This is a genomic window from Microbacterium sp. Beta (genome assembly GCF_005502545.1).
GTDB classification, from domain to species: domain Bacteria; phylum Actinomycetota; class Actinomycetes; order Actinomycetales; family Microbacteriaceae; genus Microbacterium; species Microbacterium oxydans.
In genome coordinates this window covers 55917-99979 of record NZ_SCOG01000012.1, presented here as the reverse complement: position 1 = coordinate 99979, position 44063 = coordinate 55917, and the positions used below count along the sequence as shown (strand labels likewise).

Annotated in this window: 47 protein-coding genes and 1 tRNA gene (1 of these 48 only partly in view); 23 read left to right on the top strand and 25 right to left on the bottom strand. The window is 69.3% G+C overall.

Going from position 1 to position 44063, the window contains the following annotated elements; translation table 11 throughout:
- The first annotated feature begins 28 nt into the window (after positions 1-28).
- Together FFS56_RS13025 and FFS56_RS13020 are read left to right on the top strand one after the other, a co-directional pair.
- Entirely contained in the window at positions 29-1267 is a 1239-nt protein-coding gene (locus tag FFS56_RS13025; protein WP_127012642.1) for an aminotransferase class V-fold PLP-dependent enzyme, read from the top strand.
- Entirely contained in the window at positions 1257-2078 is an 822-nt protein-coding gene (locus tag FFS56_RS13020; RefSeq protein ID WP_127012643.1) for a PaaX family transcriptional regulator C-terminal domain-containing protein, read from the top strand. The genes FFS56_RS13025 and FFS56_RS13020 overlap by 11 nt, the downstream gene beginning before the upstream one ends.
- Positions 2079-2083: 5 nt before the next feature.
- On the opposite strand, the gene FFS56_RS13015 is transcribed toward FFS56_RS13020, so the two are convergent.
- Positions 2084-2569 (bottom strand): FBP domain-containing protein, encoded by a 486-nt coding sequence (locus FFS56_RS13015; RefSeq protein ID WP_127012644.1) that lies wholly within the window; start codon positions 2567-2569, stop codon positions 2084-2086.
- A 299-nt stretch (positions 2570-2868) separates the two neighbouring features.
- Between FFS56_RS13015 and FFS56_RS13010 the strand changes: the two genes are divergently transcribed.
- Entirely contained in the window at positions 2869-3216 is a 348-nt protein-coding gene (locus FFS56_RS13010) for a hypothetical protein (RefSeq protein WP_046747716.1), read from the top strand.
- 46 nt (positions 3217-3262) lie between these two features.
- Here the strand turns inward: FFS56_RS13010 and FFS56_RS13005 are convergent, their stop codons facing one another.
- On the bottom strand, positions 3263-3640 hold the full coding sequence (locus tag FFS56_RS13005; RefSeq protein ID WP_249352983.1) for a hypothetical protein: 378 nt from the start codon (positions 3638-3640) through the stop codon (positions 3263-3265).
- A gap of 213 nt (positions 3641-3853) precedes the next feature.
- Here FFS56_RS13005 and FFS56_RS13000 point away from each other — a divergent pair, with 213 nt between their 5' ends.
- Positions 3854-4060: a CsbD family protein gene (locus FFS56_RS13000; protein WP_046747714.1), complete on the top strand. Its 207-nt coding sequence runs from the start codon at positions 3854-3856 to the stop codon at positions 4058-4060.
- Between the two features lie 76 nt (positions 4061-4136).
- Here FFS56_RS13000 and FFS56_RS20565 read toward each other — a convergent pair whose 3' ends face one another.
- Positions 4137-4301, bottom strand: a complete 165-nt coding sequence (locus FFS56_RS20565; RefSeq protein ID WP_017201713.1) for a hypothetical protein — start codon at positions 4299-4301, stop codon at positions 4137-4139.
- Positions 4302-4424: 123 nt separating this feature from the next.
- Between FFS56_RS20565 and FFS56_RS12995 the strand changes: the two genes are divergently transcribed.
- The 7 genes from FFS56_RS12995 to FFS56_RS12965 all read left to right on the top strand — a co-directional run bounded on the left by FFS56_RS12995 (position 4425) and on the right by FFS56_RS12965 (position 10223).
- Positions 4425-4691, top strand: a complete 267-nt coding sequence (locus FFS56_RS12995; RefSeq protein WP_127012646.1) for a Rho termination factor N-terminal domain-containing protein — start codon at positions 4425-4427, stop codon at positions 4689-4691.
- An 8-nt stretch (positions 4692-4699) separates the two neighbouring features.
- Positions 4700-5815 carry a YbdK family carboxylate-amine ligase gene (locus FFS56_RS12990; RefSeq protein WP_127012647.1) on the top strand — a complete coding sequence of 372 codons (1116 nt, stop codon included), beginning with the start codon at positions 4700-4702 and terminating at the stop codon, positions 5813-5815.
- 43 nt (positions 5816-5858) lie between these two features.
- Complete coding sequence (locus FFS56_RS12985) at positions 5859-7256, top strand: MFS transporter (protein WP_127012648.1); 1398 nt, start codon at positions 5859-5861, stop codon at positions 7254-7256.
- A gap of 55 nt (positions 7257-7311) precedes the next feature.
- A complete protein-coding gene (locus tag FFS56_RS12980; protein ID WP_127012649.1) occupies positions 7312-8004 on the top strand; it encodes a DUF899 family protein in 693 nt (230 codons plus the stop codon).
- Positions 7929-8819: an endo alpha-1,4 polygalactosaminidase gene (locus FFS56_RS12975; RefSeq protein ID WP_127012650.1), complete on the top strand. Its 891-nt coding sequence runs from the start codon at positions 7929-7931 to the stop codon at positions 8817-8819. The genes FFS56_RS12980 and FFS56_RS12975 overlap by 76 nt, the downstream gene beginning before the upstream one ends.
- A gap of 133 nt (positions 8820-8952) precedes the next feature.
- Complete coding sequence (locus tag FFS56_RS12970; RefSeq protein WP_127012651.1) at positions 8953-10020, top strand: iron-containing redox enzyme family protein; 1068 nt, start codon at positions 8953-8955, stop codon at positions 10018-10020.
- On the top strand, positions 10017-10223 hold the full coding sequence (locus FFS56_RS12965; RefSeq protein WP_046747709.1) for a CDGSH iron-sulfur domain-containing protein: 207 nt from the start codon (positions 10017-10019) through the stop codon (positions 10221-10223). Before FFS56_RS12970 ends, FFS56_RS12965 begins: the two co-directional genes overlap by 4 nt.
- A gap of 13 nt (positions 10224-10236) precedes the next feature.
- On the opposite strand, the gene FFS56_RS12960 is transcribed toward FFS56_RS12965, so the two are convergent.
- Positions 10237-11112 (bottom strand): heme o synthase, encoded by an 876-nt coding sequence (locus tag FFS56_RS12960; protein ID WP_046747708.1) that lies wholly within the window; start codon positions 11110-11112, stop codon positions 10237-10239.
- A 6-nt stretch (positions 11113-11118) separates the two neighbouring features.
- Positions 11119-11898, bottom strand: coding sequence for a YggS family pyridoxal phosphate-dependent enzyme (locus FFS56_RS12955; protein ID WP_058630683.1), 780 nt, complete (start codon positions 11896-11898; stop codon positions 11119-11121).
- Between the two features lie 88 nt (positions 11899-11986).
- On the opposite strand from FFS56_RS12955, the gene gabT reads away from it, so the two are divergent.
- Positions 11987-13324 carry a 4-aminobutyrate--2-oxoglutarate transaminase gene (gene gabT / locus FFS56_RS12950; RefSeq protein ID WP_127012652.1) on the top strand — a complete coding sequence of 446 codons (1338 nt, stop codon included), beginning with the start codon at positions 11987-11989 and terminating at the stop codon, positions 13322-13324.
- Positions 13325-13328: 4 nt separating this feature from the next.
- Here the strand turns inward: gabT and FFS56_RS12945 are convergent, their stop codons facing one another.
- Positions 13329-14009, bottom strand: a complete 681-nt coding sequence (locus tag FFS56_RS12945) for an HAD-IA family hydrolase (protein ID WP_127012653.1) — start codon at positions 14007-14009, stop codon at positions 13329-13331.
- A 51-nt stretch (positions 14010-14060) separates the two neighbouring features.
- Between FFS56_RS12945 and FFS56_RS12940 the strand changes: the two genes are divergently transcribed.
- On the top strand, positions 14061-15083 hold the full coding sequence (locus FFS56_RS12940) for a glyceraldehyde 3-phosphate dehydrogenase NAD-binding domain-containing protein (RefSeq protein WP_137772123.1): 1023 nt from the start codon (positions 14061-14063) through the stop codon (positions 15081-15083).
- Positions 15080-15811: a glutamine amidotransferase gene (locus tag FFS56_RS12935; RefSeq protein WP_046747703.1), complete on the top strand. Its 732-nt coding sequence runs from the start codon at positions 15080-15082 to the stop codon at positions 15809-15811. The genes FFS56_RS12940 and FFS56_RS12935 overlap by 4 nt, the downstream gene beginning before the upstream one ends.
- Before the next feature lie 61 nt (positions 15812-15872).
- On the opposite strand, the gene FFS56_RS12930 is transcribed toward FFS56_RS12935, so the two are convergent.
- Positions 15873-16418, bottom strand: a complete 546-nt coding sequence (locus FFS56_RS12930) for a peroxidase-related enzyme (RefSeq protein WP_046747658.1) — start codon at positions 16416-16418, stop codon at positions 15873-15875.
- Positions 16419-16541: 123 nt separating this feature from the next.
- Here FFS56_RS12930 and FFS56_RS12925 point away from each other — a divergent pair, with 123 nt between their 5' ends.
- Positions 16542-17393: an AraC family transcriptional regulator gene (locus FFS56_RS12925; protein WP_127012655.1), complete on the top strand. Its 852-nt coding sequence runs from the start codon at positions 16542-16544 to the stop codon at positions 17391-17393.
- 30 nt (positions 17394-17423) lie between these two features.
- Here FFS56_RS12925 and FFS56_RS12920 read toward each other — a convergent pair.
- The 3 genes from FFS56_RS12920 to FFS56_RS12910 all read right to left on the bottom strand — a co-directional run bounded on the left by FFS56_RS12920 (position 17424) and on the right by FFS56_RS12910 (position 20116).
- A tRNA-Cys gene (locus FFS56_RS12920) sits at positions 17424-17494 on the bottom strand.
- Positions 17495-17507: 13 nt separating this feature from the next.
- Positions 17508-18758 (bottom strand): aminotransferase class I/II-fold pyridoxal phosphate-dependent enzyme, encoded by a 1251-nt coding sequence (locus FFS56_RS12915; RefSeq protein WP_233437328.1) that lies wholly within the window; start codon positions 18756-18758, stop codon positions 17508-17510.
- The gene (locus tag FFS56_RS12910; RefSeq protein ID WP_127012656.1) at positions 18755-20116 is read right to left on the bottom strand and encodes an aminotransferase class I/II-fold pyridoxal phosphate-dependent enzyme; all 1362 of its coding nucleotides are present in this window, start codon (positions 20114-20116) and stop codon (positions 18755-18757) included. The genes FFS56_RS12915 and FFS56_RS12910 overlap by 4 nt, the downstream gene beginning before the upstream one ends.
- A gap of 99 nt (positions 20117-20215) precedes the next feature.
- Here FFS56_RS12910 and FFS56_RS12905 point away from each other — a divergent pair, with 99 nt between their 5' ends.
- Positions 20216-21001 (top strand): DNA/RNA non-specific endonuclease, encoded by a 786-nt coding sequence (locus FFS56_RS12905; protein WP_127012657.1) that lies wholly within the window; start codon positions 20216-20218, stop codon positions 20999-21001.
- A gap of 15 nt (positions 21002-21016) precedes the next feature.
- On the opposite strand, the gene FFS56_RS12900 is transcribed toward FFS56_RS12905, so the two are convergent.
- The 4 genes from FFS56_RS12900 to FFS56_RS12885 form a co-directional block, all read right to left on the bottom strand.
- Positions 21017-22105, bottom strand: coding sequence for an alkene reductase (locus FFS56_RS12900; RefSeq protein WP_233437329.1), 1089 nt, complete (start codon positions 22103-22105; stop codon positions 21017-21019).
- Between the two features lie 63 nt (positions 22106-22168).
- Complete coding sequence (locus FFS56_RS12895) at positions 22169-22684, bottom strand: MarR family transcriptional regulator (RefSeq protein ID WP_127012659.1); 516 nt, start codon at positions 22682-22684, stop codon at positions 22169-22171.
- Between the two features lie 66 nt (positions 22685-22750).
- Positions 22751-23206, bottom strand: coding sequence for a MarR family transcriptional regulator (locus tag FFS56_RS12890; protein WP_046747651.1), 456 nt, complete (start codon positions 23204-23206; stop codon positions 22751-22753).
- Position 23207: 1 nt separating this feature from the next.
- Positions 23208-24920, bottom strand: coding sequence for an MDR family MFS transporter (locus FFS56_RS12885; RefSeq protein WP_082108600.1), 1713 nt, complete (start codon positions 24918-24920; stop codon positions 23208-23210).
- A 135-nt stretch (positions 24921-25055) separates the two neighbouring features.
- Here FFS56_RS12885 and FFS56_RS12880 point away from each other — a divergent pair, with 135 nt between their 5' ends.
- Positions 25056-25946 carry an alpha/beta fold hydrolase gene (locus FFS56_RS12880; protein WP_233437330.1) on the top strand — a complete coding sequence of 297 codons (891 nt, stop codon included), beginning with the start codon at positions 25056-25058 and terminating at the stop codon, positions 25944-25946.
- Between the two features lie 25 nt (positions 25947-25971).
- Here the strand turns inward: FFS56_RS12880 and FFS56_RS12875 are convergent, their stop codons facing one another.
- On the bottom strand, positions 25972-26742 hold the full coding sequence (locus FFS56_RS12875; protein WP_046747649.1) for a glycosyltransferase family 2 protein: 771 nt from the start codon (positions 26740-26742) through the stop codon (positions 25972-25974).
- 85 nt (positions 26743-26827) lie between these two features.
- On the opposite strand from FFS56_RS12875, the gene FFS56_RS12870 reads away from it, so the two are divergent.
- On the top strand, positions 26828-27442 hold the full coding sequence (locus FFS56_RS12870; protein ID WP_127012661.1) for an HAD-IA family hydrolase: 615 nt from the start codon (positions 26828-26830) through the stop codon (positions 27440-27442).
- A 21-nt stretch (positions 27443-27463) separates the two neighbouring features.
- Here the strand turns inward: FFS56_RS12870 and FFS56_RS12865 are convergent, their stop codons facing one another.
- The 5 genes from FFS56_RS12865 to FFS56_RS12850 all read right to left on the bottom strand — a co-directional run bounded on the left by FFS56_RS12865 (position 27464) and on the right by FFS56_RS12850 (position 31298).
- Positions 27464-27931 carry an acetyltransferase gene (locus tag FFS56_RS12865; RefSeq protein WP_127012662.1) on the bottom strand — a complete coding sequence of 156 codons (468 nt, stop codon included), beginning with the start codon at positions 27929-27931 and terminating at the stop codon, positions 27464-27466.
- A 91-nt stretch (positions 27932-28022) separates the two neighbouring features.
- Positions 28023-28532: a hypothetical protein gene (locus FFS56_RS12860; RefSeq protein ID WP_338068256.1), complete on the bottom strand. Its 510-nt coding sequence runs from the start codon at positions 28530-28532 to the stop codon at positions 28023-28025.
- Positions 28529-28711 carry a hypothetical protein gene (locus FFS56_RS20980; protein ID WP_338068257.1) on the bottom strand — a complete coding sequence of 61 codons (183 nt, stop codon included), beginning with the start codon at positions 28709-28711 and terminating at the stop codon, positions 28529-28531. The genes FFS56_RS12860 and FFS56_RS20980 overlap by 4 nt, the downstream gene beginning before the upstream one ends.
- Before the next feature lie 188 nt (positions 28712-28899).
- Positions 28900-30201 carry an aspartate--tRNA(Asn) ligase gene (aspS, locus tag FFS56_RS12855; RefSeq protein WP_127012663.1) on the bottom strand — a complete coding sequence of 434 codons (1302 nt, stop codon included), beginning with the start codon at positions 30199-30201 and terminating at the stop codon, positions 28900-28902.
- 77 nt (positions 30202-30278) lie between these two features.
- Positions 30279-31298, bottom strand: a complete 1020-nt coding sequence (locus FFS56_RS12850; protein WP_233437331.1) for a DMT family transporter — start codon at positions 31296-31298, stop codon at positions 30279-30281.
- A gap of 46 nt (positions 31299-31344) precedes the next feature.
- Here FFS56_RS12850 and FFS56_RS12845 point away from each other — a divergent pair, with 46 nt between their 5' ends.
- Positions 31345-31944: a TetR/AcrR family transcriptional regulator gene (locus FFS56_RS12845; RefSeq protein WP_127012664.1), complete on the top strand. Its 600-nt coding sequence runs from the start codon at positions 31345-31347 to the stop codon at positions 31942-31944.
- 10 nt (positions 31945-31954) lie between these two features.
- Here the strand turns inward: FFS56_RS12845 and FFS56_RS12840 are convergent, their stop codons facing one another.
- Positions 31955-33310: an MFS transporter gene (locus FFS56_RS12840; protein WP_164734117.1), complete on the bottom strand. Its 1356-nt coding sequence runs from the start codon at positions 33308-33310 to the stop codon at positions 31955-31957.
- Between the two features lie 99 nt (positions 33311-33409).
- Here FFS56_RS12840 and FFS56_RS12835 point away from each other — a divergent pair, with 99 nt between their 5' ends.
- On the top strand, positions 33410-33775 hold the full coding sequence (locus FFS56_RS12835; protein ID WP_046747643.1) for a helix-turn-helix domain-containing protein: 366 nt from the start codon (positions 33410-33412) through the stop codon (positions 33773-33775).
- Positions 33776-33803: 28 nt separating this feature from the next.
- On the opposite strand, the gene FFS56_RS12830 is transcribed toward FFS56_RS12835, so the two are convergent.
- Positions 33804-34655: a hypothetical protein gene (locus FFS56_RS12830; protein WP_127012666.1), complete on the bottom strand. Its 852-nt coding sequence runs from the start codon at positions 34653-34655 to the stop codon at positions 33804-33806.
- Between the two features lie 27 nt (positions 34656-34682).
- Positions 34683-35063 (bottom strand): hypothetical protein, encoded by a 381-nt coding sequence (locus tag FFS56_RS12825; protein ID WP_046747641.1) that lies wholly within the window; start codon positions 35061-35063, stop codon positions 34683-34685.
- Positions 35064-35188: 125 nt separating this feature from the next.
- Between FFS56_RS12825 and FFS56_RS12820 the strand changes: the two genes are divergently transcribed.
- From FFS56_RS12820 to FFS56_RS12810, 3 genes are read left to right on the top strand one after another with little or no spacing between them, the layout of a single operon-like run.
- A complete protein-coding gene (locus tag FFS56_RS12820) occupies positions 35189-35854 on the top strand; it encodes a response regulator transcription factor (protein ID WP_127012667.1) in 666 nt (221 codons plus the stop codon).
- A complete protein-coding gene (locus tag FFS56_RS12815; protein WP_052748685.1) occupies positions 35851-37236 on the top strand; it encodes a HAMP domain-containing sensor histidine kinase in 1386 nt (461 codons plus the stop codon). The genes FFS56_RS12820 and FFS56_RS12815 overlap by 4 nt, the downstream gene beginning before the upstream one ends.
- 59 nt (positions 37237-37295) lie before the next feature.
- A complete protein-coding gene (locus FFS56_RS12810) occupies positions 37296-38513 on the top strand; it encodes an LCP family protein (protein ID WP_127012668.1) in 1218 nt (405 codons plus the stop codon).
- Positions 38514-38528: 15 nt separating this feature from the next.
- Here the strand turns inward: FFS56_RS12810 and FFS56_RS12805 are convergent, their stop codons facing one another.
- Together FFS56_RS12805 and FFS56_RS12800 are read right to left on the bottom strand one after the other, a co-directional pair.
- On the bottom strand, positions 38529-39827 hold the full coding sequence (locus FFS56_RS12805) for an MFS transporter (protein ID WP_127012669.1): 1299 nt from the start codon (positions 39825-39827) through the stop codon (positions 38529-38531).
- Between the two features lie 137 nt (positions 39828-39964).
- Positions 39965-44063, bottom strand: partial view of a PQQ-dependent sugar dehydrogenase gene (locus FFS56_RS12800; protein ID WP_249352982.1) — the 3' portion only. It continues 20 nt past the right edge of the window; 4099 of the gene's 4119 nt are visible here — the last part of the coding sequence; the start codon falls outside the window, past its right edge; its stop codon occupies positions 39965-39967.

Sequence of the window (44063 nt, the reverse complement as noted above, 5' to 3'; positions counted from 1 at the left end):
CTCACCCCCGCCGACCTGAAGGTGTGACATGACCACGACTCCCGACGCCTCCCTGCTCGAGCACGCTCGCGCTCTCGACGCGAACGACCCGCTGCGCGCTCACCTCGACGCCTTCTCCGAGGCACCGGGCGTCGACGCGTATCTCGACGGCAACTCGCTCGGGCGCCCGCTGCGCGACATGCCGGAGAAGCTCGCGACCTTCGTACGCGACGACTGGGGCACGCGGTTGATCCGGTCCTGGGACGAGCAGTGGATGGCGCTGCCGATGGAGCTGGGGGACCGCATCGGACACGTCGTGCTGGGCGCCGCGGCCGGCCAGACCGTGGTGGCCGACTCGACGAGCGTGCTGATCTACAAGCTCATGCGTGCCGCCGCTGCCGCCGACCCCGCGCGCACCGAGCTCGTGATCGAGGCGGGCAACTTCCCCACCGACCGCTTCCTCGCCGAAGGCGTCGCGGCGGAGACCGGGATGACGCTGCGCTGGATCGAGCCCGACCCCGTGCACGGGGTGTCGGTCACCGATGTCGAGGCCGTCCTCTCCGAGCGCACTGCCCTGGTGTCGCTGAGCCACGTCGACTACCGCTCCGGGGCTCTGGCCGACATGCCGGGCATCACCGCGGCTGCGCACGGCGTCGGCGCCCTGATGATGTGGGACCTGTGCCACTCGGCCGGCGTGATCCCGATGCAGCTCGACGAGTGGGGTGTCGACATGGCCGTGGGCTGCACCTACAAGTACCTGAACGGCGGGCCGGGCTCGCCCGCCTTCGCCTACCTGCGCCGCGGTCTCCAGGGCGTGCTGCGTCAGCCGATCCAGGGATGGTGGAGTGCGGCGGACATCTTCGCGATGGGACCGGAGTACGTGCCTTCCGGCGACATCCGCCAGCTGCTCAGCGGCACCCCTCCCGTCATCTCGATGCTGGCCATGCAGGGAATGCTCGACCTCATCGAGCAGTCCACGATCGCGGGCGTCCGGGCCAAGTCGCAGTCGTTGACCGATCTCGCGGTCCGCGCCTACGACGAGGTGCTCGCTCCTCTCGGCGTCCGCCTGCTCAGCCCTCGCGACGCCGAGCAGCGGGGTGGCCACGTGACGATCGGTCACCCGGACTTCCGCGAGGTCACGCGGCGGCTGTGGTCCGACGGCATCATCCCCGACTTCCGGTTCCCGGACGGCATCCGCCTGGGTCTCTCGCCCCTGAGCACCTCGCATGTCGAGACCGTCACCGGTGTGCTCGCCGTGCGCGATGCGCTGGAGTCCGGTGACCTCTGACATCGCTCCCGCCCCCGTGCTCGACGACATCGACGCACGCCCCGGCAGCATCGCCTCGTTGCTGCGGACCTTCATCGGCGTCTTCCTCCGTCCGCTCGGCGGGTGGATCTCCGCTGCCGACCTGGTCGCGTTCGCCGGTGACCTCGGCATCGACGCTGCCGCGGCGCGCACGGGTATCGCACGCCTGAAGCAGAAGGGGCTGCTGCTCGGCGCACGGGAGGGGCAGATCGGCTACCGGCTCAACCCGGCGGCGATCCCGATGCTGGAGCGCGGCGACAGGCGCATCTTCGAGATGCAGGAGATGACCGACGCCGACCCCTGGTGCCTGGTGTCGTTCTCGATCCCGGAGAGCGCCAGGAGCGTGCGCCACCAGCTGCGGCGAAGACTGCAGTGGATCGGAGCGGGCATCGTGTCCCCCGCCCTGTGGATCTGCCCCGGCCACCTTCAGGCCGAGGTGGAGCAGATCCTCGACGACCTCGACGCGCGTCGGTGGGCGACGCTGTTCCCCGCATCGACTCCGCTGCCCGCCGGCACCCTGGTCGACGCAGCAGCGCAGTGGTGGGATCTGGAGGCGCTGCGCGAGGAGCACTTCACCTTCCAGAACTCCCTCACGACGCTGCCCCGCGAGCCGTTCGCCGCGTACGTGCAGCTGATCGACCGCTGGCGGGTGCTGCCATACACCGACCCGGGGCTTCCCCCGTCGATGCTGCCGCCCGGCTGGCCCGGCCGTCGCAGCTTTGACGAGTTCGCGCGTCGGTCGGCGGAGCTGGCGGCACCCGCCTGGGCGCACGTGCGATCGAGGGCGTCCTAGCCCGTTCAGCCCGCCACTGCGGCGAGGAAGCCTGCCACGTGCTCCTGCAGCCGGAGGATGCGCAGGTCGCGGGCGAACTCGCGGTCGAACCCCTGATAGGCCAGCGGCGGCAGGATCCGCACGTTGCGGTTGCAGCCGAACTCGGCACAGGTGAGCACGCCGACGGTGTCGCCCTTGCGCCCGGCGGGTCCCGCCTTCCGGGCCACGTACAACTGCACATCATTGCGGAGCGTCACGTCTTCGCACCAGGAGCACTGCGCCCTGGCGATCACACGCTGCTCTGCGCGCTGCAGGAAGACGCCGACGGGTGCGTCGTCGATCCAGGTGACGACGTAGGCACGGCGGGGCATCTTCGGGTCTGCCCAGCCGAGGAAGTCGAGATGGTCGAAGTCGATCTCGGCGAAACCGGGCGGCAGTGTCACGTCGGACACCTCTTTGCGGGAGGCGTTGAGGAAGGAGGCGCGGATTGCGCGCTCGTCGATGGGACGCATGAGGGTGAGTGCTTTCAGAGAGGTCGCCGCGAAGGCGAATCGACAGGAGGAAGGAACCCCGGCAGTGACCACCGGGTACGACACGGCACCGGGGACGGGGATTCCGCCTCCGGTGGGTCCTCAGCCTCTGTCTGCGGCGCGGAAGGCGCCTGCAGCTCCGCTCTGCGCCGCGAGGGCGCTCATCGACGACAGCACCCGGCGAGCTTACACCCGTTTGTTTCCGTCCGTGTCGGCTCCTCTGGGCGTCGCAGGACGACCGACCTAGTCTTTCCGGAACGACGAACGAGAAGGAGTCCCCCGTGTCCACGCCGCTGAACCGCCTTTCGCCCCTCCCGGTGCGCGAGCGCGCAGCGTGCATGTGCAGTCACGGCGGCCGGTGCTCGTCCTTCGCCCCCGGCCACGCCCTGCACCTCATCCAGGCGCGGATCGCCTCGGCGACGCCGTCCGAATGGATCGATGCGCTGGTCGAGCAGGCCGACGCCGTCTCCGGCGACCTCGTCGTGCGCACGCTCGACGGCGAAACGCACACGCTGTGGAACGGCGCAGGTGCGGCACTCGAAGCTGCCGCGGGAACCCCGGTCGCGTTGCACCAGCGCTATGGAGTGCTGGCCGTCGGCGGCACGCAGTTCAACGTCGCGACCGTCTGATCACTCGCACCCACCTGCGACGGCGTCACCGCCGGACCGGCTCGTCTCAGGCGCTCGCCATCAGCATGTCCTTCATGGCGGAGCAGGCGTCCATGCACGCCTCGCACGCCTGAGCACACATCCGGCACACCTCGCTGTCGTCCGCGTGCCGAGCGCAGGCATCCATGCACGCCTTGCACATGGCGATGCAGGCGTTCAGCATCGCCATCATCGAGGCAGGGGTCATCCCCTGCATCCGCATCATCGACCGCATCATGGTGTTGCACACGTCGGCGCAGTTCATGCAGGCCGGTGCGCAGTCCATCAGCTGCGTCGAGCACACCGTGCAGGCCTGCTCGCAGGCGGCGCACGCATCCATGCACGCCTGCATGACCGCCATGTCCATCATCTGCATGTCGGGCATCGACTCCATGTTCTTCGACATGGCGCCCATCATCATCGAGTCCATCGCACACCGCTTCCTGGTCGAGTCCGCGGGCAGGACCACCCGCCTGGCGCCAGGCTAGTCCTTCGACGCCCGTGCGTCGATGGCGTCGGAACATTGTCATGTGCGCGGCGGATTGTCAATCCCGTGGCCGCTTCCCTCGGGACATGAGAGCGTCGGAGTCAATCGATCCGACGAGGAGAGGAGCACCGCATGAGTGCTGCAGACGACATCAAGAACGCCGCCGAGAAGGCCGCCGGAAAGGTCAAGGAAGGCGTCGGAAAGCTCACCGACAACGAGAAGCTCGAAGCGGAGGGCAAGGCCGACCAGGTCAAGGCCTCCGCGAAGCAGGCCGGGGAGAACGTGAAGGACGCCGCCCAGAAGACGGGCGAGAACGTCCGGGACGCGTTCGAGAAGTAACAGGCCCCGGACACCGAAGAGGTGAGGTCCGCCGATGGGCGGGCCTCACCTCGATGGGGTCAGACCTACTGCGTTGTCAGACCTTGCGGCTGCCGCTGATCGCTCGGATCAACCAGGCGATCACCGCGATCGCGAGGAGGACGAGTCCGACCCACAGGAGGAACTGGAGCGACTGCACCAGTCCTCCGGTGATCGCGAGGATCACGGCGACGACGATGACGATGATCAGGAGGATGTTCATCGGTCTTTCCCTTCTTTCGGCAGGCGCGGACGCCCGACTGTGGTGCCTTCACGCTATCCGCGGAGGGACTTCTGTCAGAGGGGGTTGACTTCGGCCCCCCGAGTGCGCGAAGGAGAAGATTTCATGCCAGGACGACGCAACGACTCGCTGAAGGATCCCGAGCTGTATGAGGAGCTCAGGGACGACGGCGCCTCGAAGGAGAAGGCGGCGCGCATCTCGAACGCCGCGGCGAAGGAAGGTCGCAGCGCGGTCGGCCGACGCGGCGGGGAGCACGGCGACTACGAGGACTGGACGGTCAAGGAGCTGCGCGCGCGGGCGAAGGAGCTCGGTCTGACCGGTTACAGCGGCAAGCGGAAGTCCGAGCTGATCTCCGCGCTCAGGAATCACTGAGGACGGGGATGCCCCGCTTCGGGATCGAGGAGGAGTTCCTCTTCCTCGATGAGCACTCGCTGGCGCCCGTGAGTCTCGCCGCCGGCACACGCGAGCGCATCACCCGCCTTCGCACCGGAGGCGAGGTCACGCAGGAGTACCTGACCTCGCAGATCGAGTGCCTCACCGAACCGGTATCGACGGCTGAGGCCGCCACGGAGCAGCTGTCGCACCTGCGCGGACTCATCGGGTGGCACGCCGGCGACCGGCACGCCATCGCCGCCGGCACCGGCACACCGTTCGCCACGACGCGCTCCTCGGCAGTGTCGCCCTCACCGCACTACGACAAGGTCGCCGCGCACCTCGGACACCTCACGCGCGACCACGAGGTCAACGGTCTCCATGTGCACGTCGAGGTCACCGACGACGAGGAGAGGGTGCGTGCGCTCGACCGCGTGCGCGGGTGGCTCCCCGTGCTGCTGGCCCTCACCGGCAACAGCCCGTTCGTGCACGGCCGCGACTCCGGCTTCGCCAGCTGGCGCAGCATCCTGATCCGTCGGCTGCCCTCGTCGTGGACGCCCCCGCACTTCCGCGACTACGACGCCTACCGCGCGGATGTGCAGCGACTCATCGACGTGGGTGCCATCGCCGATGCGGCCTCGCTGTCGTGGTCGGCGCGGTTGTCGGAGCGGTATCCGACGGTCGAGCTCAGGGTCTTCGACGCGCAGCTCTCCGCCCAGGACGCGGTGTTCGCAGCGCTCCTCTCCCGCGCGATCGTGCTCACCGACGATCTGCCGCCCGCGGACATCGGCGTGGACGGCATCGACGCCTCGATGTGGACGGCCGCGCGGCACGGCATGGCCGCCCGTCTGCTCGATCCGGCGACCGGGAAGGCGGAGGACGCGTGGCTGCTTGCCGACCGGCTGCTGGCAGCGATCGCTCCCGCGCTCCGCGAGCTCGACGACGAGGACAGGGTCCGCGACGGGATCGACCGACTGCGTGCGTCCGGCACGGGCGCTGATCGCCAACGCCGGGCCGTCGCGGATGGCGGGCCGGCGAAGCTCGCCGAGCTCCTGCGCGCAGGGACGCCGTCACCGCTCCCGGCGGATCCCGCTGGACTCACGGTCTCCACGCCCACACCATGAGGCGCCCGGCCCCGAGGTCGGCCACCGGGAGTAGTGTCGGCCTGTGCCCGCCTTCGCCCCGCTCCAAAGACTCGTCATCTCGATCGCGGTGCTCGCGTCGTTCGTGACCTTCCTCGACGGCACGGTCGTGAACGTCGCACTCCCGGCGATCAGTCGCGAGCTCGGCGGCGGCATCACCACCCAGCAGTGGGTCGTCGACGCCTACCTGATCACGTTGAGCGCCCTGATCCTGCTGGCCGGATCGGTGTCCGACGCCTATGGCCGGGTGCTCGTCATGCGCATCGGACTCGTCGCCTTCGGGATCGCCTCGATCGCCGTGGCGGCGGCCGTCGATCCGCTCATGCTGATCGTCGCCCGCGCCGCGCAGGGCGCCGCCGGTGCCCTGCTCGTGCCGAGTTCGCTCGCCCTCATCACGGCCACCATGCGGGCCGACGTGCAATCGCGCGCCATCGGCGTCTGGACGGCCTTCACCACGGGGGCGCAGCTGGTCGGTCCGCTGCTCGGGGGACTGTTCGTCGACTACCTCTCGTGGCGCTTCGTGTTCCTCATCAACGTCATCCCGATCGGGATCACCCTGCTGCTCCTCGCCCGGTTGCATCTGCCGGAGCACCCCCGCGGCGTCAGGGTCGACTGGTGGAGCGGGGCCCTGTGCGCGATCGGGCTCGGGGCCGTCGTCTTCGCACTCATCGAGCAGCCCAACATGGGGTGGCAGTCGCCCGCGATCTGGATCCCCGCGATCGCCGGCGCCGCATTGTTCGGACTGTTCCTGTGGCGGCAGCAGCACTCCGCCTCGCCGCTCATGCCGCTCTGGCTGTTCCGGGTGCGCGACTTCGGGTGGGGCAACCTCGCGACGCTCTTCGTCTACGCAGCACTGTCGCTCAACGGCTTCGTGGTCGGGGTCTACCTGCAGCAGGGCGCAGGACTCAGCGCCACCGCCGCGGGCCTGGCGAGTCTGCCGATGACGATCCTGATGATCCTGATCAGCTCGCGTGCCGGTCAGTGGGCCGGCAGGTGGGGACCCCGCATCTTCATGACGGTCGGCCCGTTGCTGATGGCCGTCGGCGCTCTGATGCTGCTCCTCGTGTCCGCAGACTTCGACTACTGGTGGCAGGTTCTGCCGGCGATGATCGTGATGGGTCTCGGCCTCTCGCTCACGGTCGCACCGCTCACGGCCGCGATCCTCGGTGCCATCGACGAGAACCATTCGGGCATCGCCTCGGCCGTCAACAACGCGGTATCTCGTGTGGCCGGGCTGCTCGTCGTCGCGATGCTGTCGACCATCGTCGGCGGCACTCTCGACCTCGACGGGTTCCACAGCGCCGCCTGGGTCACGGCCACCCTGCTCGTGATCGGCGGCGTGGTGTCGTGGATCGGCATCCGCCGCAATCCGAGCGAGGCGCTCCCCGCCGACACCGCATCGACGGGACCGCTCCCGCATTGACCGTGTCCCCGGCCGCGCGCAGACTGGACGCATCGCTCAGCATCCGGAGGTCACCGTGAGCACAGCACAGCCCCTTCCCCCTGTCGTCGACGCCGAGACCTGGCGCCGTGAGCTCGACGAGTTGCGCGTGCGCGAGAAGGCCGCGACCAGGGAGCTCGACGCGATCGCCGCGCAACGACGACGCCTGCCCATGGTCGAGCTGCCCGACTACACGCTGGTCGGCGCCGAGGGTCCGGTACGCCTGCCCGACATCTTCGACGGACGATCCCAGCTGATCGTCTACAACCACATGTGGTCGGACGGCAGCGAATGGCAGTGTCCCGGCTGCACCGGCTTCACCTCGCAGTTCACGCGGCTCGACGTGCTCGAGCGCTACTACGACGCGCGCTTCGTGATCGTGACGAACGGTCCCATCGAGGAAGCCCTGGCCTACCGCGAACGCGTGGGCAACCGCATGCAGTGGTACTCGAGCGCCGACAGCACGTTCGGGGCCGATGTGGACGCCCCGCCGAACGCGGGGTTCGGCGTGAACGTGTTCCTGCGCGACGGCGACACCGTGTACCGCACCTGGCACACCGACGGCCGCGGCACGGAGCGGCTGAGCTACCTGCAGGGTCTTGTCGATCTGCTCCCCTACGGTCGACAGGAGCAATGGCAGGACGTTCCGGAGGGATGGCCCCAGCATCCGACCTATGCGCAGGGCATGGGGTCGAAGGAGATCGCGGAGCTGTACGGAGCGGCACGCTGAATCGGCTGCTCCGGAGTGCCTGGCCAGCGGCCGGCGTCGCCCTCCTCCTCGCTCTCGGCGGGTGCGCGGCGCCCGCGGACCCGCCGTCCTCCGTCGCCCTTCCTCCTTCCGGCGCCACGCCGGACTATCAGCTCGGCGGGGCCTACGATCCGTCCTCCGGCGTCGGCGTGGTCGGGCGCGACCGCACCGCGGAGCCCGCGGCCGGTGTGTACTCGGTCTGCTACGTCAACGGATTCCAGACACAACCGGGAGAACTCGACACCTGGCCCGATGATCTGCTGCTGCAGCGCGACGGACATGTCGTCTTCGACCCGGACTGGCCCGACGAGGCTCTGCTCGACACGTCGACCGCGCAGCGCCGGGAGCAGATCGCCGACACCGTGATCCCCTGGATCGAGCACTGCGCGGATGACGGGTTCGATGCCGTCGAGTTCGACAACCTCGACTCGTACTCACGGTCGAAGGGAGCCCTCTCGCTCGATGACAACCTCGCGCTGGCCGCACTCCTCGTCGAGGCGGCGCACGATGTGGGGCTGGCAGCGGGACAGAAGAACGCCGCCGAGGATGCCCCCGCGCTGCAGGAGCACGCCGGCTTCGACTTCGCGGTGACCGAGGAGTGCGCGGCGTACGAGGAGTGCGCGGCGTACACCGATGTCTACGGCGAGCGCGTGATCGACATCGAGTACACCGATGAGCTTCCGCGGCCCTTCGCCGAGATGTGCGCGGACGACGCCTCGCCGGCATCGATGGTGCTGCGGGACCGCGACCTCGTCACCCCCGACGACGACGGCTACGCATTCGAGTCCTGCCGGTAGCCGGCTCCGTGCATCCGCGCGGGCTTCCATGCCTGCCCCGCTTGCCCGGTCGATGCGCGCTCGTCAAGTCCCTGGCCCGATCTCATCCGAGCCCGCAGGATACGAGGGTCCGCATCGATCAGGAGCACGACACATGACCTCTTCCGCCACGGCGACCGTACCGTCACCCGCACCGGCATCCGCACCGAGACTCCCCTTCCACGACCGCGGCCCGGTGAGCCGCGCCGTCATCTCGCATCTCACCGGAGTCGATCGTCACGCCGACCACGCCGCTCTCGCCGAAGAAGCCGCAGCGGCCTGCGCTGACGTCTCCCGTGACGACGACATCCAGCTCGCCCTCTTCGTGCTCTACGCATCCGCCTACGGATCACTGTCGGCACTCGATCCCGAGCTCGAGTGGGACCCGGCGCTCCTCGCGACCCGCCGCACGCTCGAGGCGGCGTTCGAGCGGGAACTGCGCGCGAGAATCCCGATGCCGGAGCTGCCGGAGCCGACCGTGGACGCCGTCGGGCGGGCGCTCTTCGCACTCGCCGAAGCGGACACCGGCCCGAGCCTCTCTCGTTACTTCGTGAAGAAGGCCACGAAGTCCCAGGCGCGGGAGATGCTCATCCAGCGCTCGGCGTACACGCTCCGCGAGGCGGACCCGCACTCCTGGGCGATTCCCCGACTCGACGGACGGGCCAAGGCGGCTCTGGTCGAGATCCAGTCCGACGAGTACGGCGGCGGCCGACCGCACCGCGTGCACGCCGCCCTCTTCGCGCGCGCCATGCGCGCAGCCGGCCTGGATGACACCTACGGCGCGTACGTAGACGATCTCCCCGCCGTCACCCTCGCGTCGCTCAACATGATGTCGATGTTCGGACTCAACCGTCGGCTCGTCGGATCGATCGTCGGTCATCTGGCCGCCTACGAGATGACCTCGTCCATCCCCTGCCGCCTGTATGCCGACGGTCTGCGCCGCCTGGACTTCCCCACCGACGTCACGGCGTACTTCGACGAGCACGTCGAGGCCGACGCCGTGCATGAGCAGATCGCCGCCCGAGACCTCGCAGGCAGCCTCGCCGAGGACCACCCGGAGCTGCTGCCAGACATCATGTTCGGTGCAGCTGCCTGCTTGACGGTGGACGGATGGGGAGGCGCACACATCCTGGAGGCCTGGTCGGCGGATTCCTCGTCGCTGCGCACGAGGGCGTCATCATGAGCGCGGACCACGAACCGGCGACGATCACTCCGTACCCGGACGGTCCGCTGCTCGTCCGCGGTGACGTCGAGCTGCACGCCGCCGACGGCACGCCGATCCCCTCCCACCGCCGCACGGTCGCGCTGTGCCGCTGCGGACTGTCGACCCTCAAGCCCTTCTGCGACGGCACACACAAGCCCGCAGGCTTCCGCACCGAGGACTGAAGGGGCCGCGCACTCAGGGCGTCAGCAGGGGATCGACACCCACCGCGAGGAACAGTGCGGCGAGGTAGACGATCGACGCGCGGAAGACGAGCATCGGGCGCAGCTCGCCACCCCGCCGAGCCCGTGACCGCATCAGCGACGCGGACACCACGAACCCCGCGCCCGCCCCCAGAGCCACCGTCCAGTACAGCAGGCTCACCTCCGCGACGAAGGGCAGGATGAGCGAGCACACGACCGTCACCACTGCGAAGCCGATCACCCTGATGGCGACGAACGACGGCGGGCGCGTGGCACCGAGCATGGGGACGCCGGCCCGGCGGTAGTCGTCTCGGTAACGGATCGAGAGCGGCCAGTAGTGCGCAGGCGTCCAGAAGAACACCACCAGGAACAGGATCACCGCCGGCCATTCGAGAGCGCCGCGCACCGCGGTCCAGCCGACGAGCACGGGCATGCACCCAGCGACCCCGCCCCAGACGATGTTCTGCTCGGTGCGACGCTTCAGCAGCAGGGTGTAGAAGACCACGTACAGCACGAGGCCGGCGGTGGACAACGCGGCGGGCAGGGGGCCGACGAAGGTGAGCATCCACCCCACGGAGGAGATTCCGAGCACGGTCGCGAAGATCAGACCGGCGCGCGCGGACACGACGCCCGTGACCAGGGGGCGCCGGGCCGTGCGCTCCATGACCGCATCGCTCTCGCGCTCGAAGTACATGTTGAACGCCCCGGCGGAACCGGCGCTCAGTGCCCCGCCCACGAGCACCGCGCCCAGGAGAGCGATGTCGGGCCGTCCGTCGGCGGCGAACACCATGACGGGGATCGTGGTGACGAGGAGGAGTTCCAGGATGCGGGGTTTGGTCAGTTCGAGGTAGGCGCGAACGGTCCGCAGCACGTGTCGTCAGCCTTCCGGCCAGTAGTGACTGTCTGGCAGCGCGCGGGCACCGAAGATCGCCTGTCCGACGCGCACGCACGTGGCGCCCTCCTCGACGGCGATCTCGTAGTCCCCGGACATCCCCATCGACAGCTCGCCCGCCCCGATGAGGTCGGGCGCGTCTTCTCTGGCCTGGTCCCGCAGCGTGCGCAGCAGCGAGAAGCACTCGCGCACCCTGGCGTCGTCCGGGGTGAGGATGGCGAGGGTCATCAGTCCCCGCACGCGGAGCGTCCCATAGGAGGGCAGTGCCTCCAGGAACGCGGGAAGCTCCTCCGGTGGCATCCCGAACTTGGAATCCTCGGCCGAGGTGTTCACCTGCACGAAGACGTCGAGGCTGCGGCCGGCGGCCTGCAGACGTCGGTCGAGCGCCTCGGCCACCCGCAACCGATCGAGAGCCTGGAACTCGGTGGCGAACGCGGCCACGTCTCTGGCCTTGTTGGTCTGCAGGTGCCCGATGATCGACCACGACACATCGAGGTCGGCGGTCTCCCCGTTCTTGCGCACCGCCTCCTGCACCTTGTTCTCGCCCAGCAGCCGCATGCCCGAGCGGATCGCGACGCGGACGCGCTCGGTCGGGACCGTCTTGCTCACCGGGAGCAGGGTCACCTCACGCGGATCGCGCCCCGCCCGCCGCGCTGCCTCGGCGATGCGCGATTCGACGCTCGCGAGGTTATGCCGGAAGTCGTCGACGGTGACCGCCGTGGGGTAGCGCTCGTCGGCGCCGATCGGTGCATCCAACTTTGACATAGGTCAAACACTAACATGGTCTTAGGCCGTTTCGTCGGCGATGTCCGCCGCTCACCACCGCTCACCACTGCTCACAGAAGGAGCCCCCATGTCCGCGCCCCGCGTGCTTCCCGATCACTCCTCCGCCCCGTTGCTGCTGACCGATGTGCCGGGACCGCGCAGTCGAGCCCTCCACGAGCGACGCAGGCAGACCGTCGCCCGGGGAGTCGGCAGCGTGCTGCCGGTGTACATCGCGCACGCGGACGGCCCCTGGGTCACCGACGTGGACGGCAATCGCCTCCTCGACCTCGGCAGCGGCATCGGCGTCACCACGATCGGACACAGGAATCCCGCCGCCGTCGCGGCCGCCGCCGCGCAGCTCGAGCAGGTGACGCACACGCTCTTCACCGTCACGCCCTACGAGGGGTACGTCAGGCTGGCCGAGCGCCTCTCCGAGAAGACCCCCGGCGATCACGAGAAGCGCTCGGTGTTCGTGAACTCGGGCGCGGAGGCCGTCGAGAACGCGGTCAAGATCGCTCGCAGGCACACCGGCAGGCGCGCGGTCGCCGCCCTCGACCATGCCTTCCACGGACGCACCAACCTCACTCTCGCCATGAACCACAAGGCCGCATACGGCACCGGATTCGGCCCCTTCTCGTCCGACATCCACCGCGTACCCAACTCCTACCCGTACCGGGACGGCCTCTCCGGGGAGCAGGCGGCGGAGCGCACGATCGCCCACCTCGAGCAGCGCATCGGCACCTCCGACCTGGCCGCCGTCATCGCAGAGCCGATCCAGGGCGAGGGCGGGTTCGTTGTCCCCGCCGACGGCTATCTGCCCGCACTGCAGGACTGGTGCACGCGCAACGGTGTGGTGTTCATCGCGGACGAGATCCAGACCGGGCTCGGACGCACGGGGACGTGGTTCGCGAGCGAGCACTTCGACGTCGTCCCCGACCTCGTCCTCACGGCCAAGGGCATCGCGGCAGGACTCCCGCTCGCTGGCGTCACCGGACGCGCCGACATCATGGACGCCCCCGACCCCGGCGGCCTCGGCGGAACCTTCGGCGGCAACCCCGTCTCCATCGCCGCGGCCCTGGCCGTGTTCGATGAGCTCGAGCACGGCCCCTTCTTCGCGGAAGCCCTGCGCATCGGAGGCAGCCTCCGGCAGCACCTCACCACGCTCGCCTCGCGCCACCCCGTGATCGGAGATGTGCGCGGGATCGGCGCCATGTACGCCTTCGAACTCGCCGATCCCGCCACCTCGCACCCCGCCGCGGGAGCCGCCTCCGCGATCGCGGCCTACGCGGCCCAGCACGGCATCCTGCTGCTGACGGCCGGCAGCGACGCGAACGTCATCCGATTCCTGCCGACTCTCACGACCACCGACGATCAGATCGAGGTCGCGGTGGATGTGATCGACCGAGCACTGGCGACACTCGCCTGACGACTCAGCCGGGTGCACCCGTCGCGTCGATGACGAGTGCGCCCTCCCGCCAGCGCACGCGGTGGAGGTCGGGCACGACCAGGTCGGGGTCGCCTCCCGACGACGCCGCTCCGACCCCGACGACGAACCCAGCACCCGCCGCGCGCGCCGAGCGGATCCCCGGCACGGAGTCCTCGAACACGATGCAGTCCTCAGCGCGGCGCGCCAGCAGGTAGGCGCCGAGAAGATAAGGGTCGGGTTCCGGCTTCCCCCGGGGAACGTCTTCCGCCGCGACCAACGCCGGTGGAAGCGCGATACCGGAGCTGCGCAGCCGCGCCAGAGCCACGGCGCGGTTGCTGCTCGTCACCACCGCCCAGCGGTCGCGCGGAAGCGCACCCACCAGCCGCGACGCTCCTCCGACCTCCCGGGTGTGCACGGCCGCCTCGACCTCCAGCGCGACCAGTTCCGCCGTGGCCTCTTCCGCGGCCTCCCGCCCCACCAGGCCGGCCACGACCTCGCTCGGCCGCATGCCGTGCGGCGCATCGCGCAGGAAGTCGAAGGAGGGAGCATGCCGGCGGGCCCAGGCATCCCAGGCGGGCGCTGCGGCCAGGACCGAGTCCACGAGGACGCCATCGCAGTCGAACAGCAGTCCGGCCGGTCCGAACTCCCAGGAATCCCCGCTGCGCACGTGTGATAATTTTGGCATAGGTCAAAGCTAGCACCGGCACGGGGGGACCGCGCCGCGGAGGGGACACCAATGCCCAAGAGAATCGCCATCAACGGACTGGGCCGAATCGGCCGCAATCAGCTCCGACTTCTGCTCGCGCGTCGATCGGAGCTCGACCTCGTCGCCGTGAACGACCCGCGGGGGCCACGCGCCATCGCGGATCTCCTGCGCAGCGACGGCAGCAGCGGGCCGTCGACGCGCGGCGTGCGGTACGACGACGACCACCTCTTCCTCAACGGACACGCGGTCCGCATGCTCTCCGAGCGCGATCCGCTGCGGCTGCCCTGGCGTGAGCTCGGAGTCGACATCGTCATCGAGGCGACGGCGTCCGATGCGGGGGCCGACGACGCACGCACGCACCTCACGGCCGGCGCGAAGAAGGTGGTCACGACGGTTCCGACTCCGGACGACGACGGCACCATCATGCTCGGGGTCAACGAGCACACCTACGATCCGACCCGACACCACGTCATCTCCAGCGCGTCCTGCACGACCAATTGCCTGGCCCCGGTCGCCAAGGTCTTCCACGAGGCGTTCGGCATCGACTCCGGCCTGATGACGACCATCCGTGCCGAGTCATCCGACCTCCAGGTGCACGACGCCCCCCACACGGACCCGCGGTCCACGATGGGGAAGGAGGCGAAGGGCGGAAAGATCACGCCGCGCAGTGGAGGAGCCGCGTCCGCGATCGGTCGCGTCCTGCCCGAGCTCGACGACGGCCGACTCGACAGCTACACCCTGCAGGTGCCGGCCATCAGCGGTTCGATCACGCATCTCACGGTCACGGCGTCCCGACCGGTCACCGCCGACGAGGTCAGGACCGCATACGAGACGGCCGCGGAGGGCCCACTCAAGGGGATCCTGCGCTGCGCCGACGATGAGATCGCGGTCGCCGGCACCGTGATCGATCCGCATTCCTCGATCCTCGACGCCGGTCTGATCCGCGTGATCGGCTCGCAGGTGAAGATCTCCGCCTGGTACGACGACGAGTGGGGATACTCGCACCGTCTCACCGAGCTGACCGAGTACGTCGCAGAAAGGCTGTCCGCATGACGATTCCCGAGCCGCGCGAGCGCACGGCGCTCGCGTTCCGCCACGTGCACTTCGAAGACCTCGGCATCCTCGGGCCACTCCTGCGCGAACGCGGCTTTCGCGTGGAGTACGTCGACCTCGGCACCGAGGCCATCGACATCGAACGCGTGGACGATGCCGATCTCATGATCGTGCTGGGCGGCCCGATCGGCGTGCACGACGCCGATACGTACCCGCTCCTGCACGCCTCGAAGGAGGCCGTCGCCCATCGGCTCCGCTCCGGCAGGCCGCTGCTGGGGGTATGCCTCGGAGCACAGCTGATCGCCGAGGCGCTGGGGGCGCAGGTGCACGCGACCGGTCAGGTCGAGATCGGCTACGCACCGCTCGACCTGACCGAGGACGGCCTCGATTCACCGCTGCGCGCACTCGACGGCATGCCCGTGCTGCACTGGCACGGAGACGCATTCACGATCCCGGCCGGATCTCGCCGACTGGCGTCCACCCCCGGGTTCCCGAACCAGGCGTTCAGCACGGGCACCGTGCTCGCCCTGCAGTTCCACCTCGAGGCCGACCACCGCGCGATCGGGAGCTGGCTGATCGGCCACGCGCACGAGCTGCATCACAACGGTATCGACCCGCGCATCATCCGCGAGGACGCGAGAGCCTACGGGCCGGAACTCGAGAGGGCGGCCCGCTCCGCCATCGCGACATGGCTGGATTCCGTCGAACTGCCCGCTCCCACCGCCTGACCGCGACGCAGACGAAGGGGCCGGGTCCCTGCGGACCCGGCCCCTTCGTCTGCGACAGCGATCAGCTCGCGCGACGAAGAGCCACGCTCGGGAAGTCGATCGGGACGTCGAGGGCGATGTTCACGTAGTTCGTGAACAGGTTCAGCGCGACCTGGGCGATCGTCTCGACGATCTGCTCGTCGGTCCACCCCTGCGCGCGCACCGCGTCGACATCCGCCGACGACACCTGACCCCGCTCCTCCACCAGCTTGAGCGCGAACGCGAGCAGCGCCGCGGTGCGCGGGTCGTCGGACTCGCCGCTCTGCGCGGCGGTGAGGGCCTCACGGCTGAGGCCCGCCTTCTTGCCGAGGGCGGTGTGCGCGGCGAGGCAGTACTGGCAGGAGTTCCGGTCGGCGACGGCCACGGCGATCTGCTCGCCGATGGCCGGACCGAGCGAGCCGCCGCCGAAGGCGCCGAACGCCCCCCACATGCTGGTGAGAGCCGCGGGAGAGTTGGCGACGGCGCGGAACATCGCGGGCACGGCCCCGAAGGCGCCAGCGATCTGATCAAGCTGTTCCTTGACGTTTCCGGTGGCGTTGTCACGGTCGATGAGAGGGACGTTGGGCACGGGATGCTCCTTCGGTTGTCGAGTCGGCCCGGATCTGAGCCGACTCCAGTCTTTCGACAATGAGCGGACGATGCGCACCATAACGTCTTGCTTTCATGACATATCGTCCTGGATACTGGGAGCGTGTCCGATATCGATCGCCTCTCTCCCCTCCTCGAGCGGTTCCGCGTGCGCACGCGGCTGTTCCACAACGGGCCGCTGTGCGGCACGACGGTGTTCCCAGCGAGCGGTGGACACGGTTTCCTGCACGTGCTGCGACGAGGCGAGATGGAGGTGACGCATCGTCGGGCCGACGGCAGCAGCGAGCGCGCGCTCATCTCACGGCCGAGCCTGCTGTTCTTCCCGCGGCCGGTCGACCACTCGTTCCTGAACGCGCCGACCGAGGAGTCCGACTTCGCCTGCGCGACTCTCGATTTCGACGGCGGCGCGACCCACCCGCTGGTCCGCACACTGCCATCGTCGATCGTGCTGCCCCTCAATGAGGTCGAGACTCTCGGCCCCGCACTCGACCTGATGTTCTCTGAGGTCGACAACGTGCGGTGCGGACGCCCGCTGGTGGCGGACCGCATGTTCGAGGTCGTGCTCATCCAGCTGCTTCGATGGATGCTCGATCACGCTGAGCAGCTCGACCTCGCACCGGGGCTCATCCCCGGCCTCGCCGACGAGCGGCTCGCCCCCGCGCTCGTCGCCATGCACGAGGAACCGGGGGAAGCGTGGAGCCTGGAGTCCCTCGCCCGCACGGCGAACATGTCGCGCAGCGCGTTCGCCGCGCGATTCAAGGAGGTGCTCGGACGCTCGCCCGGCGACTACCTCACCGAGTGGCGGCTCACGATCGCACAGGAGCAGCTGCGTGGCGGCATGTCGGTGAGCGCGGTCGCGGCGCAGCTCGGCTACGCGAGCTCCTCCGCCTTTTCTCGGGTCTTCGCCCAGCGCATCGGACACTCGCCGAGGACGTGGCTGACGCTGGCCGCCTGAGGGTGTGCGTTCCGGCGCCGGGCCGTTGAGAGGTGGAGGCAGGAATCGAACCTGCGTGCACGGTCTTGCGGACCGCGACCTGGCCACTCGGTCACTCCACCGGGTCGGACGAGCTCAGCGCTGAGGCGGTGAGTACCCGTCCAGGAAGGCACCGAGACGTCGGAGTGCATCGGTGAGCACATCGGCCTCCGGGAGGAAGGCGATGCGGAGGTGATCGGGAGTCTGCAGATTGAAGGCCCGCCCATGCACGAGGAGGATCCGCTCGGCGTCGAGGAAGTCCAGCACCAGCCGCTCGTCGTCGACGATGCCGTGCACCTCCGGGTCGAGGCGAGGGAACAGGTACAGTCCCCCGCCCGCCACCTGCACGTCCAACCCGGCAATCCCGCCGAGTGCGTCGAGTGCGGCATCCCGCTGCCGCGTGAGCCGTCCGTCCTGCGCGACCAGCTCGTCGAGCGAGGCATCATGGGTCAGCGCCGCGGTGATCGCGTGCTGCGCCGGAACGGAGGCGCACATGCGCATCGAGGCGAGCAGACGCACCCCGGAGAGGAAGGGATCGTCGGAGTGGAATCCGGTCGCGGTCATCCACGCGGCGCGATAGCCCGCGACCCGGTGCGTCTTCGAGAGTCCCGCGAAGGTGACGCAGGGCACGTCAGGAGCGACCTGTGCGGTCGAGACGTGCTCGAACCCCGGGTAGACGACGCGGTCGTAGATCTCGTCGGAGAGCAGCAGCAGGCCATGCCGCCGCGCGAGCTCGGCGATCTGCTCGAGAACCTGTCGCCCGTACACCGCGCCGGTCGGGTTGTTCGGGTTGATCACGACGATGGCCGCAGTCCGAGGACCGATCGATGCCTCCATCGCCGCGAGGTCCGGCGCCCACCCCTCGGCTTCGATGCACGGGTAGTGCACCGCCCGCCCACCGGCCAGCACCGTCGATGCCGTCCACAGCGGGTAGTCGGGACTCGGGATCAGCACCTCGTCGCCGGGCTCGAGCAACGCCTGCAGCGTGAGGCCAACGAGTTCCGAGACACCGTTGCCGACGGTGATGTCATCGATAGCAAGCGCGGGGAAGCCCGGGCGGAGGGCATAGTGCGCGCTGATCGCCTCGCGCGTCTCCGGAAGCCCCGCGGACTCGGAGTAGCCGTGCGCATGGGGCAGGGCTGAGCGGAGCGCCTCGACGATGGCCGGAGGAGCATCGAACCCGAACGGTGCCGGGTTGCCGATGTTGAGACGGAGGATGGACTCCCCGCGCTTCTCCAGCTCGGCCGCCCGGTCGGCGACCGGGCCACGCAGGTCGTACAGCACACCTTCCAGGCGCGAAGAGCGGCCGATGCGCGATTCGGCGCCCCGAGGCCGGCCGGCCATCATGCGTCCGCTCCGGACGAGTGCGACCCGCCGGCCACAGCCACGAGATCGTCCACGAGTCGCTGAGTCTCGGCATCATCGAGGGCGTGCACGGTCAGACGGAGATGCGTGGAGCCCTGCGCGCTCTCGGTGTCCAGGGCGAACTCGGAGCCGGGCCGCACGAGCCACCCGCGCGACGCGAGACGTCGACCGACCTTGGTCGCATCGTCGCGGACATCGACCCACACGTTGAGGCCACTGTCCGCCTGCGCCTGGACTCCGCGCGCATCGAGCTTCGACACGAAGGCCTCGTTCCGTCCGGCATAGTGCTCGCCCGCTGCGACGATCGACCGCTGCACCTCGTCATCGCGCAGCATCGCAGCCGCAAGCCGCTGCATCACATGACTCACCCACATCGTTCCGGGGCTGAGCCGCAACGCGAGACGTCGCGCGGTCACCGGATCGGATGCCGTGACCGCCAGGCGCATGTCCGGCCCCAGGAACTTCGACACCGAACGCACCAGCGCCCACCGCTGCTGCGTCGGCGCGATGATGCTGGCGTAAGGCGTGGGGTCGAGCAGCGAGAAGTGGTCGTCTTCGATGACCAGGACATGAGGATGGTCGGCGAGGACTTCGCGCAGCGCGAGAGCCCTGGCCGCGCTGGTGCCGACGCCCGTGGGGTTGTGCGCGCGAGGGGTGCAGACGATCGCGCGTGCACCGCTCTCGAGTGCAGCCCTCAGGCCCGCGACGGTCATGCCCTCGCGATCGACCGGGATGGCGACCGGCACATATCCGGCGAGCCGCGCCGTATGGATGCTGGAGAGGAAGCACGGATCCTCGAGGCCGACCCGGTCGCCCTGCACGAGCGTCTGCGCGAGGAGACGCTCGACGGCGTCCACCGCTCCTGCGGTGATCGACAGCCGGAACGGACGCGGGTGATCGGCGGCGAGCCAGTCGGTCGCCCATTCGGCCAGGTCGGGGTCTATCACCGATTCGCCGTAGAGCACGTGTCCCGGAGTGACCGTGGCGAACGCGGCCGCGAGGTCGGGAAGACGCGCGGCATCGGGGTTGCCGCTGCCGATGTCGCGCAGCACCGAGCCCGGGGTGAACCCCTCGTCATGATTCTCCGCCGGCCCGAGCACGGTGGTCCCGGTGCGACCGCCCGTGGCGGCGATGCGCGCGGTGACCAGCGATCGATAGGCGGCCAGCACCGTGTTCCGGTTCACGCCGAGGCGGGCCGCGAGGGAACGCACGGGCGGCAGCTGATCGCCCGGAGCATAGGCCCCGCGCTCGACGAGGTCGCGCACGCTCTCGGAGATCTCCGCAGCGGTCGAGCCCACGATCGCCTCCGAGACTTCTTCACGATCCGGTGCCTGAGCCATGCTTCGACCGTAGGGGATCGTTTGACCTATGTCAAAACTCGACTCGTTGTTTTCGAGATCGTACGGGTGCACGTCGGAGGCCCGGTGCACGATGGGACCATGAGCGACGGCTACGACGCGGAGTTCCTCGGGACGCCCCTCCCCCTCCCGCACCCTGGGCACGACGTGCGCACACTCCCTTACCCCCGGTTCACGGTGCTGCTCGACCCTGAGCGGCGCCTGGCAGCGGTCACGGCCGTGAACATCGACGGCGCCACGTTGCAGAGCCTCCCCCGCACCGGCGACTGGCGGCTGGACGAACGCCTGCGGCCCGACGAGCAGACCGGGCCCGAGGTGTACGCCCGCAACGATCTCGACCGCGGACACCTCGTGCGCCGACGCGATCCGGGCTGGGGACCGCCTGCCACCGCCCGCGCGGCCAGCGAAGCGACCTTCTTCTACCCGAACGCGGCTCCACAGGCGGCCGGGTTCAACCAGTCCAAGGAGCTCTGGCTCGGCCTGGAGGATCACGTGCTCGCCTATGCGGAGAGCACCGACCAGCGGGTGTCGGTGTTCACCGCGCCGGTGCTCGAGGACAGCGACCCTCCCTACCGCGGTATCCGAGTGCCGCTCCGGTTCTGGAAGGTGGCGGCCTGGCGAGGACCGGATGGGTTCGCCGCAGCCGGCTTCGTCCTCGATCAGTCCGACCTGGTCGACACCCGCGAGGAGCAGAAAGCCGTCCCGCCGCTCGGCGGCTTCCGCACGTTCCAGGTGCCGATCATCGACATCGCCGCCCTCACCGGCGTCGACCTCGGCGCACTGACCGAGGCCGACGTGCTCGCGCGACCGGGCGCCCGTGAGACGGGATGGCTGCCCCTCGACACGGCGAAGGACATCGTGCTCTGAGGCGAGCGCGGCGCCTCAGACTCCGGCGCGCACCGACTCCAGCGACGGGTAGTCGGTGTACCCCTCGGCCGTGCGACCGTAGAACAGCTCGGGGCGCGGAGGGTTGAGCTCGGCCCCCTGGGTCCAGCGCTCCACCAGGTCGGGGTTGGCGATCACGGGACGGCCGGCGGCGACGGCATCCGCCCACCCGTCGTCCACGAGGCTCTCGGCGGCATCCCTGGTCGTGTCGATCCCGAAGCCGGTGTTGACGATCAGCGGCGCACCGGCCGTGCGGCGGATGTGCTGCACGAGCTCGCCGGCGGGGTCTACGTGGAGTACGTCGACGAACGCGAGACCGAGAGGTGCGAGCCCTTCGGCGACCGCGGTGTAGGTCGCGTGCACGTCGGCGGCGTCCTCTTCCAGCACACCCTGGATGTTGTGCTGCGGCGAAAGGCGGATGCCGGTGCGATCGGCTCCGATCGCCGCAGCGACGGTCTCCGTGACCTCGATCGCGAAGCGTGCCCGGTTCGCGGGTGATCCGCCGTAGCCGTCGTCACGCGTGTTCGACACCGGAGACAGGAACTCGTGCACCAGGTACCCGTTCGCGCCGTGCACCTCGACGCCGTCGAAGCCCGCGGCGATCGCGTTGCGCGCCGCCTGGGCGAACTGCTCGACGACGACGGGGATCTCCGCGAGGGTGAGCGCATGCGCGACCGGGAGATCGGCCCTGCCCTGCGGCGTGCGCGTCTGTCCGGGGGCGGCGAGCGCGCTCGGGGCCACGACGCGCGCCTCGCCCGAGATCGCGGGGTGCCCCACGCGTCCCCCGTGCATGAGCTGCATGACGATGGTTCCGCCCTCGTCGTGCACGGCGTCGGCGATCTGCTTCCATCCGTCGATCTGCGCCGGGGTGACGATGCCGGGCTGACCAGGGTACGACTTGCCCTCCGCAGCCGGCCAGGTGCCTTCGGAGATGATCAGGCCCTGCCCCGCACGCTGGCGGTAGTACTGCGCCATGGTCTCGGTCGGCACACCCTCGTCGTCTGCGCGGGTGCGCGTGAGGGGCGCCATCACGACGCGGTTGGACAGCTGCAGGGCGCCGAAGACGGCGGGTTCGTAGAGAGTCACAGTGGGAGACAAGGCACGGGCGGAGCGCTGTATTCCCTGCGGCATCTCACCTCGCCGGCCGTCTCACCTCGCCGCCGACGCCTCTCCGCCCCCGAGCCCGGCGAGCAGGTCGGCGAAGTGGTCGAGGTCGGCCGCGGTCCAGTTGCGCAGCCGCTCTCCGATGCGTCCTTCATACTGCGAGCGGGCGAGGGCCACGCGCTCCTGGGCGAGATCGGTCGCGACGAGGACGCGAGCCCTGCGGTCATCCGGGTCCGGCACGCTCTTGACGAGTCCCAGCTGTTCGAGCTGGCGCACCTGACGACTCACCGCGGACTTGTCGGTCTGCAGGCGCTCGATGATCGCACCAGCCGAGGTCGCCTTGCCCGTCGCGATGGAGGTGAGGACCTGGTAGCCGAGGGGCTGCAGATCGGGGTGGACGGTCGCCGCCGCCTCGCGCCAGCCGATGCGGATCCGCGCGAACAGACGGCCCAACTCCTGCTCGACCCTGGTGACGGCCTGATCGAGATCTTCGTCGCCGAGCCGATCCGTCGTCGAGGCGGATGCAGGGCGATCGGCAGGGGCGTCGGGAGAGGCGCTCATGCTCGCCAGTGTACGGCGAAGCCCCGCTGCCGATCGCGACAGCGGGGCCTCGGCTCGGACGTCGCCTCAGACTTCGGCGAGCAACCGGAAGGCCTTGGACGCCGCCCGGATCTCCTCGGGAGTCAACTCGTCGATCACGGCCTGAAGGCGGGTGCCGTACTCGCGGCGGACCTCGGCCAGCGCGGTGCATGCCACGGGGGTCGCGCTCAGCACCCGGAGGCGCCCATCCCGCTCATCAGGGCGGGACTCGAGCAGCCCGAGCTCCTCCAGCATCCGCACCTGCCGGCTGATGACCGACTTGTCCATCTCGAACCGCTCCGCGATCTCGTGCGCATTCGCGGTTCCCGCCCGGTCGATGAAGGTGAGCAGCTTGTAGCCGGCCACCTGCAACTCCGGGTGGACCCGGGCCGCGGACTCCCTCCACAGCGACCGGGTCCTCGCGAAGATGAGGTTCAGATGCGCCTGGAGGTCACCGAGCGCACTGTCGACGTCCGCCGACTCCACCGCTCCGGGGGCGAGCATCTCAGCGCTCCTGGTCCCGATCTTCGCGCTCGAGCACGCGTACCGACCCGGTGGTGGGGGACGCCGACTCCGCGCCGTCGATCCGGATGGATCCGGTGGCGAGTGACGCGCCGACCTCGGCCTCGGAGACCTCGATCACCGATTCCTCGGCCTGCTCGAGCATCTGCTCCGCGGCGTTCTTCGTCGACAGCGGCTTGTTCTTGATGAACGCGATCGCGATGATGGCGATCACGGCGAGCGGAATCGCGATGATGAACGCATCCGCGATGCCGTGCCCGTAGGCACCCTCGACCATCGCGCGGATGGTGTCGGGCAGCTGGCCTACCTTCGGCACGTCTCCGGAGGCGAGGTGCTTGAGCGCCTCGATCTCGGCAGGTGTCGTCGGCACGAAACCGTCGAGCGCATCGGTGATGTAGTTCGCGACGCTCGTGGACAGCAGCGACCCCATCACGGTGACGCCGATCGTGCCGGCGATCGTGCGGAAGAAGTTCACGTTCGACGACGCAGCGCCCAGCTGCTGCGGCGCAGTGTCGTTCTGCACGATCAGCGTGAGGTTCTGCATGACCATGCCGAGTCCGGCACCGAGCACGAACATGTAGACGGCGACGAGCGGGAACGGCGTGTCGTAGCGCAGGGTGGCCATCAGGCTGACGCCGATGGTGGCGAGGACCGAGCCCGTGAGCATCCAGCCCTTCCACTTGCCGAAACGGCTGACGAGCTGTCCGATGATGATCGACGCGCCCATCTGGCCGATGATCATCGGGATGGTCATGAGGCCGGACTCGGTGGGCGTGGCACCGCGGGCGAGCTGGAAGTACTGCGCGAGGAACACCGAGGTGGCGAACATCGAGACGCCGATCGCGATCGAGGCGATGACCGACAGGGTGAAGGTGCGGTTGCGGAACAGCGACATCGGCACGATCGGTTCCTTGACGAAGAACTCGACCGTGATGAACGCCGCGATCGCGACCGCCGCGGTGACGATGAGCATGATGCTCGTCGAGGAGTCCCAGTCGAACTGGTTGCCGCCCATGGAGACCCAGATGAGCAGGGTCGAGACGCCGACGGCGAGCAGCACGATGCCGAAGTAGTCGATCGACACCTTGGTGTCACGCTGCGGCTTCGGCAGGTGCAGCGTGAACTGCAGCAGCACGAGGGCGAGGATCGCGAACGGCACGCCGACGAAGAAGTTGGAGCGCCAGCCCCACACGTCGGTGAGGAGTCCGCCGAGCAGCGGGCCGCCGATCGTGCCGAGGGCCATGATGCCGCCGACGACGCCCATGTACTTGCCGCGCTCGCGCGGGGAGATGATGAGCGCGACGGCGATCATCACGAGCGACATGAGGCCGCCCACGCCGATGCCCTGGATGACGCGAACGGCGATGAGCATGTTCGTGTCGGTCGAGAATCCGGCGATCACGGTGCCGACCGTGAAGAGGATGAGGGAGATCTGGACGAGCACCTTGCGGTCCACAAGGTCGGCCAGCTTGCCCCAGATCGGGGTCGAGACGGCGGTGGCGAGAAGGCTCGCGGTGATGACCCAGGTGTACTGGGACTGGGTGCCGCCGAGGTCGGCGATGATGACGGGCATCGAGGTCGACACGACCGTGCCGGAGAGCACGGCGACGAACATGCCGACGACGAGGCCGGAGATCGCGGTGAAGACCTCGCGAGCCGAGCGTGTCTCGGAAGCGGGGATGGGGGTCTGTGTCACGGGGTAACGCTCCTGCGCAGAAAGTTGATCGAGGTCAACCATACGCCTTTAGTTGCCAAAGTGCAACTAAAGGCGTATGCGACGCTGCGGCGAGCGCACCTCCCCCTCGAACACGCCGGGGAGTACCTTGTGAGCGTGTCGACGGATTCGAGGAGTGGGCGGGCGCTCGGTGCCCCGGCAGACCTCGACGCGGTCATCGGCGACGTCGATTGGACGGTGCCGCCCGCTGGCTCGCGGCGGTCCTGGTTCTCTGCGCCGAGCGGAGAACTGTCGGTGATCTCCCTCGGCGACCCCGCGAATCCGCGCGTGGTGCTGGTGCCGGGAGCGACGGGATCGAAGGAGGACTTCGCCCTGATGCTCCCCCTGCTGGCAGAGGCGGGGTACTTCGTGCAGTCGTTCGACCTGGCGGGGCAGTACGAGTCGCACGCCGCCGGTGCGAATGCGAGGTACACCTATGAGCTGTTCACGGGCGATCTGATCGCCTTCCTCGAGGCAGGGACTCGAGCGCACCTGTTGGGGTACTCCTTCGCCGGCACGATCGCCCAGGTCGTCGCCGTCCGCCGTCCTGACCTCGTCCGATCCCTCACCCTGCTCACCACTCCCCCCGGTTCCGGCAACGTGTTCGCGAGCATGAAGTGGCTGGGGCCGCTGGCGCCCATCGCGAGTCCTCGGCGCGGCGCTGGACTCATGATCTGGGGGATCGTGACGAACAAGAACCGCGTCCCGCCGCGGCGACTCGAGTTCGTGCGCTCACGGTTCGCCCTGACGAGCCGTCGCAGTGTCGACGAGATCGTGGGACTCATGATGGTCGCGCCCGACCTGCGCGACCGCGTGCGGGCGCTGCCCGTGCCCAAGCTCGTCGTCGCGGGCTCGCACGACCTGTGGCCCCTGGCCGCGCATGAACGGTACGCGCACGACATCGACGCGGAGTTCCGCGCGTATGCGACGGGGCACAGCCCGAGCGAGACGACACCGCATCAGCTCACCGCCGACCTGATCGATCTGTACTCCCGCGCGCGCGACTGACTCGCCGCACGCGTCACCGCCCGCTTCACCGGCCGACGGACGATCCACCCGATCGGTCGACCTCGCGACGCGCCTGCCGTCGAAGGCGCAATGACTCCGGCGACAGATGCAGGCGCACGGTGGGCACGACGTAGCTCAACCGCCGCCGGAGCGACGCCCAATCCTGGAACGGTCGGGCCGACACCTCGACGACGAGGTCACGGTCCCGCAGCACCGTCATCTCCGGCCGCACGTGGAACGACAGATCGAAATCATCGTGGATGTTGGTCTCCTCGCGGTGCACCTCGGCGCTCAGCGTGCGCCAGACCGCGGCGCGCATCGCCATGTTCGACCCGTAGAGCGGCGCATGCCCGAGGACGGGCGCCATGGTCGCGTACATGCCGCCGATGTAGAGGTGCTCCCCCATCCAGTGCACGAGCCGCGTCGATCCGTAGAAGCGCGGGTCGCCGGTGAGGAAGTCGACGTCCGGGCGCTCACGGAAAGTCCGCTCGATACGCTCCACCCAGTCAGGGTGGGGGCGGGAGTCGGCGTCGAGCCTCGCGATGATGTCGCCCGTGGCTGCGTCATAACCGGCCGCCGATGCTCGGGGTATCCCCGGGATCGGCTCGCTCACCACCCGCGCGCCGAACCTCTCGGCCACGTCGACCGTGTCATCGCTGCTGCCGTTGTCGACGATGACGATCTCGTCGGCGTGCCGGGTCTGCCGCGCGAGAGCGGCGAGGCACACCTCGAGCAGCCGGGCGTCGTCGCGCACGGGGATGACCACCGAGACGGAGCGCGGGAACACGGACACCATCGTTCTCCTCCCCCTGGACCGGCGGTTTCCAGACACAGTCTCCTCTGTGGACGGCCGAGCGCGGCGATTGAGCGAGGATGGTCGGATGATCCGTATCGTCCTGTTCGACCTCGATGGCGTGATCCGGCACTTCGACGCCAGGAACACGGCGATGATCGAGCGCCGCTACGATCTCGCCCCCGGAGACATCGAGCGCATCGCCTTCGCCCGCCCGCTGATCGACGAGGTCACGACCGGCCGCATCACGAGAGCCGAGTGGGTGCGCCGTATCGGCGCGCGGGTCGGGACGGCTGCTGCCGAAGAGTGGAGCGCGCAGCCCGCGGCGATCGACGACGGCGTCCTGGAGCTGATCGACGACGTCCTGGAGACAGGAGTCCGCACCGCCGTACTCACCAACGGCACGGACACGATCCCGGCCGAGATCGCGGCCCACGGCATCGCCTCCCGGTTCGACGCGGTCTTCAACTCCGCCGAGATCGGATACGCGAAGCCCGACACCCGGGCGTTCCGTCACGTGCTCGACGCGCTCGACGTGAAGGCGGCCGAGGTCTTCTTCACCGACGATTCGGCGTCGAAGCTCGTCGGAGCGCAGCACCTTTCCATCAACACCCATCACTTCGCCGGAGTCGACGATCTGCGCGCACACCTCGCCAGGGCGGGCGTGGACGTCGCGGCGAACGGAGGCAGAGTTCGCAGCTGAGGGGTTCGGAGCGGAGTGCCCCTACGCGTCGGGCGAAGACCGGTCGGCGCTGAGACGCAGGTGCAGCAGCGGATACAGTCGACCCGCCTCGTCCGTCTCGCTGCGGCCGACGACCTCGAACCCGCGGTGGACATAGAACCCGGCGGCCGAGACGTTCTGTTCGTTGACGTCGACCGCCGTGACGCCCCGTTCCTCGATCGCGTGGGCGAGGAGTACCGTGCCGATCCCACCGCCGCGTGCGGCCGCATCGACGAACAGCATCTCGAGTTTCCCGTCGAGCACGCCGAAGAATCCCACCGGTCGACCTTCGCGCTCCGCCACCGAGAGGGCGACCGCGGGGAAGTAGTCCGAAGCGAGTCTGGCCTCGATCGCGTTCCGATCCGCTTCCGCGAGGAAGTCGTGCGTGGCGTCGACGGCGCTCCGCCAGATCGCGACGAGCGCTGGGTACTCCTCCGGCCCGAGCGACGGTCGAACGGTGAGATCGGTCATGCGAGTTCCTTCCGGGACGACATCGGTACATCCTTCCAGAGCACGCAGCGACCCTGTGTCGCTTGTCGCCGAGCCCTCGCCTGCTGCCCCGTCAGTACACGGTCCCCATCGCCGCACGCACCTCGTCGAGGGTGACGTCCGCGATCGCACGGGCGTGCTCGTTGCCGCGCTGCAGAACGGAGCGCACGAGGTCCCCGTCCACCGCGAGTTCTCGCCGTCGGGCCCGCAGAGGCGCCAGGAAGTCGTTCACCACCGTCGCGGTCAGCGCCTTCAGCTCGCCGCTGCCACCGTCTCCGACGGCAGCGGCCAGCTCCTCGGGCACGGCGCCCAGGCACAGAGCGGCCGTCGACAGCAGCGCCGAGACGCCGGGCCGACGCTCCGGGTCGAACGTGATCCGCCGATCCTGATCCGTCCGCGTGCGTCGGATCACGGCGACCGTCTCATCCGCGGTCATCGACAGGGCGATCGCGTTCCCGTAGCTCTTCGACATCTTGCGACCGTCGAGGCCGGGGACCTCGGGCGTCGCGGTGATCAACGCTTCCGGGATCGGGAAGATCGCCCCGTAGCGTTCGTTGAACCTCCGGGCGATCACCCGCGTCATCTCGTCTCGACCCCGGCATCCTGCAGCCGCACCCGCTCCCGGATCGTGCCGAAGTAGTGCCCGAGGTGCAGTGCCCCGGTCGGGCGCTCCCCCGTGAGCACACGGAACCTCTCCGGATGCCGGGCCACGACGTCGGCGACCTCCGTCGAACGGTGTGCGGTCGCGGTGAACGAATCCATCTGTCTCTCCCTGAATCGGGAGCCGCACGGAGTTCACGGGTGCTGTTCACGAACTGCCGTGCAGCCCATGAACATACGTCAACCGGCTGCTATCGCAGCCACCACCATGCAGAGCGGTTGATCGTCATGGAACAGATGCTATCGCGCACCGCGACCACGAGTTCACGGAGCGAGCCCCCGGTGACCGCTCAGGGCGTGAGCCGGTGCAGGTCGCGCGGGAACAGCGTCACCTCCCGGATGTTCGACGCCTCGATGAGCCGCGACACCCAGCGCTCCAGCCCGATCGCGAAGCCGCCGTGCGGGGGCATGCCGTGCGCGAACGCGGAGAGGTAGGAGGCGTAGGCATCGGGCGACTCACCGCGCGCCTCGATGGCGGCGACGTAGTCGGAGTGCCGGTGCAGTCGCTGTCCGCCGGTGACGAGTTCGAGCCCACGGAAGATCAGGTCGAAGCTGTTGCTCCAGCGCGGGTCGTCGGTCTGGGGGTGCGTGTAGAACGGGCGTTTGCGCATCGGGTACCCCTCGACGGCGAGCACGTCGCTGCCGTACCGCTCCCGCGCCCACTCCCCCAGCGCGCGCTCGTGCGCCGGCGCGAGGTCGGGCTCGTCTTCCGGGGCGCCGACCCGTCGAAGCGCGTCCTGGAAGTGGATCACCGGGATCTCGTCGGGGATCGCGGGGAGCGCGATGTCGAGGCGCTCGACGGCGTCGCCGCTCTCGGTGCGGATGCCGTCGATCATGCCGAGGAGGACCCGGTGCAGCAGCGCGAGCACATCGCGGTGGTCGCGGATGAAGCCGAGCTCGGCGTCGAGCGACACGTACTCGGCGAGATGTCTCACCGTGTCGTGCGGCTCCGCACGGAACACCGGGCCTGTCTCGTAGACGCGCTCGAAGACGCCGACGAGTTGCTGCTTGAAGAACTGCGGGCTCTGCGCGAGGTACGCGGTCGAGCCGAAGTAGTCGACCGGGAACACGTTCGCCCCCGACTCCGTCACGGAGTCGACGAGCTTCGGCGTCTGGATCTCGGTGAATCCCTCGGCGTCGAGCGTGCGACGGAATCCGCGCAGGCTCGCCGCGGCGAGCTCCCACTTCGCCCGCTGCGCAGGGTGGCGCCAGGTGACGGCGGCATGGTCGAGCACGGTCGGCAGCGCCGCGTCGAGCGTGGGACGCCAGAGCTCGACGACCGGCGTGCGCGCAGGTTCGGAGAGCAGGGTGATCTCCGGCGCCGTCACCTCGATCCCGCCGGGGGCATGGGCGTTCGCGGTGGCCGTGCCTTCGATGCGCACGACCGTCTCCTCACCGGGCAGACCATCCACCGGCAGCTGTTCGGGTCGGAACACGATCTGCGCGAGCCCCGTGCGGTCGCGCAGGATCAGGAACGACACGGTGGCGAGTTCCCTGCGCCGATGAACGTGACCCAGGAGCGTGATCCGGGCGCCATCGGGCATGGTGGAGAGTTCCGTGGCGAGCGTGCGGGCGGGGTCGGATGGCGACATGATTCCTCCAGGTGGCGAAAGCCCTGGAGGTGCGGGCGGGGGCTAGATCGCGGTGCCACCACACCTTCGCCGATCGCTCATCGGCCTCTCGTCGATACGCCGGACGCGCGGGAGCCGCTCGCCCCGAGAGGCCGAGGGTCGTCACTCCTCGCAGCTGCCGCCGCCAGCGTAGCATCGGGCTCCGGCTCGCTCACCTCGCTCCCGCCTCGCGTCTCGCTCACCAGCACGGCCGCGACACCCGCCGCGCAGAGTCCGAATCCGAGGAGGGTGACGCCGGTGAGCGGCTCGCCGAGGAGGAGCGCCCCCGCTGCCGCGGTGGTCGGTGCGACGAGGAACAGCAGCGCGTTGAGCGCTGTGATGCCCACCCGGCGGAGCAGCCACCAGTACAGCCCGTACGCGGCGAGCGTCGGAGAGGCGGCCGCGAACCCTGCTGCCAGCCAGAACGATACCGACGCCGGAGGAACGAGAGCCCCGGACACCGCGGCGATCGGCACGAGCGCCACGGTCGTCACCGTCACGTGGATGGCCAGGGTCAGGAGGGTTCCGGTGCGCGGAGCCGAGCGCCGTTGCAGGAAGGTGCCGACGATCAGGCACGCCATCGCGAGAGCGGGCCAGACGTAAGCGGCGGGATGCGCCTCTGAATCGTCGAGCTGCGACCGCACCACCAGCAGGACACCGCCGGCTCCGACCACGAGTCCGAGCCACTGCGCACCGCGCACACGCAACCCGAGCAGCGGCCCGACGAGGACCGCGACGATGAGCGGCTGCACCGCATCGATCAGCGCGGTCGTTCCGGTCGCGACCCCCGCGGCGATCGCCGCGTAGACCGACACGCAGTACCCGAACTGCGCGAACAGGCCGATGAGCGCCTGCCGCCCGAGATCCGCCCGGCTCACGCCTCGCGCTGCCCCTGTGGCGGCGACGGCCACGAGCAGGACCACGGCCAGCGGCACGAATCGCCAGACGAGCAGTGTCAGGGGAGAGACGGCGTCGACGGCGATCGCGGGCACGAGGAATCCGGAGCTCCAGGTCACCACGAACGCCGCGGCCGCCAGAACCGTCACCATGCCGTGAAGTAGACCGATCTGTTTACTCATCTGTGTGACTATACAGGTCGGTTTACTCACCGGCTATAGTGGAGGCATGGCCGTCCCGGTACCCGAACTCGCCCCGCTCACGCCGGGCGCCACACGCGTGCTCGACGCGGCGTCCCGGCTCTTCTACGAGCGCGGCATCCACGCCGTCGGCGTCGACACGATCGCAGAGGCGGCCGGGGTCACGAAGAAGACGCTCTACGACCGCTTCGGGTCGAAGGAGGCCCTGGTCGTCTCCTACCTGCAGCACCGCGACGCCCTGTGGCGCGCCCACGTCGCACGACACCTGGAATCCGTCTCCGGACCCGGGGTCGAGCGGGTGCTCGCCGTATTCGACGCGGCGATCACCTGGTCCGACGAGTACAGCCCGAAAGGGTGCAGCGCCATCAACGCGCGGGCGGAGATCGGCGACGGCCACGACGGTCACCCGGTCTTCCCCGAGGTGTCGCGCCAGAAGGTGTGGCTGCTCGACCTCTTCCTCGAGCTGTGCCGCGAGGCCGGGGTCACCGAACCCGAGCTGATGTCGAAGGCGATGATGCTGCTCTACGAGGGCGCGATCGTTACGGTCGGCATGGAGACGTTCAGCGAGCCGTTCGTCGTCGCACGGCGACTCGCGCGCTCGACCCTGGTGGAGCAGGATCGAGGCTGACCCGCCCCCCTCAGCTGTTCGACGGGCGAGGAACCCTGCGACGCAGGAGCGGCACGACGGCGGACGCCACCACGACGATCGCGGCGGCGAGCGCAGCCGTGCCGAAACCGCCCGTCGCTACGACGGCGATCGTTCCGAGCACCGCGATGCCGAGACCTCCACCGAGGGCGAAGCCGACCTCCTGGATCGCTCCGACCTGTCCGGCGTCGTCTTCGACGGTGACGTCGAACAGCGCCGTCGCGGCGAGCGTCGCGCCGATGCCGAACCCCAGACCGACGAGCACCAGCGGAGCAGCCACGACCTCGGGGTCGGTGAACAGCCACAGCATCCCGACCGCCTGCAGCAGGAGCGCACCCACGGTCAGGGTCTCGGTCCGCAGCCAGCGGAGCGCGATCGGGGCGATCACCCCGCCGATGGCGATCGCGGCGGCCTGCGGCAGGATCGCGAGGCCGGCCTCCGCCGCGGTCCAACCCCTCGTGTCCTGCAGATGCAGGCTGACGAGCAGGACGGACGCCGAGGACACCCCGCTGGCGACGAGGATGCGGGTGATCGCGGGGCTGAAGCCGGGGATCGCGAACAGGCGCATGTCGATGAGCGGTTCGGGCAGTCGGCGCTGGCGCAGGATGAAGTACACGAGGCTGCCGACAGCGACCACCGCAGCGATCACCGCCGGCACGGGGGCGGCGAGCGCCTCATGCAGTGCGAAGGCGAGTGCGCCGAGGGCCACGATCGACGTGACGATGCTCGGGAGATCCCACGACGGCGTCCGCGAGCTGCGGGAGTCGGGCACCAGCCACACGGCCAGCACTCCGGCGAGCGCCGCCAGCGGGACGCTCCCCAGCAGCAGCCAGCGCCACCCTGGACCCTCCGCCAGGAGTCCGCCGAGAACGGGACCGAGCGCGCTGCCCACTCCGAAGGTCGCGGTCCACAGCCCATAGGCGAGCACCCGCTCCCTGGCGTGATACTTGGCCCCGATCGTGGCGACCACCCCGGCGACGACGAACGCCTCGGCCACACCGAGGAGCGCCCGGATCACGATGAGCAGCAGACCGCTCTGCGCGAATCCGCCCACCGCGTTGAGCACGGCGAATCCGCCGAGACCGATCAGCACGATCCGTTTGCGCCCGAAGGCGTCGCCGATCCGCGCAGCGAGGATGAGGGTGGCGGCGAGGGAGAGTGCATAGACGTCGGCCAGCCAGAGCCCCTCGGTGTCGCTGAGTGCCAGCTCGCCGCGGATGGCCGGGAGCGCCGTGGAGACGCTGCTGATGGCGAGGGCGCCGATGAGTATTCCGAGGAGCAGGGGCACCATCGCGAACCAGAGGCGGAGGGTCGAACGCGACGGGGACTGAGTGGGCGTGGAAGTCACGTGCTCAGTCTGTAAAGTACAGACAGAAGCTGCAAGTACTGTCATTTCTGTCACGTACTGACACTTCGGATACCGAGAAGGACGACAGAGGAGCGTGCGATGCGGGAGAAGACCGAGCGGATCGTGCGCGAGTGGTCGGAGTCATGCGATGCGGAAGTGTCCATCGCTGTGCTCGGCGGCGCCTGGAAACCGAGCATCCTCACGCTGCTGGGCGAGCACGAGGTGCTGCGGTTCGGGGAACTCGGCCGCCTGTTGGAGAACCCGACAGCCCGCGTGCTCACCCGACAGCTGCGCGAGCTGGAGGAAGACGGCCTCATCACCCGCACCGTCTACCGGCAGGTGCCGCCGAAGGTCGAGTACCGCCTCAGCGAGCTGGGCACGAGCGCGACGCCCCTGCTCGTCGAGTTGACGCGGTGGGGCACGCAGTACGCCGAGCAGCAGCGCGCTGCGACGACCGTCTCCTGAGCCCGCGGTGTGAGTTCGCGGGGGCCGGTCACTCGCTGTCGAGGAAAACCCCGACGCGATCGGCCTCGTACACGAACTGCAGCGCCGTCCCGTCGGGGAAGCGCTCGGTCAGCTCCTTGGGCATGTTGGTGTCGAACGGCACCTCGACGGTCGCGGGGAACGCGCCGACGGCGCACCCCGTGTACATGGGCCCGTCGTAGGTCCAGCCGTTGGACGAGTCGAAGTCGTCCTTGTCCGGCACCTGATCCGCTCTGGCCACCGTGAGGCAGTCCGAGCCGACCGAACCGTTGTAGTAACCGCCTGAGCTCTCCACGATGACCAACCCGTAGAAGTCGAACACCGCGGAGCTCGGACCCACCCCCATCCATCCGGCCGGGATCACCACGTCGGAGGTCGCGTCGAGCGTGGCGATCTGCGGAGCGCCAGCGGAGGAGGCGACGGGGGTGACCTTCACCAGGGCGAACGTGACGGCAGCCGACATCGCTGCCGCCGCGACGATCGCGACCACCCACAGGATCCTCGTCGTGCGCACCGAGAACCACGCCGCCAGACGCTCGGCGGGTTCCGCCGTCGGCGGGGCCGCATCGGCGTCGTCGGCCGAGGTGTCGAAGACGCCGAGCGCATCGTCTTCCGCGTCCTCGGGCTGTCGCCTCGACCGTCTGGTGCGGATCACCGGTTCCGCAGCGCGCATCGGCTCCGAGTCGATGGTCTCCATCGCCGGTGCGGGCGGGACGACGTCCTCGGCCACGGGCCTCGGCTGTCTCCGTGCCTCCAACTGCTGGAGCCGTCGGAGTGCGGCGGGATCGTCCTCGATGTCCGGCGTCGGACCATAGGCGCGGGCCCGGAGGGCGCGAAGCTCTTCATCAGCCGCAGTGCTCATCTCCGGCATCGTCTCACACGGCGGAGCTCAGCCGCAGAACGCCGAGGCTGAGTCCTTGAGCTGTTCGATCGCTTCGACCGTCTCCGGAGCCTGCAGGTCTGTCATGCCGCCGATCTGCGTGGCGCCGGAGCGGATCAGATCGCCCAGCTGTCCGTCGACGTTCGCCGCGATCCCCTCGAGCGAGGCGACGAGGTCGTCGCGTGCGGCGTCGGCCTGCTCGGCCGAGACCGCGCCCTGATCGAGCAGCGCCTGGTACTGCCCGTAGGCATCGTCGATCGTGGTGCAGGTCGCCTGCACGTCGATCCCGACGGCGTCGCCCGCCATCTGCGTGACCTGCGAGCAGCCGGCGAGCGCCCCGGCACCGAGTCCGGCAGCGAGGACGAGAGGAAGGACCACGATTCGGCGCATGGCACGAGGGTAGCCGCTCGACCTGACGAGCCCCTGCGACCCGCCTCGGCGCCCCTGCTCGGAGCAGATGCACGGGCGCCGCCGTCTATCATCGCAAGCGCGCGGTGTCCGGGAGGTGGGGTGGGATGAAGGTCATGCTCGTGGACGACGACGCGGAGATCCGTCTCGGTTTCACCACCGCGCTGCGACGTCGCGGTCACACCGTCGAGACCGCCGAGGACGTCGCCTCCGCACGCCTGCTCGCGGAACGCACGACCCCCGACGTCGCGATCATCGACGTCATGCTCCCCGACGGCGACGGGTTCTCGCTGTGCCGGGAGATCCGGGCGCGCTGGGGCTTCCCCACCGTGATGCTGACCGCCCGTGACGAGGATGCCGACGTCGTCGTCGGTCTCGACGCGGGAGCGGACGATTACATCGCCAAGCCGGTCAGCGTGGCCGTGCTCGAGGCGCGTCTTCGGACGGTTCTGCGTCGCAGCTCCCGGCTCAGCGCGGAGCCGCTGCGGGTCGGATCCCTCGAGCTGCACGAGGACTCGGCGGAAGCTCTGGCGGGGGGCGAGGCCCTGCCGCTGAGCGCGACCGAGTTCCGCCTGCTGCATGAGCTGGCGCTGAACGACGGGCACACCCTCAGCCGTTCGCGCCTGATCGACGCCGTCTGGGCGCAGTCACCGCCCGACACCTCCCGCGTCGTCGACACCGCCATCCAGCGGCTGCGTGCGAAGCTGACCGCTGCGAACGTCGCGACTCCGCAGCTGGAGACCGTGCGCGGGATCGGATACCGGCTGCGATGACGGCCCGTCGCCGGCTCACGCTCCGCACCGCCATCGCCCTCGCCCTCATCGGCAGCACGGTCGCCGTCTCCGTCCTCGTCACCGGCGTCGTCGTCTTCACCGCGGGCAGGATCGTCTACGAGTCCAGGCAGCAGGGTCTGCTCGACGAGTTCTCGACGACGGCGGATGCCCTGTTCACGTCCATCTCCACGGTGTCTCCCGAAGACACGTGGAGCTACTACGCCGAGATCCTCCCCGGCGAGACGGTCATCATCGACCTCGGCAGTGGCCGCAGCGCGGGCGAGCTCCGACCGGATCAGGTGCCGGACGCCCTGCGCATCGACGACAGCCGCCGCTCCGGCGAGGTGACCTCGCTGATGACCACGCTCGACGACCGAGAGGTGTTCTTCGTCTCCGTCGTCCGCGACGACCTCCCCCAGGACCCGAGCGGCCGCCTCGCCGTGGTCACCGCGTACTCGATGCAGCCGCAGCAGGAGCAGGTGCGGGAGCTGGTCGTCTCCGGGGTGCTCCTCAGCGCGGGCGTCGTGGTCCTCGTCGTCCTGCTCGAGCGCCTGCTGGGCGGTGCGCTGACGCGTCCGCTCCGCCGCCTCGTCGACACGGCGCGGGCCGTGGGCTCCGGCGAGGGCCCTCCGGCGTGGAAGGCGTCGTTCGACGACGTCGACCGTGTGGCCGACGCACTCCGCCTCTCTTCGGAACGCCTGGGCGACACCATCGGGCGGCTTCGACAGCGCGAGGCGGAGTCGAGGCAGCTCGTGAGCGACGTCGCCCACGAGCTGCGCACCCCCCTCACCTCGATGATGGCGGTCGACGAGATGCTCGACGACGACGAGCAGACGACGGCCGAGGAGCGAGCGGTCGCCACAGCGGTCGTGCGCACGGGGACGCGCCGGCTGCACACCCTGATCGAGCACCTGCTCGAGCTCTCCCGCCTCGACGCCGGAGTCGCACGCGTGCACCGCACGACCGTGGTGCTGCACGACCTGCTCGCCGATGTGGTCGACACGACGGGAGTCGACGTCGACGAGCTGTCGGTCGCGCCGAGCCTGCGACTGCGTACCGATGCGGCACGACTGCACACCGTGGTGGCCAATCTGCTCACGAACGCCTCCCGCCACGGGCGCCCGCCGGTCGTCATCCGCGTGCGGGAGGACGGTGACGTGCTGCACATCGACGTCGGCGACCACGGGCCCGGCATCGCCGGCGCCGACAGCGAGCGGGTGTTCGACCGGTTCGTCACGACGGATCGGTCGCGCTCGGACGGCGCCGGGACCGGACTCGGACTCGCGATCGCTCGTGACAACGCCCGCCTCCTCGGCGGTGATCTCGCGCTGCTGTCCGGATCCCCGGGCGCGACCTTCCGGGTGACCGTTCCTCGGCTGTGACACTCGTGTGACATTCGTGCTCGACACTGGCTGCTCGCCGATGCCGAGAGGTCTTCCCCATGAGTCTTCCCCCGCTTCCTGCTCCGAGCCGACGGCGCCGGAGGCGCCTCCGGCGCTTCCTCACCCTGGCCGCCGTCGCGGTCCTGGTCATCGGCGGGGGCACGGTGGCCGTCGCGGCGCTCCGGCTGTCCCAGAACGTCACCACGGTCGAACTGCACCCCGCCCGTACGGATGAGCCTCCCGTCGTGGCGGATTTCGACGGCGCATTCGATGTGCTGCTCGTCGGCTCGGACGGCCGCGCGGGGCAGGGAGCCCAGTACGGAGAGGGCGGAGACGTCGAAGGCAGCCGGAACGACGTCACCCTGCTGCTGCACGTGAACGACGCTCACGACGCGGCGACCGTGATCTCCTTCCCCCGCGACCTGCTCGTCGACATGCCCTCCTGCAGCGATCCCGACACCGGGAAGACGTGGGCTGCGGGGCACCGGGTGCAGTTCAACGAGTCGCTCTCCCGCGGCGGGCTGGGCTGCGTCGCCTCGACGGTCACGGCCCTCACCGGTATCGATCTCGCGTACGCGGCGGAGATCAGCTTCACGGGGGTGATCGATGCCTCGAACGCCGTCGGCGGCGTGCCGATCTGCTTCGCCGGCCCCGTCCACGATCGCCACTCCGGACTGGAGATCCCCGAGGCCGGGACCTACGACCTCAGCGGCGAGCAGGCCCTGGCGCTTCTGCGTTCGCGCTACGGCATCGGGGACGGGAGCGATCTGGCTCGCATCTCGACCCAGCAGGTGTTCCTCTCCTCGCTCGTGCGGACGCTCCGTGACCAGTCGACCCTGACCGACCCGGTGAAGCTGTACGGCATCGCCGACGCGGCGACCAGGAACATGACGCTGTCGACCCCGCTCGCCGACCTCGGCACGCTCGCCTCGATGGCGAAGGTCTTCAGCGACCTACCGCTCGAGAACATCGCGTTCGTGTCGTACCCTCACCTTCCCGCGGGTGACCGCGTCGTCCCCGACGAGCAGTCGGCCGCCGCGCTGATGGAGCGGGTGATCTCCGGTGAGACGGTGAGCATCAGCTCCGACCACACCGGCCGTGGCAGCGAGCTCGCCGCGCCGGCCACCCCGCCGTCCGACGACTCCGAGGGCGCGGAGACGACGCCACCCGATACGACACAGCCCGATACGACACGGCCCGATGCGAACACCCTGCCGTCGAACGTCGACGGGCAGAGCGCGGCCCAGGACACCTGCGTGCGTCCGAACGCCGGATAGCGGCGCCGCGACAGGTCAGTGGTCGCGTGCGGGCGGATCGAGCGGAACGCGGGAGTTCAGGATGAGCAGCGCGACGCCCCCGACGGCGGAGATCGCGGCGGGGATCCAGAACAGCTGGGGAAGGCCGAGCCACAGCGAGCCGATGCTTCCCACGAAGCCTCCGACGGCGGCGTTGATCGCATAGGAGCTCATGAAGACGCTCGTGGCCATGCCGACGCGGGTGGGGACGAGGCGTTGGGCCACGGTGATGCCCAGCACTCCGAAGGTGGCGATCACTCCTGCCATCAGCACCTGCCCCACGATGAGCGGGACGATGTGCGGCGTGATCTGGCCCGCCGCGGCATAGGAGATGTGCGCGGCGACCGCCATCAGCGCACCTGCCGTGAGCACGCGGGCGAGGCCGAAGCGTGTCGCGAGTCGTGCGGCGAACGGCATGAGGAGGAGCTCGACGAGGGGCTGGAAGCCGATGATCGCCCCGCGCACGCCGGCGTCGACGCGCAGCTCGCCGTCCATGTACAGCGGCAGGTAGGCGAGCTTCACGGTCTCACCGCACATGATGAGCACGTAGATCGCGGTGAAGACCAGGAGGGGCAACATGGAGCGCGGGTGCGGAACGGGCGGCTCGGTGGGCGAGGAGACGGCCTGGCCTGGCTCACGGATCGGCGTGGACAGCGCCCGCCGTGCCGCGGCCGAGTCGGACTTCACACCGATGAGGGGCACGAGCGAGAGCAGCACGCAGAAGCCGGTCACGAGCAGCAGGGGACGCAGACCGATGACAGCGCCAAGGACGGCGCCGATGACCGGCCCGACGATCCACCCGAACGCCATGGCCATCCGCATCACGGCGACGACCTCGTTGTCGGCGGGCGTCGGCCTTCGGTTGAGCTCGTCCCGCACCGCGGCCTGCAACTGCGCCGCCCCCGCTCCGGCTGTGCTCAGCAGCAGCATGTTGATGGCGAACGGCATCCACGCCTGCATGGCGACCGCCATCAGGACCCATCCGAGGAACCCCGCGATGGCGGAGAGCCGGAAGACCAGCAGTCGCGAGCCGGCGCGGTCGGACAGTGAGCCCACGAGGTATCCGGCGATCGGCGCGGTGAGGTTGGTCAGGAAGTAGAGGCCGGCCTGAGCCGTGGACAGATGCAGCTCTCCCACGAGGAACAGCGTGATCTGCGGGACGGTGACGGAGATCCCGATACCGGAGATGACCAGGCTGACGAAGACTCCGCGCAGGAGCCGGGAGCGGAGGATGTAGCGAGACGCGGACAGCGGTCTGCTCGACGATTCCGCGGTCTCCGAAAGCCGAGATGCCACGCAGAACCATCCTCGTGTGCCGTGCGAAAGGGGGGAACGGCCATGCTATCGAGGACGGGGCGCGTGGAGACTCGAGCCGGCGGTGCCGGCTCGAGTCTCCACTGCTGCTGTCCGGACTGCCGCTGTCCGGACCCCCGCTATCCGGCTGTGGCCGTCAGCGTGAACGGGACGGTCGCAGCGTTTCCCGCGACGTCGTACACGACCAGGGTGTTCGCCCCGGCGACGGCTCCGAAGGCTCCAGGCTTCACGAAGTTGAGGTCGGACCAGACGTTGTCCGTCAGATCCTTCGCCACCCCGTTGAGGGTCAGTCGATCCACCTTGCCCGCGTCGTGGAGCTTGTACGACACCAGACTGTGGGCGCCGTCGGCCCCGACGGTGAACTGTCCGCCGTCCTTGACCGTGACCGTGGGGGCGGTGACATCGAGCGTGAAGTTCACGGTGGCCGTGTTGCCGGCCACGTCGTACACAACGAGCGTGTTGGACCCTTCCACTGCGCCGAACGCCCCTGGCACCACCGAGTTCAGGTCGGACCAGACATCGTTCGTCAGATCCTTCTCGACGCCGTTGAGCGTCAGCCGATCGATCTTGCCGGCATCCTGGAGCTTGAACGACACCTTGCTGTAGACGCCGTCACGTCCGACCGTGAAGTCGGGCCCGCTCTTGACGGTCGCGACGGGTGCGGTGGTGTCCTCGGCAGCGGCCGTGACCGAGAGGTCGCGAAGACGCCCGAAGTTGTCGAACGAGCCGAAGCCCACCCGCCCCTCGGGGAAGGTCTTGTCGTTCGCGGTCATCAGCGGGGTGTCGAGCCCGTCGACGTAGACGGCGATGTCGCCGCTGTCGGCACAACGGAGCACGCGCACGTCGTGCCACTCCTCGTCGGTGACCGCCGGCGGTGCACCGACAGCGCCGTCCCACTGGTCGTCGATCCGCTCCCGGTCGGCCTTGTCCACCTTGAAGATGCCGTTGTGCGGGTAGATCGAGTTGTCCTGCGAGAGGTGCGCGTAGTAGTACTCCGTGTCCGACTTCCACCCGAAGACGATGATGACGTCGCGGTTGTTGACCGATGCCTTCTCGTCCAGCCGCACCTGCCCGGTGAGGTCGAACGAGCCGAGCTCTTCACCCTGCGTGAGCACGGCGTACTCGAACGGTCGGCGGATCCCGTCGTTCGGGTTGGTTCCCGCCTCGGTGAGCACGACCTCGTCACCGGGGAAACTCCACTTCGCCGGAGTCCGCGGCGCCCAGTCGTCCTTCGCCATCACATCGGTGAGGGTCTCCCCGTCCGGAGTGCACGCGGGCGGGGCCGGCGGCACGACGGGCGGCACCGCGTACAGCGCGTACTGCGCGGCAACCTGTTCCGGCGTCGGCACCGTGTCGAGCAGCATGATGTCATCCATCCGTCCGTTGAACGGGTTGGCCTCCTTCGTGTTCTGCGGGAAGCTCCCGCCGATCTTGATGCCGGCCGGCGCGGTGTCTGACGTGGACCCCTCTCCCCACGGATTCGCCGCGGTGTACTTCCCCGCGAGTTCCTCGCCGTTCATGAACAGCTTCATCTCACCCGCGGCGAAGTCGAAGGTCGCGGCGAGATGCACCCACTGCCCCTTCTTGAGGATCTCGTTCCAGGGCAGGTCAGCCGCGAACGTCCAGGAGCCGGCACCGTCGACGCGGCGCCCGAGTGCCACGAGCTTGAGTTCGCCGTCGACGGTGATGACCTCGAGCAGCGCCCGCACGGCATGTCCGTCGGAGGTGCCGGTGAGCACACCCGCGAGGCCGATGGCGTTGTACACGTCGTCGGGATTCGCGGTCCCCGAGTTCAGGGCAGGGTGGTCACCGGTCGGCTTGAACCAGCCCATGACGGACGCCTTGTCGGTATCGGCGAATCGGTCGAGCGACTCCACACCCTTCGCGTCGTAGATGCCCGCCTTCCAGTCGTCGTTCGAGGCGGTGCGCGGACTCATCTGCTGCGTCTGCAGCGCGTCGCCCGCACCCGGGTAGGCGCGATCCGCGACCCGCATCTCCACTCCGCCGTTGATCAGCGAGATGGGGGTGCCGGAGCGTCCCTGGTCGAGCTCGACCGTCGGCTTCGCGTCATCCGGGTGATCGAAGTCGTGATGCGTGACGAGGTTCGGCGCGAGCGCCGGGAGGACGAACGGGTTGGCCGGCTCATCGACCGAACGCGCACCCGTCACCTTCCAGATCTTGCCGTTCGCCTTGGACACCAGGTAGAGCTCGCCGTCGGCATCGGAGCCGAACCGCAGGTCGACGCGCTTGTCGCCCACCAGCTCCTGGAACGTGGTCTCCACGCCGTCGGCGAAGACTCGCAGCTCCTCGATCGTGGCGAGGTCGGCGATGTCGCCGTCATTGCGCACCATCTCCGCGGCGTCCGTGGAGAGCACCCAGCCGCGCACCAGATCGGTGAAGAGGTATCGCCCCTGCAGCTCGGGGATCTCGCCGCGGTAGACGAACCCGCCGTTCACGGCCACTCCCGCGTCACCGGTCTGACCGGGGTCGCGGTTGTGGTCGTAGGCGGCCACCGGATAGGTGAAGCCGTTCTCGGCGTCGTCCTCCGGCAGCGGGAAGATCTGTCGGTTCTCCGCCAGGAAGGAGCCTTCGCGCACCGACCAGCCGAAGTTGTCTCCCGGCTCGACGGCATAGACCGACTCGACCTGCCATTCGCCGATGTGCGCGAGGTACATGGTGTGGTCACCCTCGGGGTCCCAGCTGATGCGGTGCGGGTCGCGCATGCCGACGGCGTAGATCTCGGGAAGAGCACCGGCCTCGTCGACGAACGGGTTGTCCCCCGGCACGCCGTACTCGCCGTTCTCGCTGTCGTCGCCTGTCGGATTCACGCGCAGGATCTTCCCCTGCGGCGTCGCCAGGTCCTGCGGGTTGCCGTTGCCCACACCGTTGCCGCCGTCGCCGACGAGGATGTACAGGTTGCCGTAGTCGGCGTCGCCCGCGGACACGGTCGGGTTGAACGCGATCTGCTGCACGGTGTGCACGCGTCCGGCGAAGGGGATCCGCATCACCTCGCGGTGCGTTCCCGAGAAGGTCTCAGCGGAGGGATCGCTCGCCTTCCATTCGGTGATCACACTGTGGAATGCCGTGGTGCCGAAGGCCGGGAAGTCGGGAGTGTCTTCGGTCAGCGCCGTGCCGCCCTCGGTGTGAACGGTGTAGAACAGCCCGTTCTCGGCGAAGTCGGGGTGGAACTCGGCGGATCCGAGACCCGTTCCGAGCCCCGCGCTGTTGTGGAAGTTGTCGATGAACTCGTTGCGGACGTTGAGGTACGGCACGTACTCGCCCGATTCCTTGGCGACCAGGTAGAGGATGTCGTTGTTGTCGGGGACCATCAGCCGACCGGAGTCGTCCGGCACCTCATCGAGGTGCGTGATGCGGTTGTGGCGCACCAGGCGCTGATCCTGCGTGGCCGGCGTCGTCTGCGACTTCGGCAGCTGCGCGAGCTCGGTCACCTCGATGCCGAGATCGGCGAGTGCGGGGTCGGGAAGCGGGTTGAGCAGCGGCTCGCTCGCCGTGTCGCCGGGCGCGCAGTCGCCGGGGTTGCCCGTCGCGATCGCGAGGTTCTCCCCGGTGTTGTCGACCGCGACGTCGTCGAGGAGCAGGCGCCCGGTGCTCGTGGCGCCGTTCTTCCAGAAGAACCGGTCGAGCGCGCCGTTCACGGCCTGCCGGAAGCCGAACTGCTGCTCTGTCCCCTCCGGGAGGCGGGTCTGCTCCTCGTACGCGCCACCCTGGCTGTACACGGTGACCTTGTCGGTCGCGTTGTCGGCGACGATCCACACGCACTGCCAGGCGTCCTTCGACCACACGCCGGCGGGCTTGAAGGCGCCGCCGTCGCGCACGCGCAGCACGTCGTCGTTCTGGTTGTTCACGTAGGCCCGACTGTTCGCGTAGTCGTTCGGCGCATCCACGTCGGTGAGCCCGAACGAGGTGTCGACGCTGCCGGTGCGGAGGAACCGGAAGAACAGTGTGCCGGTGTCTCCCTCCGCGATGGCGGGAATGGCGCGATACGACTGCTGCCCTCCCCCGACGGACTCGACGACCTGGTTGTTGCCGTTCAGCGGATCGGCGATCACGCGCGGGGCCGCCGACGCCGCCCATCCGTCCTGACCGTTCAGCGCCACGCGCTCGTACGTCTCGAAATCGATCAGCTCGGTGAAAGGCTCCGCTGCGGCAGCGGGCGTCGCGGTCAGCAGGGCTCCGACGACGGCCGCTGCAGCGACC

Bases quoted from the DNA above. Each gene is read 5' to 3' on its own strand.
- FFS56_RS12830 (WP_127012666.1), bottom strand. From the start codon at position 34,655: ATGAGCACTGCGGCTGATGAAGAGCTTCGCGCCCTCCGGGCCCGCGCC.
- FFS56_RS12945 (WP_127012653.1), bottom strand. From the start codon at position 14,009: ATGCCAAAATTATCACACGTGCGCAGCGGGGATTCCTGGGAGTTCGGA.
- FFS56_RS12995 (WP_127012646.1), top strand. From the start codon at position 4,425: ATGCCAGGACGACGCAACGACTCGCTGAAGGATCCCGAGCTGTATGAG.
- FFS56_RS20980 (WP_338068257.1), bottom strand. From the start codon at position 28,711: ATGGATTCGTTCACCGCGACCGCACACCGTTCGACGGAGGTCGCCGAC.
- FFS56_RS12940 (WP_137772123.1), top strand. From the start codon at position 14,061: ATGCCCAAGAGAATCGCCATCAACGGACTGGGCCGAATCGGCCGCAAT.
- FFS56_RS12935 (WP_046747703.1), top strand. From the start codon at position 15,080: ATGACGATTCCCGAGCCGCGCGAGCGCACGGCGCTCGCGTTCCGCCAC.
- FFS56_RS12825 (WP_046747641.1), bottom strand. From the start codon at position 35,063: ATGCGCCGAATCGTGGTCCTTCCTCTCGTCCTCGCTGCCGGACTCGGT.
- FFS56_RS12970 (WP_127012651.1), top strand. From the start codon at position 8,953: ATGACCTCTTCCGCCACGGCGACCGTACCGTCACCCGCACCGGCATCC.
- FFS56_RS12810 (WP_127012668.1), top strand. From the start codon at position 37,296: ATGAGTCTTCCCCCGCTTCCTGCTCCGAGCCGACGGCGCCGGAGGCGC.
- FFS56_RS12975 (WP_127012650.1), top strand. From the start codon at position 7,929: ATGGCCCCAGCATCCGACCTATGCGCAGGGCATGGGGTCGAAGGAGAT.
- gabT (WP_127012652.1), top strand. From the start codon at position 11,987: ATGTCCGCGCCCCGCGTGCTTCCCGATCACTCCTCCGCCCCGTTGCTG.
- FFS56_RS12850 (WP_233437331.1), bottom strand. From the start codon at position 31,298: ATGAGTAAACAGATCGGTCTACTTCACGGCATGGTGACGGTTCTGGCG.
- FFS56_RS12905 (WP_127012657.1), top strand. From the start codon at position 20,216: ATGAGCGACGGCTACGACGCGGAGTTCCTCGGGACGCCCCTCCCCCTC.
- FFS56_RS12875 (WP_046747649.1), bottom strand. From the start codon at position 26,742: ATGGTGTCCGTGTTCCCGCGCTCCGTCTCGGTGGTCATCCCCGTGCGC.
- aspS (WP_127012663.1), bottom strand. From the start codon at position 30,201: ATGTCGCCATCCGACCCCGCCCGCACGCTCGCCACGGAACTCTCCACC.
- FFS56_RS12955 (WP_058630683.1), bottom strand. From the start codon at position 11,898: ATGTCAAAGTTGGATGCACCGATCGGCGCCGACGAGCGCTACCCCACG.
- FFS56_RS12910 (WP_127012656.1), bottom strand. From the start codon at position 20,116: ATGGCTCAGGCACCGGATCGTGAAGAAGTCTCGGAGGCGATCGTGGGC.
- FFS56_RS12895 (WP_127012659.1), bottom strand. From the start codon at position 22,684: ATGAGCGCCTCTCCCGACGCCCCTGCCGATCGCCCTGCATCCGCCTCG.
- FFS56_RS12835 (WP_046747643.1), top strand. From the start codon at position 33,410: ATGCGGGAGAAGACCGAGCGGATCGTGCGCGAGTGGTCGGAGTCATGC.
- FFS56_RS13005 (WP_249352983.1), bottom strand. From the start codon at position 3,640: ATGTCGAAGAACATGGAGTCGATGCCCGACATGCAGATGATGGACATG.
- FFS56_RS12870 (WP_127012661.1), top strand. From the start codon at position 26,828: ATGATCCGTATCGTCCTGTTCGACCTCGATGGCGTGATCCGGCACTTC.
- FFS56_RS20565 (WP_017201713.1), bottom strand. From the start codon at position 4,301: ATGAACATCCTCCTGATCATCGTCATCGTCGTCGCCGTGATCCTCGCG.
- FFS56_RS12990 (WP_127012647.1), top strand. From the start codon at position 4,700: ATGCCCCGCTTCGGGATCGAGGAGGAGTTCCTCTTCCTCGATGAGCAC.
- FFS56_RS12860 (WP_338068256.1), bottom strand. From the start codon at position 28,532: ATGACGCGGGTGATCGCCCGGAGGTTCAACGAACGCTACGGGGCGATC.
- FFS56_RS12965 (WP_046747709.1), top strand. From the start codon at position 10,017: ATGAGCGCGGACCACGAACCGGCGACGATCACTCCGTACCCGGACGGT.
- FFS56_RS12815 (WP_052748685.1), top strand. From the start codon at position 35,851: ATGACGGCCCGTCGCCGGCTCACGCTCCGCACCGCCATCGCCCTCGCC.
- FFS56_RS12890 (WP_046747651.1), bottom strand. From the start codon at position 23,206: ATGCTCGCCCCCGGAGCGGTGGAGTCGGCGGACGTCGACAGTGCGCTC.
- FFS56_RS12865 (WP_127012662.1), bottom strand. From the start codon at position 27,931: ATGACCGATCTCACCGTTCGACCGTCGCTCGGGCCGGAGGAGTACCCA.
- FFS56_RS12845 (WP_127012664.1), top strand. From the start codon at position 31,345: ATGGCCGTCCCGGTACCCGAACTCGCCCCGCTCACGCCGGGCGCCACA.
- FFS56_RS12820 (WP_127012667.1), top strand. From the start codon at position 35,189: ATGAAGGTCATGCTCGTGGACGACGACGCGGAGATCCGTCTCGGTTTC.
- FFS56_RS13015 (WP_127012644.1), bottom strand. From the start codon at position 2,569: ATGCGTCCCATCGACGAGCGCGCAATCCGCGCCTCCTTCCTCAACGCC.
- FFS56_RS12915 (WP_233437328.1), bottom strand. From the start codon at position 18,758: ATGATGGCCGGCCGGCCTCGGGGCGCCGAATCGCGCATCGGCCGCTCT.
- FFS56_RS13000 (WP_046747714.1), top strand. From the start codon at position 3,854: ATGAGTGCTGCAGACGACATCAAGAACGCCGCCGAGAAGGCCGCCGGA.
- FFS56_RS13025 (WP_127012642.1), top strand. From the start codon at position 29: ATGACCACGACTCCCGACGCCTCCCTGCTCGAGCACGCTCGCGCTCTC.